This is a genomic window from Paramaledivibacter caminithermalis DSM 15212, from assembly GCF_900142245.1.
GTDB classification, from domain to species: Bacteria; Bacillota; Clostridia; order Peptostreptococcales; family Caminicellaceae; genus Paramaledivibacter; species Paramaledivibacter caminithermalis.
Genome location: NZ_FRAG01000011.1, coordinates 1 through 57,671, shown reverse-complemented (window position 1 = coordinate 57,671; position 57,671 = coordinate 1). Strand labels below are relative to the sequence as shown.

Annotated in this window: 55 protein-coding genes and 2 riboswitches (1 of these 57 running past the window's edge); of the genes, 52 read left to right on the top strand and 3 right to left on the bottom strand. The window is 31.3% G+C overall.

Annotation, left to right across the window (positions count from 1 at the left end):
- The 44 genes from BUB36_RS06385 to BUB36_RS06170 form a co-directional block, all read left to right on the top strand.
- Positions 1-283, top strand: the 3' end of a protein-coding gene (locus BUB36_RS06385; RefSeq protein ID WP_073148178.1) for a nucleoside kinase. It extends 1,382 nt beyond the left edge of the window; the window shows 283 of its 1,665 coding nt (coding positions 1,383-1,665); the start codon falls outside the window, past its left edge; it ends in the stop codon at positions 281-283.
- Between the two features lie 197 nt (positions 284-480).
- Positions 481-1,395, top strand: a complete 915-nt coding sequence (gene glsA, locus BUB36_RS06380; protein WP_073148176.1) for a glutaminase A — start codon at positions 481-483, stop codon at positions 1,393-1,395.
- A 222-nt stretch (positions 1,396-1,617) separates the two neighbouring features.
- Positions 1,618-3,285 carry an MASE3 domain-containing protein gene (locus tag BUB36_RS06375; protein WP_073148174.1) on the top strand — a complete coding sequence of 556 codons (1,668 nt, stop codon included), beginning with the start codon at positions 1,618-1,620 and terminating at the stop codon, positions 3,283-3,285.
- A 121-nt stretch (positions 3,286-3,406) separates the two neighbouring features.
- Positions 3,407-3,979 carry a winged helix-turn-helix domain-containing protein gene (locus BUB36_RS06370; RefSeq protein WP_073148172.1) on the top strand — a complete coding sequence of 191 codons (573 nt, stop codon included), beginning with the start codon at positions 3,407-3,409 and terminating at the stop codon, positions 3,977-3,979.
- 136 nt (positions 3,980-4,115) lie between these two features.
- Complete coding sequence (locus BUB36_RS06365) at positions 4,116-5,081, top strand: deoxyribonuclease IV (RefSeq protein WP_330390439.1); 966 nt, start codon at positions 4,116-4,118, stop codon at positions 5,079-5,081.
- Between the two features lie 199 nt (positions 5,082-5,280).
- Positions 5,281-6,018 carry a ZIP family metal transporter gene (locus BUB36_RS06360; RefSeq protein ID WP_084111785.1) on the top strand — a complete coding sequence of 246 codons (738 nt, stop codon included), beginning with the start codon at positions 5,281-5,283 and terminating at the stop codon, positions 6,016-6,018.
- Positions 6,019-6,151: 133 nt separating this feature from the next.
- Positions 6,152-7,267 carry a tRNA epoxyqueuosine(34) reductase QueG gene (gene queG, locus BUB36_RS06355; RefSeq protein ID WP_073148167.1) on the top strand — a complete coding sequence of 372 codons (1,116 nt, stop codon included), beginning with the start codon at positions 6,152-6,154 and terminating at the stop codon, positions 7,265-7,267.
- 341 nt (positions 7,268-7,608) lie between these two features.
- Positions 7,609-9,960: a Lon protease family protein gene (locus BUB36_RS06350; RefSeq protein WP_073148165.1), complete on the top strand. Its 2,352-nt coding sequence runs from the start codon at positions 7,609-7,611 to the stop codon at positions 9,958-9,960.
- Between the two features lie 507 nt (positions 9,961-10,467).
- Positions 10,468-11,436, top strand: coding sequence for an L-threonine 3-dehydrogenase (locus BUB36_RS06345; protein WP_073148163.1), 969 nt, complete (start codon positions 10,468-10,470; stop codon positions 11,434-11,436).
- Between the two features lie 165 nt (positions 11,437-11,601).
- Positions 11,602-12,792, top strand: coding sequence for a glycine C-acetyltransferase (locus BUB36_RS06340; protein WP_073148161.1), 1,191 nt, complete (start codon positions 11,602-11,604; stop codon positions 12,790-12,792).
- Between the two features lie 390 nt (positions 12,793-13,182).
- On the top strand, positions 13,183-13,464 hold the full coding sequence (locus BUB36_RS06335) for a DUF503 domain-containing protein (protein ID WP_073148159.1): 282 nt from the start codon (positions 13,183-13,185) through the stop codon (positions 13,462-13,464).
- Between the two features lie 40 nt (positions 13,465-13,504).
- Entirely contained in the window at positions 13,505-14,146 is a 642-nt protein-coding gene (gene nth, locus BUB36_RS06330; RefSeq protein ID WP_073148157.1) for an endonuclease III, read from the top strand.
- Between the two features lie 184 nt (positions 14,147-14,330).
- Entirely contained in the window at positions 14,331-16,319 is a 1,989-nt protein-coding gene (locus BUB36_RS06325; protein ID WP_073148155.1) for a cell division protein FtsA, read from the top strand.
- A gap of 186 nt (positions 16,320-16,505) precedes the next feature.
- Positions 16,506-17,963, top strand: coding sequence for a VanW family protein (locus BUB36_RS06320; protein WP_084111783.1), 1,458 nt, complete (start codon positions 16,506-16,508; stop codon positions 17,961-17,963).
- Between the two features lie 17 nt (positions 17,964-17,980).
- Entirely contained in the window at positions 17,981-18,685 is a 705-nt protein-coding gene (locus BUB36_RS06315; protein WP_073148153.1) for a DUF2225 domain-containing protein, read from the top strand.
- A 33-nt stretch (positions 18,686-18,718) separates the two neighbouring features.
- Positions 18,719-19,033, top strand: a complete 315-nt coding sequence (locus BUB36_RS06310; RefSeq protein WP_073148151.1) for a YbjQ family protein — start codon at positions 18,719-18,721, stop codon at positions 19,031-19,033.
- Positions 19,034-19,316: 283 nt separating this feature from the next.
- Positions 19,317-19,913 carry a bifunctional adenosylcobinamide kinase/adenosylcobinamide-phosphate guanylyltransferase gene (cobU, locus tag BUB36_RS06305; RefSeq protein ID WP_073148149.1) on the top strand — a complete coding sequence of 199 codons (597 nt, stop codon included), beginning with the start codon at positions 19,317-19,319 and terminating at the stop codon, positions 19,911-19,913.
- Between the two features lie 14 nt (positions 19,914-19,927).
- On the top strand, positions 19,928-20,662 hold the full coding sequence (gene cobS / locus BUB36_RS06300; RefSeq protein ID WP_073148147.1) for an adenosylcobinamide-GDP ribazoletransferase: 735 nt from the start codon (positions 19,928-19,930) through the stop codon (positions 20,660-20,662).
- Positions 20,663-20,712: 50 nt separating this feature from the next.
- Positions 20,713-21,303, top strand: a complete 591-nt coding sequence (cobC, locus tag BUB36_RS06295; RefSeq protein ID WP_073148145.1) for an alpha-ribazole phosphatase — start codon at positions 20,713-20,715, stop codon at positions 21,301-21,303.
- A 76-nt stretch (positions 21,304-21,379) separates the two neighbouring features.
- A riboswitch (cobalamin riboswitch) is annotated at positions 21,380-21,563 on the top strand.
- Between the two features lie 361 nt (positions 21,564-21,924).
- Positions 21,925-23,328, top strand: a complete 1,404-nt coding sequence (locus BUB36_RS06290) for a cobyrinate a,c-diamide synthase (protein WP_073148143.1) — start codon at positions 21,925-21,927, stop codon at positions 23,326-23,328.
- Positions 23,309-24,844 carry a cobyric acid synthase gene (locus BUB36_RS06285; RefSeq protein ID WP_456299438.1) on the top strand — a complete coding sequence of 512 codons (1,536 nt, stop codon included), beginning with the start codon at positions 23,309-23,311 and terminating at the stop codon, positions 24,842-24,844. Before BUB36_RS06290 ends, BUB36_RS06285 begins: the two co-directional genes overlap by 20 nt.
- A 2-nt stretch (positions 24,845-24,846) precedes the next feature.
- Complete coding sequence (gene cbiB, locus BUB36_RS06280) at positions 24,847-25,788, top strand: adenosylcobinamide-phosphate synthase CbiB (protein ID WP_073148141.1); 942 nt, start codon at positions 24,847-24,849, stop codon at positions 25,786-25,788.
- 225 nt (positions 25,789-26,013) lie between these two features.
- Positions 26,014-27,096 (top strand): threonine-phosphate decarboxylase CobD, encoded by a 1,083-nt coding sequence (gene cobD, locus BUB36_RS06275; RefSeq protein ID WP_073148139.1) that lies wholly within the window; start codon positions 26,014-26,016, stop codon positions 27,094-27,096.
- Positions 27,086-27,961 (top strand): GHMP family kinase ATP-binding protein, encoded by an 876-nt coding sequence (locus BUB36_RS06270; RefSeq protein ID WP_073148137.1) that lies wholly within the window; start codon positions 27,086-27,088, stop codon positions 27,959-27,961. Before cobD ends, BUB36_RS06270 begins: the two co-directional genes overlap by 11 nt.
- Before the next feature lie 19 nt (positions 27,962-27,980).
- The gene (locus tag BUB36_RS06265; RefSeq protein ID WP_073148237.1) at positions 27,981-28,601 is read left to right on the top strand and encodes a precorrin-8X methylmutase; all 621 of its coding nucleotides are present in this window, start codon (positions 27,981-27,983) and stop codon (positions 28,599-28,601) included.
- Positions 28,602-28,831: 230 nt separating this feature from the next.
- Positions 28,832-29,953, top strand: coding sequence for a cobalt-precorrin-5B (C(1))-methyltransferase CbiD (gene cbiD / locus BUB36_RS06260; protein ID WP_073148135.1), 1,122 nt, complete (start codon positions 28,832-28,834; stop codon positions 29,951-29,953).
- Positions 29,950-30,585, top strand: a complete 636-nt coding sequence (gene cbiE, locus BUB36_RS06255) for a precorrin-6y C5,15-methyltransferase (decarboxylating) subunit CbiE (RefSeq protein ID WP_073148133.1) — start codon at positions 29,950-29,952, stop codon at positions 30,583-30,585. The genes cbiD and cbiE overlap by 4 nt, the downstream gene beginning before the upstream one ends.
- On the top strand, positions 30,566-31,162 hold the full coding sequence (cbiT, locus tag BUB36_RS06250) for a precorrin-6Y C5,15-methyltransferase (decarboxylating) subunit CbiT (RefSeq protein ID WP_106406482.1): 597 nt from the start codon (positions 30,566-30,568) through the stop codon (positions 31,160-31,162). The genes cbiE and cbiT overlap by 20 nt, the downstream gene beginning before the upstream one ends.
- Before the next feature lie 33 nt (positions 31,163-31,195).
- A complete protein-coding gene (gene cobM / locus BUB36_RS06245; protein WP_073148131.1) occupies positions 31,196-31,954 on the top strand; it encodes a precorrin-4 C(11)-methyltransferase in 759 nt (252 codons plus the stop codon).
- Complete coding sequence (gene cbiG, locus BUB36_RS06240) at positions 31,890-32,987, top strand: cobalt-precorrin 5A hydrolase (RefSeq protein WP_084111780.1); 1,098 nt, start codon at positions 31,890-31,892, stop codon at positions 32,985-32,987. Before cobM ends, cbiG begins: the two co-directional genes overlap by 65 nt.
- Positions 32,988-34,277 carry a glutamyl-tRNA reductase gene (gene hemA / locus BUB36_RS06235; RefSeq protein ID WP_073148129.1) on the top strand — a complete coding sequence of 430 codons (1,290 nt, stop codon included), beginning with the start codon at positions 32,988-32,990 and terminating at the stop codon, positions 34,275-34,277. It begins immediately after the preceding gene.
- A 4-nt stretch (positions 34,278-34,281) separates the two neighbouring features.
- Entirely contained in the window at positions 34,282-35,022 is a 741-nt protein-coding gene (gene cobJ, locus BUB36_RS06230; protein ID WP_073148127.1) for a precorrin-3B C(17)-methyltransferase, read from the top strand.
- Positions 35,019-35,783 (top strand): cobalt-precorrin-6A reductase, encoded by a 765-nt coding sequence (locus BUB36_RS06225; RefSeq protein WP_073148125.1) that lies wholly within the window; start codon positions 35,019-35,021, stop codon positions 35,781-35,783. Before cobJ ends, BUB36_RS06225 begins: the two co-directional genes overlap by 4 nt.
- Positions 35,776-36,474, top strand: coding sequence for a precorrin-2 dehydrogenase/sirohydrochlorin ferrochelatase family protein (locus BUB36_RS06220; protein ID WP_073148118.1), 699 nt, complete (start codon positions 35,776-35,778; stop codon positions 36,472-36,474). Before BUB36_RS06225 ends, BUB36_RS06220 begins: the two co-directional genes overlap by 8 nt.
- Complete coding sequence (gene hemC / locus BUB36_RS06215) at positions 36,434-37,366, top strand: hydroxymethylbilane synthase (protein ID WP_073148116.1); 933 nt, start codon at positions 36,434-36,436, stop codon at positions 37,364-37,366. Before BUB36_RS06220 ends, hemC begins: the two co-directional genes overlap by 41 nt.
- On the top strand, positions 37,367-38,881 hold the full coding sequence (gene cobA / locus BUB36_RS06210) for a uroporphyrinogen-III C-methyltransferase (RefSeq protein WP_073148114.1): 1,515 nt from the start codon (positions 37,367-37,369) through the stop codon (positions 38,879-38,881).
- Between the two features lie 232 nt (positions 38,882-39,113).
- The gene (gene cobI / locus BUB36_RS06205) at positions 39,114-39,833 is read left to right on the top strand and encodes a precorrin-2 C(20)-methyltransferase (RefSeq protein ID WP_073148112.1); all 720 of its coding nucleotides are present in this window, start codon (positions 39,114-39,116) and stop codon (positions 39,831-39,833) included.
- A gap of 144 nt (positions 39,834-39,977) precedes the next feature.
- Entirely contained in the window at positions 39,978-40,949 is a 972-nt protein-coding gene (gene hemB / locus BUB36_RS06200) for a porphobilinogen synthase (RefSeq protein ID WP_207550770.1), read from the top strand.
- 23 nt (positions 40,950-40,972) lie between these two features.
- Complete coding sequence (gene hemL, locus BUB36_RS06195; RefSeq protein ID WP_073148108.1) at positions 40,973-42,262, top strand: glutamate-1-semialdehyde 2,1-aminomutase; 1,290 nt, start codon at positions 40,973-40,975, stop codon at positions 42,260-42,262.
- 143 nt (positions 42,263-42,405) lie between these two features.
- Positions 42,406-43,191 (top strand): undecaprenyl-diphosphate phosphatase, encoded by a 786-nt coding sequence (locus BUB36_RS06190; RefSeq protein WP_073148106.1) that lies wholly within the window; start codon positions 42,406-42,408, stop codon positions 43,189-43,191.
- 253 nt (positions 43,192-43,444) lie between these two features.
- Positions 43,445-44,893 (top strand): ABC transporter substrate-binding protein, encoded by a 1,449-nt coding sequence (locus BUB36_RS06185; RefSeq protein ID WP_073148104.1) that lies wholly within the window; start codon positions 43,445-43,447, stop codon positions 44,891-44,893.
- 15 nt (positions 44,894-44,908) lie between these two features.
- A complete protein-coding gene (locus BUB36_RS06180) occupies positions 44,909-45,748 on the top strand; it encodes an ABC transporter ATP-binding protein (protein WP_073148102.1) in 840 nt (279 codons plus the stop codon).
- The gene (locus BUB36_RS06175; protein ID WP_073148100.1) at positions 45,749-46,483 is read left to right on the top strand and encodes an ABC transporter permease; all 735 of its coding nucleotides are present in this window, start codon (positions 45,749-45,751) and stop codon (positions 46,481-46,483) included.
- Positions 46,484-46,708: 225 nt separating this feature from the next.
- Positions 46,709-47,857 carry a DUF362 domain-containing protein gene (locus BUB36_RS06170; RefSeq protein ID WP_073148098.1) on the top strand — a complete coding sequence of 383 codons (1,149 nt, stop codon included), beginning with the start codon at positions 46,709-46,711 and terminating at the stop codon, positions 47,855-47,857.
- A gap of 12 nt (positions 47,858-47,869) precedes the next feature.
- Here the strand turns inward: BUB36_RS06170 and BUB36_RS06165 are convergent, their stop codons facing one another.
- From BUB36_RS06165 to BUB36_RS06155, 3 genes are all read right to left on the bottom strand, one after another.
- Positions 47,870-48,412 (bottom strand): hypothetical protein, encoded by a 543-nt coding sequence (locus tag BUB36_RS06165; protein WP_073148096.1) that lies wholly within the window; start codon positions 48,410-48,412, stop codon positions 47,870-47,872.
- Positions 48,413-48,502: 90 nt separating this feature from the next.
- Entirely contained in the window at positions 48,503-48,811 is a 309-nt protein-coding gene (locus tag BUB36_RS06160) for a hypothetical protein (RefSeq protein WP_073148094.1), read from the bottom strand.
- Between the two features lie 186 nt (positions 48,812-48,997).
- Entirely contained in the window at positions 48,998-49,438 is a 441-nt protein-coding gene (locus BUB36_RS06155; protein WP_073148092.1) for a hypothetical protein, read from the bottom strand.
- Positions 49,439-49,653: 215 nt separating this feature from the next.
- Here BUB36_RS06155 and BUB36_RS06150 point away from each other — a divergent pair, with 215 nt between their 5' ends.
- The 8 genes from BUB36_RS06150 to BUB36_RS06115 form a co-directional block, all read left to right on the top strand.
- Positions 49,654-50,586: a DUF362 domain-containing protein gene (locus tag BUB36_RS06150; RefSeq protein WP_073148091.1), complete on the top strand. Its 933-nt coding sequence runs from the start codon at positions 49,654-49,656 to the stop codon at positions 50,584-50,586.
- A gap of 489 nt (positions 50,587-51,075) precedes the next feature.
- Positions 51,076-51,537 (top strand): chemotaxis protein CheX, encoded by a 462-nt coding sequence (locus BUB36_RS06145; protein ID WP_106406481.1) that lies wholly within the window; start codon positions 51,076-51,078, stop codon positions 51,535-51,537.
- Positions 51,538-51,542: 5 nt separating this feature from the next.
- Positions 51,543-52,013 (top strand): tRNA (uridine(34)/cytosine(34)/5-carboxymethylaminomethyluridine(34)-2'-O)-methyltransferase TrmL, encoded by a 471-nt coding sequence (trmL, locus tag BUB36_RS06140; protein ID WP_073148090.1) that lies wholly within the window; start codon positions 51,543-51,545, stop codon positions 52,011-52,013.
- Between the two features lie 221 nt (positions 52,014-52,234).
- Positions 52,235-53,860: a Na/Pi cotransporter family protein gene (locus tag BUB36_RS06135; protein ID WP_073148089.1), complete on the top strand. Its 1,626-nt coding sequence runs from the start codon at positions 52,235-52,237 to the stop codon at positions 53,858-53,860.
- A gap of 417 nt (positions 53,861-54,277) precedes the next feature.
- Entirely contained in the window at positions 54,278-55,132 is an 855-nt protein-coding gene (locus BUB36_RS06130; RefSeq protein ID WP_073148087.1) for a DegV family protein, read from the top strand.
- 20 nt (positions 55,133-55,152) lie between these two features.
- On the top strand, positions 55,153-56,007 hold the full coding sequence (locus BUB36_RS06125) for a DegV family protein (RefSeq protein WP_073148085.1): 855 nt from the start codon (positions 55,153-55,155) through the stop codon (positions 56,005-56,007).
- Positions 56,008-56,124: 117 nt separating this feature from the next.
- Positions 56,125-56,227: riboswitch (glycine riboswitch) on the top strand.
- 311 nt (positions 56,228-56,538) lie between these two features.
- Positions 56,539-56,937 (top strand): GrdX family protein, encoded by a 399-nt coding sequence (locus BUB36_RS06120; protein WP_334292994.1) that lies wholly within the window; start codon positions 56,539-56,541, stop codon positions 56,935-56,937.
- A gap of 104 nt (positions 56,938-57,041) precedes the next feature.
- Positions 57,042-57,671 (top strand): NAD(P)/FAD-dependent oxidoreductase (locus BUB36_RS06115; RefSeq protein WP_073148081.1); only part of this gene is annotated, 630 nt, incomplete at its 3' end.

Here is a 57,671-nt window from a genome sequence, read left to right as displayed (position 1 = left end):
TAGACTTTGGAAATCCGTTAGAAGAGGAGAAGAAAGGAATATCTTCCCCTTCCAGGAAGAAGCGGATATTATGTTTAATTCTGCACTGGTATATGAATTGGCAGTATTAAAGAAGTATGCTACACCATTGTTAAAGGAAATTGATGATAAAGAACCTGAATATGTTGAAGCCAAAAGATTGTTGAAATTTTTAAGCTACTTTAAATCAATCGATGATGATAAATATATTTTACAAACGTCAATAATAAAAGAATTTATTGGAGGAAGTTGTTTTGTGGAGTAAGGTAAATTTATTTGCAAATAATTAAGAAATTTTAATTTGACTGATAAGTAAAAATAACCTAAAGTAAAAGCTGCAAGTATATTTAATCCCCTACTATGGAGAATAACTTTGTGGATTAAACTAAAGAGTTAAATTTCACATGAATAATTTGGGTTAAATTTTCTATAAATTATTTAGTTTAAATAGGAGATGAGAAAATGCAGCTTTTATTAAATAAATTAATTGATAAAAATAAATTTTGGGCTAATCATGGAAAAGTAGCAGATTATATACCAGAGCTAGGCAAGATGGATTCCCGAAAACTGGGAATTGCAGTTGTAGATACAGGAGGAAAGATTTATAGGGCTGGTGATTATAAGACGAAATTTACTGTTCAAAGCATATCAAAGCCTATAGTTTTACTTTTGGCACTAATGGATAATGGTGAAGAAGTATTCAATAAAGTAGGAAAAGAGCCTACTGGAGATGCCTTTAATTCAATAATAAAGCTTGAGACTTTGAATCCTTCCAAGCCTTTAAATCCAATGATTAATGCAGGGGCTATAGCTGTAACATCGCTGATTAAGGGTAAAACAAAGGAAGAAAGGTTTCAAAGGATTCTAAATTTGTTTAGAAAAATATCAAAGAATCCACACATGGACATTAACTTCGAAGTTTATTTAAGTGAGAAGAAAACTGGAGACAGGAATCGATCAATAGCTTATTTCCTAAGGGACTTAGGTATAATTCACGGAGATGTTGAAGATGTCCTTGATTTATACTTTAGACAGTGTTCAATAGAGGTTACATGTGAAGATATTGCTAATATGGGTATGTTTCTTGCTAATCAAGGAATAGACAGGGAAAGTGGGGATGCAATAGTACCTAAGCATCTAACTCAAATTGTTAAAACTTTTATGGTTACTTGTGGCATGTATGATGCCTCAGGGGAGTTTGCTATTAATGTTGGGATTCCTGCAAAAAGTGGAGTGAGTGGGGGAATTATGTGTTCGGTTCCCAATAAAATGGGTATAGGAGTTATAGGACCTGCTTTAGACCATAAAGGAAATAGTATAGCTGGTGTTAAGCTTTTAGAGGATTTGGCAAAGGAACTGAAGTTAAGTATTTTTTAGTTATTACAGTCATAGTCCTATGGTTTATCAATTGTTAGATTTACTTTGCAAACTTGTGATTAAGTACGAGACCCATGGCAAAACTGAAAAATCAAACTAGCATTTTGCTAGTTTATTTTTTGCATTTATTCTTAATAAAACAAAAAGCAGGATTATTATATGGTATTATAGAATATATAAACATAGCTACTTTTAAAACATTACTATAATTGGAGTGCTGTTATGATTTTAGAAAAGCCAAACAAGCTACATGAGATTAAGAATGATTATATGTATATTATCTTAACTATAATAATAACTTTTCTGATTTTTTTTATTGTTATTACCTATGAATATGAGTTATATACTGTTTTTAGTGTGGTAAACTTTTTAACTTGGCATACTATATTAGAGTTTATTAGTATAGTGTTTGCATTTATTATTTTTAACAATTGCTATTATTCATATAAACATACAAATAGATTGAGACTGTTAGTTCTTTCATCGACTTTTCTTTTAGTAGGATGTATAGACTTTTTGCATACACTATCCTATGAAGGTATGCCCGTTACTTTTGCTCCAAGCTCTGCTAAAATGGCAACTACATATCGGATTATAGCAAGGCTAATAATGGCTGTAGGAATTTTTATAACTTCTATTATGCCATTTTTTAAAAAGGCAAAAATAGATGAAAGGTTGACTATATTTTTAAATATATTTTTAGCATTTATATTTTTTTATATGGTTAATTATAGATTAGATGTATTACCATCGTTAATTATTGAAGGAAAGGGATTGACAAGCTTAAAAATAAATCTTGAGTATCTAATAATGTTTTTACAGATAATATCAATAATTAATTTTATTAAAAACTATAGAATGACCTTTAATAGATATCTTATAAAATTATCTTCAGGTCTTGTATTAATGACCTTTAGTGAAGCTCTCTTTACTCTTTATAAAAGCCCATATGATACATTTAATTTTCTCGGACATTTATATAAGGCTGTAGGATTTTATTTAATATACCACTCAATTTATAAATATAATATTGAATTGCCATATAAAAAGCTTAAAGAAGCAAGAGAAAAAATCAGCTTATATGCAGATAATTTAGAAAAATTAGTTGACATAAGAACAAAAGAGTTTAAAGAGGCCAATTATAGACTAAATAAAGAATTAGATTATGCCAAGGTTATTCAGCAGTCGTTGTTGCCACCTAGTAATATTGATTTTGGAAATGTTAATTTTATTTCCCAATACATACCCTGTGAAAAGTTAAGTGGAGATTTTTATGATATTTATGAGATAGATAAAGATAATATTGGAATGTATATACTTGATGTTACAGGACATGGTGTTCCTGCAGCGTTATTAACGATGTTCAGTATAAATAATATAAAATCCAATGAAAGGTTAATAAAAAGATATAGGGGACTAAAACCTCATAAAAATCTTCAAAATTTCTATGAAGAATTTAATAAACTTAATTTTCCAGAAGAAATGCATATTGTAACATTTTTTGCAACATATAATAGAACAGAAAAAATTCTTACATATTGTTCAGCTGGTATGAATTGCTATCCTATCCTCATAAAAAAAACAGGTGAATATGAGCTGTTAGATAGAAGCCAAGGGTTTCCCATTTGCCAGTTTAGTGATTTTTTTACACCTGAATTTAAAAGTGCAAAGATTAAACTTCACCAAGGGGATAAGGTGATATTTTATACAGATGGTTTAACAGATATGCAGAAAAATTCTGCCATAGATTATAAGGACTTAATAAATATTTTGCTAAAAAATCATAAAAATAATATAAGAGAGTTGAATTATGATTTATTAAAAAGGTTAGAAAATTCTAAAAAAGATTTTGATGATGATATAACATATTTTATAATGGAGGTATTATAACTTAATTACAAATATTGACTAATAATTATGAGAATAATATAATGTATATATAATTTTATAGTCATTGACTATTTGTTTGAAGGTTTACGAATAAGTTAGTCATTGAAAAAGGAGTTTGAATATGAAGGATATTTTAGTATTAAGAGAATTGGAACAGATAAAGGCGATTGCTCATCCATATAGGCTGGAAATTATTGAATCCTTTGAGGAATCTTCTGCCACTGCTAAGCAGATTGCTGATAAAATGCAAGAGCCCCATGCAAAGGTAAATTACCATATAAAAACTTTAGTAAAGGTAGGTATACTAGAACTAGTTGAAGAAAAAGTTAAGCTAGGTATAGTAGAGAAGTATTATATGCCTTCTGCAAGAAATTTTGTGATAGATAGAAATATATTAAATACAAGTGAAAAAAGTGTGTTAGAGTCACTGGCACAGGCCTCTATATCTTTATTTGAAAATATTTCTAAGGATTTTTATAGAGCTGTTGAACATACCAATGAAAAGGAATATCCTAAAAAATTTTTATACTATAATGACTATTACTTAACCCTTGAAGAAATAAACCAATTACAAAGCAAGTTAGAGTCAGTGCTTATAGAGTTTTTAGAAGGAAAAAAGGATAAGAATAGACCAAATACAAAAAGATATACTATATCGTCACTTATGATACCTAGAGTCAAAGATAAAAAATAATATTCAAGCTGCAAGTTTTAATTTTTAACTTGCTACTATTTTAGAAATATTGATCTAAATAAAAGGGAATTTTATATTAGAATAATTAACTATTTAGATAAAAATGCTAATGATATAGAATCATCAGCATTTTTTATTGTTAAAGAAATTAAATATTAACCCATATATATTATTTGATAAAATCCGAAATTACATGTTTGATTGCAGAGATAATTGGGTAATTTATAATTGTGAAAAAATAAAAGGAGATGAAATGATGTATATTGGTCCCCATTTATCTATAGTTCGAGGATTTGAAGCAACTGTCAGACAAGCCATTAGCATTGGCGCAAATACCTTTCAATTTTTTACAAGGAATCCCAGGGGAGGGAAGGCTAAAAAATTAGACTTAGAAGATATAAAGACAGCTGATGATTTATGCATAGAAAATAGATTTAATTTTATTTTGGCCCATGCACCCTATACCTATAATTTTGCTTCAAACAAAGATAAGACATGGGAATTTGGGAAAGAGCTTCTTAAGAATGATTTAAAGAGGCTGTCTAATTTAAAAAGCTGTTGCTATATAGTTATGCATCCTGGAAACCATTTAGGAAAAGGAATGGAATACGGTATACAAAGAATCTCACAAGGAATAAATGAAGTTCTACAAGGAAATGAAAATACAATGATTTTATTGGAAACGATGTCTGGTAAGGGTACAGAAGTTGGTTATAGATTTGAACAATTAAAGGAGATAATAGATAGAGTTAATTATAGTAATAAAATAGGGATATGCTTTGATACTTGTCATGTTTATTCAGCGGGCTATGATATTGTAAACAATCTAGACAATGTCCTTGAGGAATTTGATGAGATAATAGGGCTAGATAAGCTAAAAGCAATACATTTGAATGATAGTAAACATGAACTAGGAAGTAAGAAAGACAGACATGCATGTATAGGTGAAGGTAAATTAGGTTTGAATGGTATACTGGATTTTATAAATCATCCCAAACTAAGAGAAATTCCACTATTTTTGGAAACTCCAAATGATATAGATGGATATGAAAGAGAAATAAAACTGTTAAAATATGGTTACAATAATGTTACAAACCGGTAGATGAAATGTTATCGGTTTTTTTATTGTTTAAATATTAATAAATATATCTCTTATTCCTAATAATATAGATATTCCAGTAAAACAGTTAATTTATACATATCAAAAATCCCCAAAAGCTCTGGATATTTTGATATGTACAAATTAAGTTTTACTATGGGAAATCTATATAAAAAAGATTTTTCTTTGAGGAGTGGGATATTTGAAGGCGTTGATTGCTGCTTTAATTGCAGGTCTAGCCACAGGAATAGGTGCTTTACCTTTATTATTTGTTAGCAAAATATCGAAGGCTATGGAGGATTTACTTTTAGGCTTTGCTGCTGGAATTATGATTTTTGCTAGTTCTTTTAGCCTTATTAGACCAGTTTTAATGAGAAAAAATATTCTTCAGGTTATATTGGGATTACTTATAGGAGCCATTATCATGGCTATAGTTGAGATTACAGTTCCCCATATTCATTTAGATAAACTAAAGGTTATTGATTTTCAAGATGAAACCATGAAAAAGACTATTCTTCTTCTTATGGCTATAATTATCCATAGTATTCCTGAAGGACTTGCAATTGGAGTAGGGTATTCATTAGGAGATTCGTCTGTTGGATTAGTTATGACAATTTCTATTGCTGTACAAAATCTGCCCGAGGGTTTAGTTGTTTCTGCTCCACTCATAGATAAAGGATATTCTAGACTAAAGGCCATTGCCTTTGGGTTTTTAGCTGGAATGGGGCAACCATTAGGGGCTGCTTTAGGAGTAATGATGGGTAGGATGATTATTATTTATAAGCCGTTTATTTTCAGCCTTGCAGCTGGAGCAATGTATTATGTGGTATCCCATGAACTTATTCCTGAAAGTCATTGCAATGGTAATCAAATGAAGGCGAGTTTTGGAGTTATATTTGGGTTTATTATTATGTTATTTATAGATTATATGGTAAAATAAATTAAATATTTGAGCTAGCAAATAAAATGTCTTGTTTTTAATATATAGATTTCCCATAGTAAAACTTAATTTAACTCATTGTGCTAGTTTCTACCTAAGGAAGTTTTAATATTTCATTTAAGTGAGGATTAAAATGATTACAAAAGGGAAAATAATTAAATATTCTAAAGAAATAGGTATAGATTTAATTGGTTTTGTAAAGGCAGAGGTTTTTAAAGAATTAAGGGATATGCTAAAAAAAAGAGAAGAGAAAAATTATCTATCGGGATTTGAGGAAAAAAGTATTGAAAAAAGGATTAATCCATATCTTACTTTAGAGAATGTAGAAACTATAATTGTTATTGGAATTCCATATTTTATAGATGAAGCTGATATAGAACAATCGAAATCCTGTGGAAATGTTGGAAATATATCTAGAAGCTCCTGGGGAAAGGATTATCACATAGTATTAAAGGAAAAAATGAAAAGTCTTACAGAATATATAGCTGCTGAAGATCCCGACTTTAAATATAAGTATTTTACTGATACAGGACCTTTGGTAGATAGATATTTAGCTTATAGAGCTGGTATAGGATGGTATGGAAGAAATAATTGTATTATTTCCTATGACTACGGGTCATGGATTTTTATAGGTTATATACTTTGTAATTTAAAAATAAAGCCAGACGATTCTTTGAAAACAAGATGTATAAATTGTAATAAATGTATCAATTCATGTCCAACTGGTGCATTGATGAAAAATAACATTTATAATTCAAAGCTATGTATATCTTATCTTACTCAAACTAAGGAAGATATTAAGTATGAACTTAGGGAAAAAATGGGTAACAGTTTGTATGGTTGTGATATTTGCCAATTAGTTTGTCCCCACAATCGTAAAAGGTTAGCGGGCAATAAAGATTTTATACCTAAAAAAAATAGCTCTAAACCTGATTTATTGGATTTACTTAAATTGTCAAATGAACAGTTCAAGAAAGAATTTGGAGATACTGCCTTAGCTTGGAGAGGAAATAGGATTATGAAAAGAAATGCTTTAATTGCATTGGGGAATTGTGGTAGCCAAGAGGTAATAGACCATTTAGTAGAATATCTAAATAATCCTTCCATAATGATAAAAAAATACTGTGCTTGGGCAATTATTAGATTAAATAAAGACAAGGGGAAGAAAATTTTAAATGAACACTTAAAAAAAGAAAAAGAACGTGAAGTTATTGATGAAATATTAAAATTATATAAATACTATTTATAGAACTGTTGGTTTATGAATAAAGCCAGCAGTTTTTTGTTGTCTAGAAACTCAAACTTTTTTTGTAAGAAATTGCATAGCTAAAACAGAGTAAAATAAAGGACTAGAAGAAAAATTAAAACTATTGTCAGTAAAATATTAGTACAAATTGTCTTCTTTTAAAACTTATTAAAAAGACCCTAGTACTTGCAACTTGGAACATGGAACTTGCAACTAAAATGTGCCCTATGGCCGCATTTGTTTTTGAGAAGCTCAAACATTTTTATAAAATCATTAAAATTTTATGAAGCAAAGTTTAATTAGCTGAATATTATAGAATATAGCTTCCAAAAAGGAGGGATCTTGTGGGAGAAAGAAATAGATTAAGTTATTATGAATTAAAAAAAATATACCATTCTAGTCATTTTAAATTTACAACTACTGATAGTTTAAAGGCTTTTGATGGTATTGTTGGACAAGAAAGGGCAGTGAAGGCATTAGAATTTGGTTTGGATGTAAAAAATTCAAAATATAATATATATATATCTGGAATAAAAGGAACAGGGAAAACGACTTATTGCATTTCTAAAGTAAAAGAAAAGGCTAAAAAAGAAGAAAAAAAATATGATTGGTGTTATGTAAATAATTTTAAAGAATCAGATAGACCAAAGAGGATCAAGCTTCCAGCTGGAATGGGAAAGATGTTTAGGGAAGATATGGAGTATTTTGTAAGAGATTTAATAGCAGAAGTTACAAAGACCTTTATCAGTGAAGATTATCAAAAGAGAAAAAATGATATATTGAAAAAATATCAAGTTGAAAAAAAACAATTATTAGATTTTTTAATTCAATATAGCAAAGAATTAGGATTTGAAATAAGTAATGTATCGACGGGATTAATATTTGAACCCATCAAGGATGGTAAAAAAATCAGTGATGAGGAATTTGATAATCTAAATTCAGAAGAAAAAAAGGATTATGAAAAAAAAGCTGAAGATATACAATTAAAAGCACTAGAAATCATGCGAAAGGTAAAGCTGTTGGAAAAAGAAGCTAAAAAGAAGCTTTATGATTTTCAAAAAATGACTGCTCATTTCATCCTTAAGCCAAGTATTGAAGCTTTTATTGATAAATATAAGGATTTTGATAGCGTTGTTCAGTATATAAAGGAAGTAGAAGAAGATGTAATAGAAAATGTTTCAGATTTTCAACTTATTGCAGAAGCAGATATTGAAAATAATAATGATATAAAAGACTTTGCTCCCAGGTACTATGTTAATATTATAGTAGATAACAGTGAGACTCAAGGGGCTCCAGTCGTTATTGAGACAAATCCAACATTTAGTAATCTTGTTGGAGTGATAGAATATGAAAGTGAAAACAGCTCTTTGAAAACAGATTTTACATTGATTAAAGCAGGTGATATCCATAAGGCAAATGGTGGATATTTGATAATTGATGCACTAGAGCTTCTTAGGAATCCACATTCATGGTTAGCTTTAAAGCGGGCATTATACACTAGGGAGATTAAAATTGAGAGTTTGCGGCATCAGCTAGGTATTACGGATATAACTACTCTTAAGCCAGAACCAATACCAATAAATATCAAGGTAATATTGATTGGAAATCCTCATGTTTATAATTTACTCTACCAATATGATGAAGATTTTCATAAATTGTTTAAGATCAAGGTAGATTTTGACTGCACAATGGAAAATAGAATTGAGAATCAATATAAAATGGCTTGTTTTATTAAGTCCTTTTCTGAAAAAGAAAATTTAAGACATTTAACGAAAGAAGCTGTATTTAAAGTTTTAGAGTATAGTAATAAAATAGCTGGTAGTCAAAATAAATTGTCTACAAGATTTAGTAAAATAACAGAGATTCTTATAGAAGCTGATACATGGGCAGGATACGATAAAAATAAATATATTACCGACAGGCATGTGAAAAGAGCTATAAAAGAAAAAAGAAAAAGAAGAAACAAGGTAGAGGATAGAATTGATGATCTATATAGGGATGGTAAAATTATAATAGATGTAAAAGGAACAAAGATTGGAAAGATAAATGGGCTTTCAGTACTAAACACAGGTGATTATATTTTTGGTAGACCAATGGTTATAACCGTATCATCCTATGCAGGTACAAAAGGAATCATCAATATAGAAAGGGAAGTTGAACTTAGCGGTAATATTCATGATAAAGGAGTTATGATTTTAGAGGGATATATAAACGAAAAGTTTTGTAAAAATAAACCATTAAGTATTACATCAAAGATTTGCTTTGAACAATCCTATAATGGTGTGGATGGCGATAGTGCGTCAAGCACGGAACTCTATGGCATCTTATCAAGTATAGGTGATATTCCTATAAGGCAAGATATTGCTGTAACTGGTTCAGTTAATCAAAAAGGAGAAATTCAGCCTGTGGGAGGAATAACAGAAAAGGTAGAAGGGTTTTACAATATATGCAAATGCCTTGGAATGACAGGTAGTCAGGGAGTAATAATACCTTATCAAAATAAGGAAGATTTAGTTCTTGAAGATGAAATCATTGAGGCTGTAAGAAACAGGCAGTTTCATATTTATGCTATATCAACTATAGAAGAGGGAATGGAGATATTAACGGGAAAAAATTTTGAAACCATATCCAATATGATTGAGAAAAAATTAGAGTCCTATAGCCAAATATCGAGTAAAGATGAAAATTCAAACTAAAGACAAGAACAAAGGCGTCTTTGATGCGTTCTAAGTTGCAAGTATTAGGGTTTTTCTAGTAAGTTTTAAAAGAAAAAAATTTGAGTTCTTAAGAAATAAAAAATGACAGGTCAATTATTGATCTGTCATTTTTGCATTAAAATTGTAATGAGTTTTTTTATTTTACCCTTGATTATTTATAAATTTGTAGTATACTAAAATTAATTAATGTACGCACTTCAAACACATAACAAAAATAATTTTGGAGAAATGTACGCCGTGAAAACACATTTGAATTTACATTGCGATCAAAACTTTCAAGTATAACATTGAGCTGCTATATATAGAACTGAAATGGGAGTTGCAATAAATATCTAAAAGATATTCGAATTAGAGAAATTTCGAAATATTCTAATTGACTATTATATAATAATTATGATTGTAAATAAATGCTTAAAACTTAGCTAGGAAAAGGTTTTAAGCTATGTATATAGTTATTTTATTATAATATAAGATGAGGTGATTAAAATGAAGAGAATTTTGATTACAGGTGCCTTAGGACAAATTGGTTCAGAGTTGGTTTTAAAGCTTAGGGAAATTTATGGAGAAAATAATGTAGTAGCTAGTAGTAAGAGTATGGAAAAAGAAGGTAGTGAAGAAATAATAAAATCTGGCCCCTTTGAAATAGTTGATGTTTTAAATCCACAGCAAATGGCAGATGCAGTTGAAAAACATGATATAGATACCATTATACACTTAGCGTCTATTCTTTCAGCAGTAGGAGAAGCAAAGCCCCATTTACTTTGGAACGTGAACATGAATGGATTGTATAACGCTTTAGAAGTTGCGAGAGAGAAAAACTGCGGAATATTTGTTCCAAGTTCAATAGCAGCCTTTGGACCCAATACTCCAAAGGATTTAACCCCTCAAGATACAATCCAAAGACCTACAACTATATATGGTGTTTCTAAGGTGGCTGGAGAATTACTATGTGATTACTACTTTGAGAGATTTGGTGTAGACGCAAGGGGAGTTAGATTCCCAGGACTTATTTCCTATAAGGCTTTACCAGGTGGAGGAACAACAGATTACGCTGTGCATATTTACTATGATGCTTTAAAGACAAAGGAATTCATATGTAATATAAAAGAAGGAACTAAAATGGATATGATGTATATGCCTGATGCATTGGATTCTATAGTACAACTTATGGAAGCAGACCCATCTAAGCTTAAGCATAGAAATGCATTTAACATAACTGCTATGAGCTTTGGACCCGAAGAAATTTATGCAGAAATCAAAAAGCACATACCAGAATTTACTATGAGATATGAAGTTGACCCTGTTAAGCAAAAAATTGCTGAGTCATGGCCTAATTCACTAGATCATAGTGCTGCCCAAAGTGAATGGGGATGGAAACCAAAGTATAATCTTGAGACAATGACAATAGATATGTTAGAAAAACTAAGAAAGAAGCTTAATATAGACACAATTTAACAACTCACCAAGATAGATTCTACCTAAGGGAGTTTTAATATTTCTTTTTGTTAATTACGGTTTATATAATTATTGTTTGGATATCATATAAATATTTCTGTGATATACACTTGTGCAACGATTTAAACTAAATTATTATTCATTTAAAAAAGAGGAGGTTTTTAAATGGCAAATGTGCATGAATTAAATTATTTAAAAGAAAAAATTCAAGATTTAAAGGACCAAGGAGTTTATAGAAAGCTTCCAATTCTAGAAGGTGCAAATGAAGCAGAGGTAATTTTGAACGGGAAAAAAGTTATAAACTTGTCTTCAAACAATTACCTTGGCTTTGCAAATCATCCAAGGCTAAAGAAAGCTGCAGTGGATGCTGTAGAAAAGTACGGTGTAGGAGCAGGTGCGGTTAGAACTATAGTTGGGAATATGGATCTTCATGAAGAATTAGAAGAAGTTTTAGCTGAATTTAAAAGAGAAGAAGCGGTTATGACCTTTCAGTCTGGATTTAATTGTAATGCAGGAACTATTCAAGCCATCACAGAAAAAGGAGATTTAATTATATCCGATGAATTGAATCATGCAAGCATCATAGACGGAGCTAGACTTTCAAAGGCTAATAAGACTATTTATAAACATAATGATATGGATAGCTTAGAAAAAGTACTAAAGGATAATAGGGATAACTATAGAAATATTCTTATTATCACCGATGGAGTTTTCAGTATGGATGGAGATATAGCAAATTTACCTGAAATTGTTAATCTGGCAGAAAAGTATGAAGCCATGACATATGTTGATGATGCCCATGGGTCAGGTGTTTTAGGTGAGAATGGCCGTGGAACAGTAGATCACTTTGGATTACATGGAAGAGTAGACTTTAGTATAGGTACTTTATCTAAGGCAATAGGTGTTATCGGGGGATATGTTGCGGGAAGTAAAACTATGCAAGAATGGTTAAGTCATAGAGGCAGACCTTTATTATTCAGTACTTCCTTGCCACCAGCTGCGGTAGGTGCTATTATTGAAGCTGTAAAGATGCTTATGGAATCCAGTGAATATACAGATAAGCTTTGGGCAAATGCTAAATATTTTAAAGAAAAATTAGGTAAGCTAGGTTTTAATACTGGAAATAGTCAAACGCCAATAACACCAGTTATAATTGGTGATGAAGCTAAAACTATGGAATTTTCTAGAAAACTCTTTGAAAATGGAGTGTTTGTATCTGGAATAGTATTCCCAACAGTACCTAAGGGAACAGGTAGAGTAAGGTGTATGGTAACTGCAGGACATACACAGGAACAGCTTGATAGAGCAGTAAAAGCCTTTGAAAAAGTTGGGAAAGAAATGAATATACTTAAATAAGGTTAAAATATAATATTATAAAAATCCATGGGGCCACTTTAGTGAATTCCATGGATTTTTTTATTGTTTTAAGATAAAATTTCTAAAATAAATAAATTTCTTGTTACGTTGAAGGAGAATTTTTTTTGTTATATAATTGTAATTATACGAAATTAACTTAATCCACCAAGCTAGAAAATAAAATTTTCTTTTTTGAGATATCTTAGTGGGTTTTAATATTTCATTTGAGTGATTTTTATAAACCTGTTTTTTCCTTCAAAATAACATAAAAAAAACGGGTTTATTGCATGAACGAAAAGGAAATATTAAAACCCCCGCGACAGGAATTAATACAACGGGTTAGCTTAATATTTGTTCATGTACTATAAAAATTGATGAAAGAGGATTAAAATGGTTATTGGAAGCTGTGAGATTGAACTGATTATATTTGAAGTTAATTCATTAAAGGAAAAAAGACATGTAATCAAGAGTCTAATAAAAAGAATACAATCTAGATTTAATGTATCAATAGCAGAGGTAGATTTAAATGATATATGGAGAAGAGGAGTAATTGGTTTTGCTTGTGTAACTACTTCCACAAAACACGCAAATCAAATAATTAATAATGTAGTAAAATTTATTGAAAATGACGGTAGAGTCGAGATTATTAATTGTGAATTTGATATATTATAAAATTAGCTACTTTAAAATTATAGCTATATGAGGTGATAGGTTGAATAAAAAAGAAAAGCTAAGAGCTATTGATATACTGAATACAACATATCCTAATGCTGATTGTGAATTAAGATATAAGACGCCGTTTCAGCTGCTAATAGCAACGATTTTATCAGCTCAAACAACAGATATAAAAGTTAATCAGGTTACTGAAACCTTGTTTGTAGAATATCCAGACTTAGAAGCTTTTCTAACATTAACAGTAGAAGAATTGCAAGGGAAAATTAAGACCATAGGCTTACATAAAAGTAAGGCTAATAATATAATAAGAACTTGCAGATTGTTAGCTGAAAAATATAAAGGAAAAGTGCCAAAAAATCTTGAAGATTTAACTAGTTTATATGGAGTAGGAAGAAAGACAGCTAATGTTGTTTTGGCAAATGCCTTTAATGAGCCAGCTATTGCTGTAGATACACATGTATTTAGGGTATCTAATAGAATTGGTATTGTAAAGTCTAAAAACCCTTTAGAAACTGAAAAACAGCTTATGAAGGCTATACCTAAAGAAATGTGGAGTAAGGCTCATCACCTGTTGATATGGCATGGAAGAAGGATATGCAAGGCTCGTAAGCCAGAATGTTATAGATGTCCTTTACTAGAAATATGTAAATATAAGGATAAGAATATAGTCTCTAGTTAAGAAATATTGTCAATTTATTAGAAATGTATTGAAATTAATGGAAGATGTGTTAAACCGAGGTTAAATTTTATATATACTAAACCAATTATTTGTCGTATAATGGTGTATGGGACAGATTTAATCCTGTGCTTGTTTAGTGAATATTATACAAAAGATTAAGAATAATGTCGAAGGAGGGAACATAATGGAAGACGTTATTTTTTCTCTCGATATAGGAACAAGGAATGTTGTAGGTATACTTGCTAAAATGGAAGATGATGTTTATAAGGTAATTGACTATGAAATATTGGAACATCCTGATAGATCAATGTATGATGGGCAAATACATGATGTAGAAAAAGTAACTGAAGTTGCAAAAGAAGTAAAGGAAAAGCTGGAGGAAAGAAATGGAGAAAAGCTTAAGTATGTGGCTATTGCAGCTGCAGGTAGAGCTTTAAAAACACAGAAGACTTTTGTAGAAAATGAAGTGGATTCTACTGTGATGATAGACAAATCTATTATAAATAGTCTAGAACTACATGGAATACAAATGGCTCAAGAACAATTAGAAAGCGAATGTAATGATAGAGAATCAAGATACTATTGTGTTGGTTATACTGTTGTGAATTATTATTTGGATGGTAGTATTATTGGCAACCTTAAAGGTCATAGAGGTAAAAAAATTGGAGCAGAAGTATTGGCTACTTTTTTACCCCATGTTGTAGTAGATAGTTTATATACGGTTGTCCATAATATTGGACTTGAGGTTATAAACTTAACCCTTGAACCGATAGCTGCAATAAATATTGCAATTCCTCAAAAGTTTAGATTACTAAATTTGGCTCTTGTAGATATTGGAGCAGGAACATCGGATATTGCTATTACTAAAAATGGAACCATTTCCTCCTATGCAATGGTTTCATTTGCAGGTGATGAAATAACAGAAGCACTTGCACAAGCCTTTTTATTAGATTTTATTACTGCTGAAAAACTTAAAATAGAACTGGGTAATGAAAATAATCATACATTCAATGATGTTGTTGGTATAGAATATAATTTATCAACAGATGAAATTATTTCAAAGATTGATAAGGTAATAAAGGAACTTAGTGAAGAAATAGCTGAAAAAATAGTAGAATATAATGGAAAACCTCCCAGTGCGGTATTTTGTATCGGTGGAGGTAGTCAAATTCCTAAATTAAGAGATTATCTATCGGAAAGGCTTGAGCTTCCAAAGGAACGTGTAGTCATAAAGGGCATTGAGACCTTAGAGAAACTCGAATTTGTGTGTCAAAAATTGAATGGGCCAGAATATATAACACCACTAGGTATAGGGTATACAACTTTTAAAGACAAGGATTTGGATTTTTTAAATGTCACAGTAAACGAAAAACCTGTTAGATTATTTAATTCAAAGGAATTATCCGTTTCTGACGCATTGTTATTAGTAGGATTTAGTGCAAGGAAGCTAATAGCGAAAAAGGGTAAATCAATTTCTATCATGATAAATGGAGATAAAAAAGTATTTCATGGTAGTTATGGAGAATCAGCCAAGATTTACGTTAATGGTAAAATAGCCAGCTTAGATAAAAAGTTAAAGAATGATGACCATATCTTTATTGAAGAGGCAACACCTGGCAAAGAACCCGTAATTAAAATAAAGGATCTTGTTAATTTTGGTGAAAAAGTTTTATTGGATGATAAGGAAATAGAGCTAATAAGAGATGTAAAAGTAAATGGGCAGAATAGTCATGAAAGTTATATATTAAAAAACAATGACAATGTAAGGATTGAAAGAATCAGAAGTATTAAAGAAATACTAGAAATTAATAATATTAAAAAAGATAAAAATAAGTTTTTTGTAAATGATATTTTAGTGGATGAAAATTACATACTAAAAGATGGCGATGTTATTAGAACTGAGGGCTTGGAGGAAAAAAATAATACTGTCATTGAAGAAATTTGTGAAGAACAGAAGAAAAATAAATCGGAATATATTAAGGTTAATGTAAACGGAAAGGATATTGAATTAGAAAATAAAGATAAAAATACTATTTTTGTTGAAATATTTAATCATATAGATTTCGATTTGAAAAATCCAAAGGGAATATTAGAATTAAGATTAAATGGCAATCGGGCTAATTATACCGATATTCTTAAAGACGGTGATAATATAGAAATATTTTGGAAATAGAATATATTATTTATAGAAGATTTATGGTTGGTATAATAAGTAGGTAAAGTTAATATTATATGTTAAGGTTGATGATAATTATTAAATTGCTTTAAAAAAATTAGAATTAGACATCAAAACCTTCAATTTAAAAGTGTCTAAGACGCTGTTATTATCAAAACATACTTTAATATTGTGGAGGTCTTTATGACAATTAATAAAAATGAATCGAAGAACAAAAAGAAAAAAAAAATTCAGACCATAGTAATTGCTGTTATTGCATTTATTTTATTTACAAGTATATCTGGACTAGTCTCTCTTATGCTCATCTACAAGGATTCTATTTATAATGGAATCTATGTAGAAAATATTGATATTAGTGGACTGAATGTAGTTGATGCTAACAAAAAAATTAAAAAAAACCTAAATAGTATCCTAGATAATAATAAATTGATATTAAAATATAAAGAAGAATCTTGGGAGTTCAATTCTAAAGATTTAGGCTTAAAGTACGATTTTTTACAGGCAGTAAATGATGCCTATCTAATAGGAAGACGTGGAAGTTTTATAAATAGAGTACATACAATGCTTAATCTTCAGAATGAATCACATAATATTCAAATAAAGGCATCCTTGGATATAAATAAAATAAATGATTTGTTAAATATTATTGAAAAAGATATAAATCAACCATCTGTAGATGCATCCATAAAAAGGGTTGATGGGGAATTCGTGATTACTGAAGAAACTTTAGGTTTAAAACTAAATAAAGAAAAAACAGCCGAAATAATATCTGAAGCACTTTTAAATAGCAATATATATGATGTGAATGAAGTCAAACTCGTTGTGGAAACCATAACTCCTAAATATACTGTAGAGATTCTTAGTAAAATACAGAACCTTTTAGGTTCTTATACGACAAAATTTAATAAGAGTAAGGTAGGTAGAAGTTATAATGTAGATTTGGCTTCTAAATCAGTTAATGGAACGGTACTCTTACCTGGGGAAATTTTTTCTTTCAATGATGTTGTTGGACCTAGGACCATAAAAAATGGATATAAAGTTGCACCAGTGATTTTTAAAGGGAAGCTTGTTGATGGTGTAGGAGGAGGGATTTGCCAAGTTTCAAGTACCTTATATAATAGTGTTTTATATAGTCAGCTTGAGGTTGTAGAAAGAACTAATCATACTATTCCTTCTAGCTATGTTCCAATAGGATTAGATGCCACAGTATCATACGGAGTGTTAGATTTCAAGTTTAAAAACACTTCAACAGCTCCAATATATATAGAATCATTTATAAAGGACAATAAAATAACCGTTAATATTTATGGTGAGAAAAAATTAGATAGAGAAATAAAATTGACAAGTAGAATAGATAGGGTTATAAAAAGAGATACCGAGATAATTTTTGATGAAAATATGTTTGAAGGAGAAGAAGTAATAGAGGAAAAAGGAAGGGACGGATATAAGGTTTCTTCATACATGCTTATATATGAAAACGGAAAATTTGTAGAGAAAAAGTTAATATCTAAAGATTATTATAGACCAAGTAAGGAAATTATAAAAAAAGGGTTAAAAAAGCCTATTGAACAAGATAATGATATAGATAATAATAGTTTTAATAATGATGATAGTAAAAATGATTTAGATATAAATAATTAACTGTAGAGGTGTTTGCAATGAATGAAGCTTTAGAAATTCTATATGAAAAAAGTGTTCAATGCCCTGTATGTAATAATTCATTTAAAACTAAAAAAGTGAGGACATCGGCTATAAGGATGGCAAGAAGAGATTCGGATTTTTGCCCATATTATGAAGGTGAAAATCCTTTGTTTTATGGAGTTTTTATATGTCACCGCTGTGGGTATGCAGCTTTAGAAGGAGAATTTACAAAACTAAACTCTGAAGACAAGGAAAAAATTGTAAAATTAATAACTGCAAAATGGTATCCTAGAAGCTATGGAGGAAGAAGAAACCTTGATGAAGCTATCGAAGCTTATAAATTAGCATTGGTATGCTGTAATATACTAGGTGTAAAAGATAGTGTGTTGGGGAAAATAAGTTTGAGACTATCATGGTTTTATAGATACAAAAAAAATGCTGAGCTAGAGAGAAAGTTTACTGAATTTACAGTTAATTTCTTTGAGAAAGCCTATACTGGGGAAAGAGTAAATAATGATGAATATGATGAAATAGCAACACTTTATCTATTGGGAGAGCTAAATAGGCGGATAGGAAAATACAGTGAAGCTATAATGTGGTTTGATAAAACCCTAAGTAATCCACAGATAAAGAAAAAAAGACATATAGAATTAAAGGCTAGGGAGCAATGGAGTATAGCAAGGGAACAATATAAAAAACAAAAAAAGGCTGTAGGTGATTAATAATATTTATTAAGAAAGGAGAAAGTTGCTAAGATGATTCTAGTAAATACTAATGAGATACCTGGTAAAGAAATCGTTGAAGCATGTGGCTTGGTTAAAGGAAGTACAATTCAATCAAAGCATATAGGAAATGACATATTAGCAGGCTTAAAAACCATAGTTGGTGGAGAAATTAGAGAATATACAAAGATGTTGGAGGAAGCTAGGCAAATTGCTATTGATCGAATGATTGAAGATGCTAGAGATAAAGGAGCTAATGCCATTATTAATATAAGATTTGCTACATCGGCTATAATGCAGGGGGCAGCTGAGCTGTTAGTATATGGCACAGCTGTTAAAGTAAAATGATCATTGATTTTATAACATTTCATTTATATAATAGAGATGTCCTAATGTTAGGACATTATTTTTTTATTTCTAAAGGAATCAAACTTTTTGCAGGAAACTGCATAGTAAAAATAGAGTATTAGAAGAAAAATTAAAACTATTGCTAGTAAAATATTGGTATAAATTGTTTTCTTTTAAAACTTATTAGAAAGACCCTAGTACTTGCAACTTGGAACTTGGAACTTGCAACTCGAAATGCGTCGCAAGACGCCTTTATTCTGAAAAACATATGGAGGAAAAAATTATGAAGAATAAAAAAATATGTAAAATAGCCAATGAAAATTCTAAAATTATCCTAATAACTGGGGGAGCAAGAAGTGGGAAAAGCTCCTTTGCGGAAAAACTAGCGGCTGATTTAAGTAATAAGATAGCATACATAGCAACAGCTATACCCTTTGATGAAGGAATGAAGGACAGGATAAAAAAACATAGGGAATCTAGACCAAGGAGCTGGACTACCTTTGAAATTTATAAAGATATATATAAGCATATTGAGAAAATATCCCAGGAACATGATACTATATTACTAGATTGTGTTACTATTTTAGTAACAAATTTAATGTTTGATAATCATGAAATTGATTGGGATGTTATTACTAGAAAAAAGATTGACGAAATAGAAAAAGAAATTAAAGAGCAAGTAGAGCTTCTAATAAAAATTGTAAGGGATATAAAATTAAATTGTATTTTAGTTACAAATGAACTAGGTATGGGAATAGTACCTGAAAATAGGTTGTCTAGAATTTTTAGAGATATAGCTGGCAGAATTAATCAATTTATAGCAAGTAAAGCCGATGAGGTGTATTTTACAGTATCTGGGATACCAGTAAAGATAAAATAGAGGAGAAAATTTGTATGAAAAGATTTATTGTTTTACTTCAATTTCTAACGAGGATACCGATAAATGTTAATTTGAAAGTTGATGAAGACGATTTTTTCAAAGGAATTATATATTTTCCTCTTGTGGGATTAGTTATAGGTATGTTTATAGTTGCTGCTTATTATATAGGAGTAAAGCTATCTGGTAAACTGCTAGGAGCTATATTTGCTGTTATTATAGAAATATTTATTACAGGAGGCTTACACCTAGATGGATTAGCAGATACCTTTGATGGTATATATAGTAATAGACCCAAGGATAAAATTCTAGAGATTATGAAGGACAGTAGGCTAGGAACAAATGGAGCCTTAGCTTTATTTTCACTTTTGATTTTTAAGATTGCATTAATAAGTAGCCTTAAAGTAATAGATTCCTATGGAATTTTACTTTTGATGCCAATATTTTCAAGGTTAGACATGGTGCTTGCTGCTAGATTAGCTAAACCTGCAAGGAAACAAGGAATGGGTAATCTTTTTATTGGAAAAGCAAACACAACACAATTTATAACAGCCTTAATTATTGCAATAATACCTGCCTTGATACTTCCTAAAATAATTCCTGTTATTGGATTACTGCTTGGATTTACTGTATGGTATGTTAAACATATAACCAATAAAATAGATGGTATGACAGGAGATACTTTAGGAGCATTATGTGAATTATCTGAAGTAGTCTATCTCTTGTTTATTAATATTTTGTTTAGATGGTGAAAAATGCATATAGCATTATAACTTATATAACATAGTCAGGAGATCGATTTATGCTAGAGATAATTTTTGTAAGACATGGAGAGTCAGAGATGAATAGGAACAATATGTATTGTGGATGGACAAATTCTTCTCTGACGGAAAAGGGATTAAGACAGGCTGAAAGAGTGAGTGAAAAATTAGCAGATGAAGCCATAGATCTTATAATAAGCAGTGATTTAGACAGATGTTTTAAGACTGCTGCTATTATTAATAGACTTCATCGAAAAACAATTATAAAGGAAACTGCACTAAGGGAATTAAATTTTGGGGCTTGGGAAGGTCTTACATACCATGAGATTTGCAGAGATTTTCCACAAGAGATAAAAAAATGGCAAGAAGATTTTATCAACTTTAAAATACCTGAAGGAGAAAGTTTGCTTAAGATGCATAAAAGAGTAAATAAGGCTTTTGGTAGGATTATTAATGAACATAAAGAAGGTAAAATACTTATAGTATCCCACTCGGGTGTTATTAGGAGTATTTTAACACAGCAGCTTCTAGGAAGTATAGATGGATATTGGAAGTTCAAAATAAAAAATTGTGGCATAACAAGGATGGAAATTATGGATAATTTTCTGGTGCTTGTAGGAATGAACCAGTAAAAAGCATAGTCGTTTGTAGAAATTTGTTGAATGATATGTTGTTAATTAATAGTTATTTTGATAAAATGAATATATAATTAAATAATAGCTAGTAGGTGTTTTTAAAACTTAAAAGGGAAGACGGTGAAAATCCGCCACAGCCCCCGCTACTGTAAGTGATGATGAAATCAGTAAAAACCACTCAAGATAATTGCTTGGGGAAGGTGCTGAAAGTAAAGTGACTCACAAGTCAGGAGACCTGCCTATTAGTATACGTACTTTGCAATGGGCTTCTATTTGATAGCCTTGTGAAAACTACCTTCGGAGGGAAGGGAAGTATATATGATAATATATATTTTAACTTGACCTCTTTTGTGTCAAGTTTTTTTATTGCTAAGGAAGTCAAACTTTTTTTGCAAGAAATTGCATAGCTAAAACAAAGTAAAATAGAAGGCTAGAAGGAAAATTGAAACTATTACCAGTAAAATATTAGTACAAATTATTTTCTTTTAAAACTTATTAGAAAGCCTCTGATACTTGCAACTTGGAACATGGAACTTGGAACTCAAAATGCACCCTACGGGCACCTTTGTCCATGATTATATATATTTATTAAATGATATAAAGAAATAGGTGATATTAATGAATTATCCGAGAGTTGTTATAGCAGGAACCCAAAGCGGTGTAGGTAAAACTACAATATCAACAGGTATAATGAGGGCGATAGCTTTAAGAGGACTTGATATTCAGCCCTATAAGGTTGGGCCTGATTATATCGATCCAGCCTTTCACAGCTTTGTAACAGGTAATAAATCCAGAAATCTTGATAGCTGGATGCTGGAGGAAGAAGTTTTAGTAGAGTTGTTTGCAAAGAATTCATATAACAAGACAATATCCATAATTGAAGGGGTAATGGGTCTGTATGATGGCTTCGGAGTTGAAAAGGACATGGGAAGTACAGCCCATTTATCTAAAATATTAAAGGCTCCAGTTATATTAGTTATAGACGGAAGTGGGATGTCTTCCAGTGCAGCTGCCATGGCTTTAGGGTACAAGCTCTATGATACAGATGTAAATATTATGGGGGTTATAGTTAATAATGTATCTGGTGAAAAGCATTATGAACTACTGAAGAAAGCTATTGAAAAAGATACTGGAATCAAATGCTTTGGATATCTAAAGAAAAATCTTAATATAAAGCTTGAAAGCAGACATTTAGGTTTAGTTCCCAGTGTGGAAGTTAAAGATTTGGAGAAAAAGCTAGACGAACTTGCAAAAATGGTAGAAGAAACCTTAGATATAGATGGGATAATACGGTTGGCAAACGAAGCATGTCATTTAGGAGAAAAAAATCAAAAAGAACCTACTAGAGAAAGAATTGTAAATATAGGAGTAGCCTTAGATAAGGCATTTAACTTTTACTATCAAGATAATTTAGAGCTTCTTGAGGAATTAGGAGCAAATCTAGTGTATTTTAGTCCTTTGAAAGACAAACACCTACCACAAAACCTGCATGGGCTATATATAGGAGGGGGCTTTCCTGAGATCTTTGCCAAGGAACTTGAAGAAAATGTTGAGATAAGGAATGAGATTAAGAAAGCGTCTCTTATAGGAATGCCTATATATGCAGAATGTGGAGGACTAATGTTTTTAGCAAATTCCATTACAACTCTGGAAGATAAAAAATTTAAAATGGTTGGGATATTTAATAAAGATGCCATAATGACTAAGAGATTGCAAAGATTTGGCTACGTATATGTAAATATAGATAGAGCCTGTCCAATTTCCGATGGCTTTGATATAGTTAAGGCCCATGAATTTCACAGATCGTCTTTAAATGGGAATAAAGAGGAAATCTATGCTTATAAAGTCCATAAGATAAGGGGAAATGAGCTTCAAAATACATGGCAATGTGGACTAGTTAAGAATAATACATTAGGAGCATATGCTCATATTCATTTCTATGCCAACAAAAGATTAGCAAAGAATTTTGTGAATAATTGCAAGATATTTAAGGAAAAAGGAAGTGTTAAATTTGAAAAATAAGTCACTAATGCTACAGGGAACGGGTTCTTCCGTTGGTAAAAGTATATTAACTGCTGCACTATGCAGGATATTTAAAGAAGACGGATATAAGGTTGCACCTTTTAAATCTCAAAATATGGCATTGAATTCCTATATAACAGATGAAGGGCTAGAGATGGGAAGAGCACAAGTGGTTCAAGCAGAAGCCAGTGGACAAAAGCCTTCGGTTTTGATGAATCCTATACTGCTAAAACCAACTACAGACAAAAAGTGCCAGGTTATTTTGAATGGAAAGGTTTATGATAATCTTTCTGCAATAGATTATCATAACTTCAAGCCTAGGTTAAAGGAACTGATTAAAGATGCTTATGAAAAACTATCATCAGATAACGACATAGTAGTTTTAGAAGGGGCAGGAAGTCCAGCAGAAATTAATCTTAGGGAAAATGATTTAGTAAATATGGGCATGGCAGAAATATCTGATTCTCCAGTAGTATTGATTGGAGACATAGATAGAGGTGGAGTATTTGCTTCTCTTTATGGTACTATTATGCTTTTAACAGAAGAAGAACGAAAAAGGGTCAAAGGGGTAATAATAAATAAATTTAGAGGAGATGTAGAAATATTAAAGCCCGGAATAAAAATGTTAGAGGACTTAATAGATATACCAGTTTTAGGTGTTATCCCTTATATGGATGTTCAAATAGAAGATGAAGATAGTCTTGCAGAGAGATTTCAAAGAAAAGAAAAGAAAAATGGTGAAATAAATGTAGAGGTTTTATACCTTCCTCATGTGTCTAATTTTACAGATTTTAATGTATTTGAAACCCAGACCGATGTTAATTTGAGATATGTTATGAGGGGAGAAAGTATAGGAGAACCTGATATTTTAATAATTCCAGGCTCTAAGAATACCATCGAAGATTTAATATATTTGCGGAATTCTGGACTTGAGGAACAGATACTAAGACTGAATAGGGCAGGAAAGGTGATAGTAGGTATTTGCGGGGGCTACCAAATATTAGGCAGAAAGATAAAGGATCCCTATGGAACTGAAAGTGGTATAGATGAAATAAATGGACTGGGACTTTTAAATACAGAGACAGTTTTTGAAAAAAATAAGACCACAACTCAAATTGAAGGTGAAATTCTAAATATAAATAATGGTATTCTAGAAAAGATAAAATCCCATAGTATAAAGGGATATGAGATTCACATGGGACAAACAAAGCTCTTAGATGATGCTTCACCTTTTTTGAAAATTACAAAACGCCTAGAGGATTATGTAGAGGTTTTAGATGGTGCAGTCAATAAGAAGGGTAATGTATTCGGAACTTATATACATGGAGTTTTTGATAACATTGGTTTTACAAGGGAAATCTTAAACAAAGTAAGAGAATTAAAGGGACTTGGAAAATTGGAAAGCAGTATTGAGAGCTTTGAGGATTTTAAGGAAAGAGAATATAAGAAGCTTGCCAAGATAGTTAGAGATAATATTAACATGGAAAAAATATATGAAATTGTCAATGGTGATTAGATATGGAACTTATTATTATAGGTTATGTTTTGGATTTAATCTTCGGTGATCCCTATTGGATACCCCATCCTATTATATTTATAGGTAAGGGTATTAGCAAATTTGAAGGACTCTTAAGAAAAATATTTAAAGAGGATGAAAGCCTCAGATTAGGCGGGATAGTATTAGCTGTAGGGATTGTAATTAGCACATATTTCATAACTTTTTCATTATTAGCTTTTATAAAGACATTAAATTTTGGTCTTTCAAAGGCTGTTGAAGCTTTTATGATTTTTCAGATATTAGCTACTAAAAGTCTTGCTAAAGAAAGCATCAAGGTTTATTATCCCTTAAAGGAAAGAAATCTTTCCGATGCAAGAAAATTATTATCATATATCGTTGGAAGAGATACAACTAATTTAGAGCAGAATGAAATCACGAGGGCCACCGTTGAAACAATTGCCGAAAACATATCCGATGGAATTATAGCCCCTTTACTATATACCTTTATAGGGGGAGCACCCTTGGGTATGGCATACAAAGCTATAAACACCTTAGATTCCATGGTTGGATATAAAAATGACAAATATAGGTATTTTGGTTGGGCATCTGCAAAAATTGACGATGTAGCAAACTTCATACCTGCTAGATTAACAGGAGTTTTAATTATAGCGGCATCATTATTCTTAGGATACGATACAAAGAATTCTCTAAAAATATTCTTAAGGGATAGGAAAAATCACAGTAGTCCAAATGCTGGCTATCCTGAGGCAGCTGTTGCAGGTGCTCTTAATATTCAGCTTGGAGGAACAAATATATATTTCGGAAAACCTGTATTTAAGCCTACTATTGGAGATAAGCTCCGTAATATAGAAATTGAAGACATAAAGAAAACAATAAGCATAATGTATATGACATCGTTTTTAGGAGTTTGTTTATTAGGAATTATAAAATTCGTTATTTAGAAACAAATGAAATATTAAAACCCCTAGGGTTAAAGTTAATGCTCAACATTAATCATAAAACTTAGTTATTTCAATGAATTCTGCTATAATTAAACCAATACATTAACTTTAAAGAGTGATTTAATCTTAAAAGATTTAACCCATGAATTTTTTTATTTGCAACTTGGAACATGGAACTTGTAACTTAAGAGCGACTTTAGTCGCTTTTATAAAGGAGCGATAAGATTGACAATAAAGCACGGGGGAAATATATATGAAGTGGCAAAAAAGTATGGAATAAGTGAAGGGGAAATTATTGACTTTAGTGCAAATATTAATCCCCTTGGAATTCCAAATAAACTTAAGGCTACTATAATATCTAATATTGAAGCTTTAAAAAATTATCCTGATCCCGATTATAAAGACTTAGTAACTGCCATAGCCAAATATAATAATATCGATGAAGATTTTGTAATACCAGGAAATGGGGCTACAGAGATAATTTTTAAGATAGTGGAGGCTATAAAGCCTAAAAAATCCCTTTTATTGGCACCAACCTTTCTAGAATATGAGCGAGCATTAAAAAATGTCCAAAGTGATGTTATATATTACTTATTAAATGAAAGCAATGGATTTAATATAGATAAGAATGATTTATTAGAAAAATTAGAGGACGATATTGATTTAGTAGTATTATGTAATCCCAATAATCCTACGGGACAAATAATTGAAAAAGATACATTGGTAGAAATATTGATTGAATGTAAAAATAAAGGTATAAGCTTAATGATTGACGAAGCATTTATTGAATTTGTAGATAAGGAAGAAGAGCATAGCTTAATAAGATGCTTAGCGGATTTTGACAATTTATTTATCATAAGAGCACTGACTAAATTTTTTGCTATACCTGGTTTGAGAATTGGATATGGACTTTTGTCCAATAAAAATATAAAAAAAAGAATTATAAATAAAAAAGAACCTTGGACTATAAACGGCTTTGCTGCAATTTGTGGAGATGTTTTATTTGAAGATTATGAATATATTAAGAAAAGCAAAGAGTTCTTTAGGGTTGAAAGAGAGAATATGTATAGTGAATTAAAAAAACTTAGAGGGTTAAAGGTATTTAAGCCCCATGCCAATTATATTTTCTTTAAGGTTCTTGAGGAAAATATAGATTTAAAAGATAGGTTGATTTGTAGAAAGATTTTAATTAGAAAATGTGATAATTACGTAAATCTAAGTAATTCTTTTTACAGGGTGGCTATAAAGGACAAGGAGTCCAATGCAGAGTTGATTAAGGCAATAAGAGAGGTATTATATGAAGATTAAAGTAACATGTCCTGCTTCTTGTGGAGAATTAATTCAAGGGCTAATAGGAGATGGAGAAAAGCTCATATCTCTTCCAATTGATATATATTCTGAGGTTACAGTATCCCAAGACAAAAGGTCAGAAATAAAAACAAATAAGAGAAAAGCCATATTGGCCCTTAGAAGAACCTTTGAATATTTTCAAATACCAGAAGAATATACAAAAAATATTTCCCTGGAAATTAAATCCAATATACCCATAGCTAAAGGTATGGCCAGTAGCACTGCAGATATAGCAGCAACAATAATGGCAGTAACTAAGCTACTGGGCAAAAAATTAACTCCTAAGGAATTAGGAAAGCTATGTTGTGAAATTGAACCCACAGATAGTGTTATATTTCAAAAATTGACATTATTTGATCATATTAATGGGAGGATTGTTCGGGACTATGATTGGAATCTTAGTATGAAGGTTTTGATTTTAGAGCCTAATTGGATTATAAATACTGAGGAATTTAGAAAAAATGACTATTCAAATATAAGACAAAAAAACCAAAAAGAATTGGAGAAGGCTTATAAAATTTTTACATTGGCTTGTGAAAATAAGGATAAAAGGCTTCTAGGTAAAGCTTCTACCATTAGTTCAATGGCTAATGAAAGAATATTACAAAAGCCAAAGCTGTACGAGATAATAGATATAGCTACAAAGCTAAATGCCTATGGGGTTAATATAGCCCATAGCGGTACAGTAACGGGGATATTATATGATGAGAAAATTACAGATATCGAAAAACTTGAATTCATTTTAAAGAAAAGAAAAATTAATAATCATTATACAAGGATATATACCGCAAACATGATAATGGGTGGAGTTAGAGTTGAATAATGGAAAAAGGAGAGATTTTATGGAAAGCTATATTAAGAATCCCTATGAGATTGAAAAAAAAAGCTTTGAAATAATAACTAAGGAATTAGGAGATAGAACCTTTCCCCATGAAATTGGCAAGGTAGTTAAACGAATCATACATACTACTGCTGATTTTACTTTCGCAGATATTACAGTCATAAGTGATGAAGCTATAAAAAAGGCTAAAGAAGCGATTAAAGCAGGGAAGAATATCTATACCGATACTAAAATGGCAATGGCTGGTATAAATAAGAGAAGATTAGCCGAGTTTGGAGGAGAAGTTTTAAACTATGTTTCTGATCCCGATGTGGCTTTAAAGGCAAAGGAAGAAGGAATCACAAGATCTATAGTGGCAATGAGGAAAGCTATAAAGGAAAATCCCCAAGGTATATTTGTTATAGGAAATGCTCCAACGGCTCTTTTTGAGTTAATGAAGCAAATTAAGGAAGGCAATGTGAATCCTTCTTTGGTTATAGGGGTTCCCGTAGGCTTTGTTGGAGCTGCTGAATCCAAGGAAGAACTTTTAAAGCTTGATGTCCCCTATATTGTTACACGGGGAAGAAAAGGCGGAAGCAATGTGGCTGCGGCAATAGTTAATGCAGTAATGTATATGATATAGCTTTTGTTGTGGTAATAGTTGAGGTTAAGATTAAGAGTGAGACTAAGATTGAGATTAAGAATTGGGGTCAAAGCTTTAGGCAGGTGAGGATTAAGCTTAAAGGAAAGGCAGGAAAAGTATGATTGTAATTCTTAATTTTAACCTGTACTTAAAAGACCTACCCTAAAGAGAATCTTAATCTGACGAAGCGACTTCGGACGTCTTCGTTGCTAACGAAATGAGGTAATATCATGCTTGATAAATATGTTGTAAAAGACGGTAAAAAAATGAAATATGGATATACGACGGGGTCGTGTGCTGCTGCAGCTTCTAAAGCAGCTGCTTATATGGCAATCAATAATAAGATTATAGATTATATAAAAATAGAGACTCCTAAGGGCTGGTATTTAACGTTAGATGTGATAGAGCCTGTTATTGAAAAAAAGAGGCAAACAGCATTTTGCTATATTAAGAAGGATGCTGGTGACGATCCTGATATTACCCATGGTATATTAATAGGTGCTAGGGTAGAGATAATCGATACTCCTAAAATAATAATTAATGGAGGTAAAGGCGTAGGTAAGGTTACAAAACCAGGTCTATATGTTCCCGTTGGAGAACCAGCTATTAATCCAGTTCCACGAAAAATGATTCAATCTGAGATTTTAAAGGTTCTACCTAAAGATAAGGGTGCTATGGTTACTATAACGGTACCAGAGGGTGAGGCTATTGCTAAAAAAACCTTCAATCCTAAGCTAGGTATACTTGGAGGTATATCTATTTTAGGTACCAGTGGAATAGTTGAGCCAATGTCAGATGAGGCATTTAAAGAATCCCTTGCCATGGAGCTTAGAATGGCTGTGCAAAATGGATTAGATAAAGCTGTATTGGTGCCAGGTAACTATGGAGAAGAAAATGCAGTTAAGCTTTTTAATATAGATAAGTCTAACATATTAAAAACAAGTAATTTTATTGGATTTATGCTCGATAAATGTATTGAAGAAAAAATTCAAAAAGTATTACTAATAGGACATATCGGTAAACTGGTTAAACTTGCAGGAGGTATATTTAATACCCATAGCAGAGTAGCAGATGGAAGATTAGAGATTATAGCAGCAAATTTAGCCCTAGAGGGTGCATCTAAAGAATTGATAGAAAAGGTTTTTGAATGTGTCACTACTGAGGCGGCAGTTGAAATAATTCATGAATATAATTATGGTAAAATCTATAGTGTTTTATGTCAAAAAGCAGAAGAAAGGTGCATAGCTTATACCCATGGCGAGGTTGAAATTGGAGTTATAATGTTTTCTATGGCGAAAGGACTTTTATCTATAGGAGATAAAGCCAAGGATATTTTGGAGGAATTCAAATGAGTAAGATTTATGTATTAGGTATGGGTCCTGGGCACAGGGATTATATTCTACCAATCACTTTAAGAATCATTGATGAAAGCGATGTGCTGATTGGCGGTAAAAGGATTTTAAAGGATTTCGAAGATGAAAATAAGGAACTTATATATATAGATAGCAAACTGAAGAAAATTATACAGTATATTAAGGAAAATAAGGACGAAAAAAAAATATCATTGCTTCTGTCGGGTGACACAGGATTCTACAGTATGTTGGATTATTTAAAAAAATATTTTAAAACCAAAGAGATGGAGGTTATTCCTGGAATCAGTTCCTATCAGTATCTTATGGGAAAGCTCAAAAAAACATGGCAGAAAGCATTTGTAGGCAGTGTTCATGGTAGAGAGCTTGATATTATAAATTTGGTAAAAAAGTATAACAGTGTTATCTTACTTACTGACAATAAAAACTCACCCTCTAAAATTGCTGATATTTTGATTACTTCAGGAATAAAAAACAAAGTTATGATTGTTGGAGAGAATTTATCCTATGACAATGAGAGGATTATCATTGATTCTCCTGAAAATATTGTTAAAATGAAGGGCTTTAGTATGTGCGTGGTGGTGATTGAGAATCATGAAAATATGGAATTATAGTACGCCTGGCATACCAGATAGTATGTTTATAAGAGGAAAAGTTCCTATGACAAAGGAAGAAATCAGGGCTATTGCAATATCAAAAATGAGATTAAAAAAGGATTTTCATGTGGTGGATATAGGAGCAGGGACAGGTTCGGTATCTATTGAGGCTGCTTTGATTTGCAGTGATGGTAAAGTAACTGCCATAGAAAGAAATATAGACGGAATACATCTTATTAAGCAAAATATAGATAAATTTGATGTAGGCAACATCGAAGTGATTTATGGTAAGGCTGTAGAAATTTTAAATAGTATAAATTCATTTGACAGAGCCTTTATAGGGGGTAGTGGAGGACAGCTTAGAGAAATACTAAAGCTTTGCAAAAAAAAGCTAACAGATAACGGAATTATAGTTATAAACTCAATAACTATTGAAACATTATATGAATCTTTGAATATATTACAGGAATTAGAGTATATGGACATAGATATTACATCAATAACTGCTGCTAAGGGTAAAAAAGCAGGAAGATATACATTAATGGAAGGATTAAATCCCATTTATATAATTAGTGCAAGAAACATGATAAGTTAGGGTACAGGTAAAGGTGAAGGGAGAGAGGGAAAAATGAAGGTTTATTTTATTGGAGCAGGACCAGGAGATCCTGAGTTGATTACGTTAAAAGGAGCAAAAAAAATAGCTGAGGCAGACATAATAATCTATGCTGGTTCATTAGTCAATAAAGAAGTAATTGAAAAAAGAAAAAAAGAAGCTGAAGTTTATAATAGTGCTTCTATGACACTGGATGAAGTTATAGAGGTGATGGAAAAGGGTATTAAAAAAGGAAAGCTCATAGCTAGGGTTCATACAGGAGATCCAAGTATATATGGAGCTATAAGAGAACAGATGGATATATTAGAGGAAAAAGGAATTGAATACGAAGTAATACCAGGAGTGAGTTCTTTTCTAGCAGCTGCAGCTTCAATCAAAAAGGAATTTACATTGCCTGGGGTTTCCCAAACTATTATACTGACAAGAATGGAAGGCAGAACACCTGTACCAGAAAAAGAGAGTATAGAAGCCCTAGCAAAGCATAGAGCGACCATGTGTCTTTTCCTTTCTGTCCATATGATACAGAAGTTAGTCGATAGACTTTTAACCAGCTATTCACCCGATACTCCTATAGCAGTAATTCAAAAAGCATCATGGAAGGATGAAAAAATTGTTATGGGAACCCTAGAAAATATAGCTGATAAGGTTGAAAAAGCAGAAATAAAGAAAACAGCCCAGATACTAGTTGGTGATTTTTTAGGTGATAAATATGAGCTTTCAAAATTATATGACAAGAACTTTAGTCATGAATATAGAAAAGCTAAAAATGAATAAGGCTATAATAACTCTGACTAGAGGTGGAATGGAGCTTGGTCTAAGGCTTTTAAAGGAATATGATGATTCGGTTTTATATGTCAATAAAAGATTTGATATTAAAGGCGAGAGGATTAGAAAAATCAATAATGGGATAATGGAATTGACTGCATCTATATTTGGAAAGTATAAGCATTTAATATTCATAATGGCTACTGGTATTGTTGTTAGGGCTATTGCTCCCCATTTAAATAATAAAACCAAGGATCCTGCCGTTATTGTAATGGATGAAAAGGGTAGAAATGTGATATCTTTATTGTCTGGACATCTTGGAGGAGCAAATGAGCTTGCACTTGATATTGCTAATAAGCTAAATAGTAATCCTGTAATTACAACTGCTTCAGATGTAAATGATACCTTAGCTGTAGATACATTGGCGATGAAGCTGGGATATGGTATTGAAAATTATACAGATGCAACAAAGGTAACTTCCCATATAGTCAATGGCGAAAAAATAGGCATTATAAGCAAGAATAACTTAAAAATAAAACTTCCCGATAATTTTACAATTCTAAAAGACAATAAAAATCTTAAAAAATTCAAGGGAATCATAAACATTACTAATGAGAAAAAAATCTGTAAAAATCGACTAGATACAGTAATTTTAAGACCTCGTAATATTATTATAGGGATAGGATGTAGACGTCACAAATCTAAAGAAGAAATTATAGAGGCTATAATGGATTCCTTAAATAAAATAAATAAAAGTCAATTATCCATAAAGCATATAGCAACAGTTGATGTAAAAAGAAATGAAAAAGGTATAATAGCTGCGGCTGATCATTTGAAGGTTCCTTTAATAATAGTTGATAGAGAACAAATAAGAGATGTAGAAAGGAACTTTGAAACTTCAGATTTTGTAAAAAGCTCTATAGGTGTCGGAGCTGTAGCTGAGCCAGTTGCAATATTATCTTCAAATGAAGGAAGATTAATTCTAAAAAAAACCAAGTACAATGGTATTACCATAGCTATTGTAGAAGAAGGTGGAGCGTAAATGGATATCGTAGTAGTTGGATTAAATCATAAAAAAACCCCTATACATGTTAGAGAATCGGTTTCGTTTTCAGAAAGTCAAAGAGAAAAGGCATATGAAAGTTTAAAAAAAGCTCACTATATAAAGGAATTTGTAATTATATCAACATGCAATAGAAGTGAAATAGTTGCAGTAGCAAAGGATATTGAAAAGGGAACAGATGAGCTTAAGAATTTTTATATAGACTTTTTTAATTTAAAAGAAAAAAATGTAGCTAGTTATTTTATGACATTATATTCTGATGATGCAGTTAAACATGTGTTTAATGTGGCAGCTGGTTTAGATTCCTTAGTTATTGGTGAAGATCAAATTTTAGGACAGTTCAGAAATGCCCATGAATATTCAAGAGAAAGAAAAGCAACCGATAAGGTATTGAATAAGCTATTTTTAGAAGCTGTGACAACAGCTAAGAAAATAAAGAGAGAGACACAAATATCTGAAAAATCATTGTCAATAAGTACTATAGCTGTGAAATTTATAGAAAAAAAATTTGAGGATTTACAAAGCAAAAAGGTATTGGTAATTGGCGTAGGCAAAATGAGTAGAATTGCAATAGAAAACCTTATTTACAGAGGTGTTGAGGAAATATTTGTAACAAATCGGACAAAGGGACATGCAACTGATTTATCAACAAGATATGAAAAAGTAGGTGTAGTTGATTTTAAGGATAGATATAAAATGCTTCCTTATGTAGATATAATAATTAGCTCAACAAGTGCACCCCACTATGTGCTTAAAAAAGATATTTTTAAGGATAGCTATAATGCTGATAAACAGCTTTGTATTATTGATATTGCCCTTCCCAGGGATGTTGATCCTCAAATAAATGATTTTCAAAATGTATCCCTTTATGAGCTTGACGAACTAAAAAGTGTAGCCGATGAAAATTTCAAGGCTAGAGTAGAAGCAGCAAAGATGGCTTCCCAAATTATTATTGAAGATTGTATAAAATTTGAAAACTGGTATAACTGTTTACCTGTGTTTCCAATCATAAAAGGATTAGGAGAGTATAGTCAGGAGATAGTTAACAGAGAATTGGAAGGATTATTATCAAGACTGGAACATCTAGGAGAAAAAGATTTAAGGCAGATAGAATTATTTACAAAGGGTTTAGCTAAGAAGCTATTCAAAAGACCTATACATGAACTGAAGAGAGCAGGAGAAGACAGACAGGGAGAGCTGTATTCTAAAGTAACAAAGGAGCTTTTTGGTCTTATGGATGCATCTTGTAAAAAAGATATAGGTGGGTGAAAAAATGAATAATAATGGGAAAATATATGTTGTTGGTATTGGACCAGGAAATAGAGAGCAAATGAGTTTATTGGCTTTAAGAGCTATTAAGGAATCTGATGTTATAGTTGGATATAAAACCTATATAAATATAATAGAGGATCTTACAGAGGGAAAAGAAGTTATAAATTCTGGGATGAAAAAAGAAATAGAGCGATGTGATATAACGATAGATGAAGCAGAGAAGGGTAAGGTTGTTTCCATAATAAGCAGTGGAGACCCAGGAGTTTATGGTATGGCTGGAGTTATTCTAGAGCTAGTAGCAAAAAGAAATAGTGATATAGAAGTAGAGGTAGTACCAGGAATTACTGCTGCAAATGCGGCGGCAGCATCCTTAGGAGCACCTCTTATGCATGATTATGCAGTAATCTCTTTAAGTGACCTCCTTACTGATTGGGAGGTTATAAAAAGACGAATAGATTGTGCGGCGGCGGGGGATTTCATAATTACCCTTTACAATCCGAGAAGTAAAGGTAGAGTAACACAAATAGAAGAGGCTAGAGAAATAATTATGCAATATAGAAAACCCACAACCCCTGTTGGGATAGTAAGAAATGCTAAAAGGGAAGGCGAAGAAGTGTTCATTACAAATCTTGAAAATATGCTTAAGCATAAAATAGATATGTTTACCATGGTTATTATAGGCAATACAAACACATATAAGCTAAATGATAAAATGATAACCCCAAGGGGATATTTTAAATGATTTTAGTTTTAAGTGGAACCAAGGACGGCAGGGATATAGTTTACAAGCTTAGGGATAAAGGATTTAATATATTAGTTACTACTGCCACTAATTATGGAAAATCTCTTTATAAACAGGAAGAGGGTCTTAGGATTATAAGTAATAGGCTAGATTATGATGGAATGGTAAAATTAATTAAAGAAAATTCAATTAAGCTTGCAATCGATGCAACCCATCCCTATGCTGATAAAGTTAGTGATAATATTTCAAAGGCATGTAAAGAAATAGACATTTCATACATTAGATACCAAAGAAGGGAAAGCAGTCTTAGTAAATATGATTATATGATTAAATGGGCCAAAGATTATGAAGAAGCTGCTGAAATGTTAGCCAGACTAGAGGGAAATATACTGTTGACTACTGGTAGTAAAACTTTAGATATTTTTACTAGCAAATTATCTCCCAAAAGATTATATCCAAGAGTGCTTCCAACCAGTGATGTTTTAGAAAAATGTGAAGATTTAGGATTTAAACCTTCTAATATCATAGCAATGCAAGGACCATTTACTAAAGAAATGAATAAAGAATTAATTAGAAAGTATGATATTAGGATTTTAGTTACAAAGGATAGTGGCAAAATAGGAGGAACCGATGAAAAACTTGCAGCAGCAGAACAGATGGGCATACCTGTAATAATAATATCAAGACCAGAGGAAAAACAAGGCTTGATTTTTAATGATGTAGATAAGCTAATAAATAAGGTGAGTGAAATATATGGATAGGTATTATCCAATTATGCTGGATATAAGAGGAAAAAAATGCAAGATAATTGGTGGAGGCAAGGTTGCTGAAAGGAAGGCAACTACTTTGCTTGAATATGGTGCTGTTATTGAGGTTATAAGCCCTGTTGTTACAGATAAGTTTCTTAGGTACTATCAAGAAGGAAAAATTAGTTGGATTCAAAGGAATTATATATATGGAGATTTAGAGAGTAGTTATTTAGTTTATGCTGCCACCAATGATGAAGAAGCAAATAAAGATTGCTTAAAGGAATGTATGGAAAAAAATATCCTTTTGAATGTAGTAGATGGATCTGAAACGGGCAATTTTATTGTTCCAGCAAATATTAATAGAGGACATTTGAATTTAAGTATATCTACTAATGGGAAAAGTCCAATGCTCTCAAGAAAAATCAAAGAAGAGCTAGAAAAATTATTTCCTGAAGAATATGGAGAGTATTTAGATATCCTAGGAGAATTAAGAGAAATATTAAAAAATGAAGTTAATGATATAGAAAAGAGAAGAAGAATATTCTATGATTTAGTTTATTCTGATACATTTGATAGATATTTAAGTGGTGAAATTGAAGACTTAAAAGAGGCATTATACAATATATATTTTAATAGTTCTAGGCTGCAAGGAGTTGATATGAATGGCCAAAAAAGAAATAATAATAGGGAGCAGGGCGAGTAAATTAGCTCTTACTCAAACTAATATTGTGATAGAAGAACTAAAAGAGCATTATCCAGATTTGAATTTTAGAATAAAGGAAATTAAGACAATAGGAGATAAGATACTTGATAAAACATTAAATAAAATAGGAGGTAAAGGTCTTTTTGTAAAGGAGATCGAAGCTGCATTATTAAAGGGTGAGATAGATATTGCTGTTCATAGCATGAAGGACGTACCTAGTAAATTTCCTGAAAATCTTGAGATTTCTGCAATAACCAAGAGGGAAGATGTTAGAGATATACTCATAACTAAAGATGGTAGTGGTTTTGATGAGCTAAAAAAAGGAGCTATAATTGGAACAAGCAGCTTAAGGAGGGGAGCACAATTAAAAGGACTTAGAAATGATATAAATATCGTACCTATTAGAGGGAATGTTCAGACTAGGATAAGTAAAATAAAGGAGATGAATTTAGATGCCGTAATTCTAGCAGCTGCTGGTTTAAATAGATTAGGTTTAAAAAGTGACATATCAATGTTTTTTGATATCAATGAAATTGTTCCTGCTGTAGGACAAGGTGCATTAGGGATCGAAACTAGAAAAAATGATGAATTTATAAAAAACATAGTATCTAAAATTAATCATGAATATACCGAGATTGCTATTAAAGCCGAGAGAACCTTTATGAAGATATTAAATGGGGGATGTCATGTTCCCATTGGGGCACATGCTTTTATAGAGGATAAAAAGATCAAAATGGTGGGTTTAGTTGCTGATGTTAATGGAGATAGAATTATAAGAATTTTTGATGAGGATGATTTACAAAACTATGAAAAGCTAGGGAAAAAGATAGCTGAGGAAGTTTTAAATAGAGGTGGAAAAGAAATTTTAGATTTGTTAGAGGATGGTGAGTAAATGGGTGGGAAGGTTTATTTAGTAGGGGCTGGACCAGGAGATTATAAGCTTATCACTTTAAAAGGACTAGAATGTATTGAAAATGCAGATGTTGTTTTATACGATAGATTGATTAATCCCAAGCTTTTAAAATATGCTAAAAAGGATGCAGAAATTATTTATGTTGGCAAAGCACCTAATGCCCATTCATATTCTCAAGAGGAGATAAGCAGGCTTATATTGGAAAAGGCCCTTGAAGGTAATATTGTCACCAGACTCAAGGGAGGAGATCCCTTTGTATTCGGACGAGGTGGAGAAGAAGCCCTATTACTTACTAAAAATAATGTTGAATTCGAGATTGTTCCAGGAATAACATCAGCCATTTCAGTTCCTGCTTATGCAGGAATCCCAGTTACCCATAGAAATATTAGTTCAGCATTTCATATTATCACTGGACATGAAGACCCTATGAAGGAAGAATCTTCATTGGAATTTGAAGCACTTGGAAAACTAAAAGGAACACTTATATTTTTAATGGGAATTAAAAATATTGATAGCATATGTAAAAAGCTTATAAAGCACGGTCAATCATCCAAAAGGCCCGTAGCAGTTATTAGGAAGGGTACTACAATGGAGCAGGAGATGCTTGTAGGAACTCTACAGAATATATCAGCAAAAATAAAGGAAAAAGACTTTAAAAACCCAGCCATAATTATTGTAGGAGAGGTAGTTAACCTATCAGAAGCTCTAAGCTGGGTAGATAAGAAAAAACTATTTGGTAAAAGAGTTTTAGTAACACGTACTCGCTCTCAAGCCAGTAAATTATCTAAAAAAATTGAGAGCTTAGGTGGAGAAGCCATAGAATTTCCAACGATAGAAATAACTCCAAAGGAAGACTATTCAAAAATAGATAAAGCTATAGGTGAAATAGAAAAGTATAAATGGATTATATTCACAAGTATAAACGGTGTAAAATTCTTCTTTGATAGAATGAAAAAGCTAGGATTTGATATAAGGCTATTAAAAAATGCAAAATTATGTGCAATTGGACCTGCTACTGCAAATAAATTAAATCAATTAGGACTGGTAGTAGAGTGTATTCCTGATGAATATAGAGCTGAAAGCATAGTAGAAGCACTAAAGGATAAAATAGAAGCTGGAGATAGTGTTCTTTTACCTAGAGCTGACATAGCTCGCAGGGTATTAGAAGAAGAGCTATTAAAGCTTGGGGCAAAGGTGGACAATATACATGTCTATAAAACCACTATTCCCGAGTATAAAAAAGGAGAGCTTGTTAAGCTGCTTAAGGATAGTAAAATAGATATTATCACCTTTACCAGTTCTTCTACAGTTAAGAATTTTTATAAGATACTTGGTGAAGATAATATAAATCTATTGAATGATGCAAGTATAGCGGCTATAGGACCTATAACTGCTAAAACAGCAAGGGAACTTAATATTAAGGTTGATATAGAAGCAAAGGAATATACTATTGATGGATTAGTGGATGCTATAGTTAATTATTATAGTAACTAATTATAATTTATTTTGTTATTTTCTATTGCGGGGGGGTTTAATATTTCCTTTTCGTTCATGTAATAAACCTGTTTTTTATATGAATTTCAAGGGAAAAACAGGTTTATAAAAATCACTCAAATGAAATATTAAAAACCCCTAAGGTATCGTAAAAACAGAAAAGTTTATTTGTTAACGTAAAGGGTTAATTATAATAATTATCAATAATGACATAGATTAGGGGGACTTTATTATGAAGGGTAAATTTTATGGTATAGGCGTTGGACCTGGAGATCCAGATTTATTAACTATTAAAGCAAAAAAAGTACTTAATGATGTTGATATTATTCTTGCACCTGAAACCAAGGATGGGAAAGGTAGCACTGCTTTAAATATCGCTAAGCCTCATTTAAACAAAAATATTGAAATTATAGAAAAAAAATTTCCAATGACTTATGATGTAGAAGTTTTAAATAAATCCTATGATGAGATTTCAAACTTTATAAACAAACTTGTTAACGATGGTAAAAAGGTTGCTTTTTTAACCCTTGGAGATCCTATGGTATATAGCACTTATATATATTTATTTAAAAGATTAAAAGAAAAGGATATTGACATAGAAACAATACCTGGTATTACATCCTTCTGTGCTATAGCCAGCAAAGTAGGTGTTCCACTTGGAGAGAATGAAGAAACTATAGCTATTGTTCCTTCCGTTTACTATGAAAAGGGAGATAAAAAATTAGAAGAGATACTTAATAACATAAATAATATAGTATTTATGAAGGCGAGTGGAGAAATAGATGAATTAATAGATGAATTAGAAATTAGTGGACATAAAGAAGGATCAGTTTTCGTTTCAAGGCTGGGATTAGATGATGAAATTATAGAAAGAGATATAGAAAAAAGAAAGGGTATTAAAAACAATTATCTTTCAACTTTAATAGCAAAGAAAAATGTAAAGTCAAGATAATATTCAAGTTAAAATCTATAAGCTATAGATATTCCAGTAAAACAATTAATTTATACACATCAAAAATCCTTAAAAGCTCTGGATATTTTGATATGGATAAATTAAGTTTTGCTATGGGAAATCTATATAGATGGAGGTAGAGTGATGCTAGTAAACAGACCAAGAAGATTAAGGGCAAATGAGCAGATCAGAAGCCTTGTTAGGGAGACTCAGCTTAGTGTTAATGATTTAATTTATCCTATTTTTTTAGTTGAAGGGACAAATATCAAAGAGGAAATTCCTACCTTACCAAATAATTATCATTTTTCAGTAGATATGCTGAGGGAAGAAATAGAGGAATTGATTGAATTAGGAATAAAGTCTGTAATATTATTTGGTGTGCCAAATAAAAAGGATGAATTTGGCAGTGAAGCCTATAATGAAAATGGAATTGTTCAAAGAGGTATAAAAGAGATTAAAAAAATTAGTAAGGAAATATTAGTTGTAACTGATGTTTGTATGTGTCAATATACAGATCATGGGCATTGCGGCATTATAGAAGAAGGAATGGTGGATAATGATTCGACTTTGGAATATTTAGCGAAAATAGCTTTATCCCATGCAAAGGTTGGAGCAGATGTCATTGCTCCTTCAGATATGATGGATGGTAGAGTGGCTGCTATAAGAAATATTTTAGATAAAAATAGGTATCATAATATACCAATTATGTCCTATAGTGCAAAATATGCTTCTGCATTTTACGGTCCATTCAGGGCAGCAGCCCATTCGGCGCCACAGTTTGGTGATAGAAAAACATACCAAATGGATCCATGTAATTCTGATGAGGCTATACGTGAAGTTGAATTGGATATTATGGAAGGTGCAGATATTGTAATAATTAAGCCCGCATTATCCTATATGGATATCATAAGAAGAATCAAAGATAATTTCAATGTTCCTATTGCAGCCTATAATGTGAGTGGAGAATATGCTATGATTAAAGCTGCAGCTAAAGCAGGGTTAGTAGATGAAAAAATAATTGTAAAAGAAATGTTAACCAGTATCAAGAGAGCGGGAGCCGATATAATAATCACATATTTTGCTAAGGATTTAGCAAGATGGATTTTGGAAGAATAGTTGTATATTGAGGAGGGAGTTAGATGAACCTATTAAAATCTAAAAAAGCCTTTGAAGAGGCGAAGCAGTATATTCCAGGTGGTGTAAACAGCCCTGTAAGAGCCTTTAACTCGGTTTCGGTAAATCCTCCATTTATAAAGAGTGGAAAGGGATCGAAAATTTATGACATAGATGGAAATGAATATATTGATTATGTTGGTTCATGGGGACCATTGATTTTGGGGCATTGTCATGAAGATGTTATGGAGGAGCTTAGAAAAGTTTTGGAAACTGGTACAAGCTTTGGAGCTCCTACAGAGAGGGAAACTGAGCTTGCTAAATTGATATGTGAGATAGTTCCATCGGTTGAAATGATTAGAATGGTTAATTCAGGAACAGAAGCAACCATGAGTGCCCTTAGACTTGCTAGGGCTTATACAGGAAGAGACCTTATAGTTAAATTTATAGGGAACTATCATGGACATTCAGACAGTTTACTTGTTAGAGCAGGGTCAGGAGCTCTTACCCATGGTGTTCCCGATAGTCCTGGAGTGCCAGCAGATATTGTAAAAAATACTATATCAGCAAAATATAATGATATTCAAGGAATGAAAAGTATATTTGAAAATTATGGTGATAGAATTGCAGGAGTAATTATTGAGCCTGTTGCAGGTAATATGGGTGTAGTTCCAGCAACTCAAGAATTTATAGATTTTTTAAGGAATATTACTAAACAATATGGAGCACTTCTTATTTTTGATGAAGTAATGACTGGTTTTAGAGTAGCCTTTAACTGTGCAAGCAGTCTCTACAATATCAATCCTGATATTACATGCTTTGGAAAGATAATAGGTGGAGGACTTCCTGTTGGAGCCTATGGTGGACGAAGAGATATAATGGCTAGAGTATCTCCTGCTGGACCCGTTTATCAAGCAGGAACATTGTCAGGGAACCCTTTAGCAGTAACTGCAGGCTTAACTACCTTAAGAATATTAAGGGATAATTCTAAGATATATGATGAATTAGAAGAAAAATCAAGGATACTTGAGGAAGGCTTTAGGCAAAATTCTGAGAAAATTGGAATTCAAACTGTTTCAAATAGAGTTGGTTCAATGCTTTGCACATATTTTACCAGCGAAAAAGTCTATGATTATGACTCAGCAGTAAAGAGTGATATCAACAAATATAATAAATATTTTGAAGAAATGTTAAAACAAGGAATTTATCTAGCTCCATCACAGTTTGAAGCATCTTTCATTTCAGCTTCCCATACTATGGAAGATATAGAAAAGACTATTAAAGCCAATTATAATGCCCTTAAGAAGCTTGTATAAATAATATAGTGACATTTTTGTTAGTTGTAAAATTTAGGTTTAATAAATATAATTATAAAGTAAACTCCTTCTAATTTTTTAACTTGAAGGATTTTACAAAATCCTAGCAACTGACTAGAGTAAATATTATTTGGAGGTATGAAATGATAATTAAGGCAATTATTCTTGGCATAATAGAAGGACTTACAGAGTTTTTACCTGTTTCTTCTACAGGACATTTAATCATTGCAAATAAGTATTTAAATTTTACAGGAGATTTTGCAAATTCCTTTGCTATTATTATTCAGGTGGGAGCAATACTAGCTGTAATGCTTTACTTTAAAGATAAAGTATTCCCAAAACTTGATGATAAAAGAAGGCTTATAGAATACTTTTCTTTATGGACGAAGGTTGCTGTTGGAGTTTTACCTGCCGTTATTTTAGGATTGCTTAAGTTTGATGATTATGTTGATGAACATTTTTTCAATCCAACAACAGTAGCTATAGCTTTAATATTTGGTGCTATTCTATTGCTTCTAGGAGAGAAGGGGCAAAAAAAGACTAAGGTTGTGTCTGAGAAGCATATTTCATATAAGCAGGCATTTATAGTAGGAATAGCTCAGTGTATGGCTGTCATTCCTGGTATGTCACGTTCAGCTTCAACAATTATTGGAGGTTTGTTTATAGGATTTTCGAGAAAGGTTGCTGCGGAATTTTCTTTCTTCTTAGCAATTCCTACATTAATAGGAGCAGCAATTCTTAAAATATATAAAATGGGCTTGGACTTTACTAGTTATGAATGGCTTATATTAGCAGTAGGAACCTTTGTTTCCTTTATTGTTGCATATTTAGTTATTGCTTTTTTTATGAACTATATAAAGAAAAGAAAGCTAACACCCTTTGCATACTATAGAATAATTCTTGGTATAATTGTTCTTTTAGTAGTATAAGTTAAATAACACAAAGCGTCGAAAAGACGCTTTTTAATTTAGGAACTCAAACTTTTTTGCAAAAAATTGCATGTTTGAATTCAAGTAAATTCAAATAACAGAAAGTAAATGTAAACTATTACCACAAAAATTTTAGAATCAGGAGTTAAGGTTTTTTAGACCTAAAAGAATGACCTTAAAACTTGGAACTTGTAACTTACAACTTGCAACTAAAATGCGTCATCAGACGTCTTTACTTTGGAGGAAAAGCAAAATGAAAGATATAAAACTAAGAACTTTAATTATAATATCAATATTTACTTTAACAATTTTATTTAGCCTTCGACCTTATTTAGAGAAAAGCCTTGATAGATTAGATTTTTTTGATACTGGTGATTATTTAGTTGATTTTATAGATGATTCAAATGTAAGAATAAAGATGAATAGTTATGCTAAAAGGATTATATCTCTCTATCCAGCCCATACCGAAAACCTTTTTTCTTTAAATTTAGACAAGGAAATAATAGGAGTAAGCAAGTCAGATAACTATCCCCTTGCTGTTCTTGATAAAGAAGCCTATGATTACGAAGGTGAACCTGAAAAAATTTTAACAGCAAAACCAGATTTGGTTCTTATTACGCCATTTATTGAAAGAGAAAACCCAAATTTCGTCAAAACATTAAGAAGGACTGGCATCAATGTTGTTTCATTATATCCAACTGAGTTTAAGGATTTTTCATCCTATATAAAAAAACTTGGGATGCTTACGGGAAAAAAGAATACTGCAAAGATATTAATAGAGAATTATAATCATCAAATTCAAGAGATTAAAGAAGCGACTAAGAATATAGACAATAAAGTTAATGTATTTTTAGAAACCTCTGAGATAGAATATAAAACGATATTACCTAATTCCTTTGCAGCAGAGGCTATTAAAATAGCTGGTGGAATTAATATAGCAAAGGATGCAGCTCAAATAGATAAAAGACTTCCAATAGCAGACTTTGGCAAGAAAGCAATAATGGAAAATTCAGGAAATATTGATATTTATTTATCCCAAAGAGGGGGAACATTTTCAGGAGGAAATATTCACTCTATAGTTATAAGACCAGACTTTGATAAAATAAAGGCAGTTCAAAACCAGCGTGTTTACACTATTAATGAGAGGCTTGTATTTCATCCAACTATAAGATATATCAAGGGAATAAAAGAACTGTGCAGAATCTTTTATCCAGATATTTTTGACAATATAACTCCTTTTGATTCTAATGATAACATTACACGGGAAGCTTTAGCTGAGGTTTTGGTAAGATACGCTCATAAGCAAATATTTTTACCAAGCTCTAGATATTATAAAGATGAACATGAGGGGCATGTTTATGGCTTTTTTGGAGATGTTCCATTAGAGCATAAAAGCTTTGACTTCATTGAAACTGCTGTAATATCTGGGTATATTGATAGCTTTAATATTGATGGAGTAGAAATGTTTTTTCCCAAAAAACATGTAACTAGGGATGAGTTTGCTAAAGCGGTATATCTTTTAGGGGATGTATCAAAGAAAAAAGTCCATATAAGTATAAAGGATTTAAATGAAATAGAAAATAAGCGAATAGTACAAACCTTAGTAGATAATAAAATATTCAAACTCAAGGATGGCTATTTTTATCCAAAGGAGTTTGTAAGTGGAACAGAAGTTATTGAAGTTCTTAATAGATTAAAGTAGAGAAAGGGTTATAGTATGGTAGAGATTAAATCTGTTAGTAAAAGCTATGACGACGTAAAAGCAGTGGATAATGTATCCCTTATTATACCTGATGCCACTTTTATGGGATTGCTGGGACCAAATGGAGCAGGTAAAACAACCTTAATAAGAATGCTTTTAGGGCTAATTGACAGCGATGAAGGAAGAATGGTTATAGATGGAGAAGATGTCAGTAGAGATAATCATAGTTTGAAGAAGAAAATAGGGGTAGTACCTCAGCATATTAACTTAGATAAGGAGTTATCTGTAAAAGAGAATTTAATATTCTCTGGATTGCTCTATAAAATGGAACGACAATTAATAAATAAAAGAACAAGTGAGCTGCTTGAAGCTATGAATTTAATAAGAGTAAAGGATAGGGTGTGTAAGCATTTATCAGGAGGAATGAAAAGAAAACTAATGATTGCTAAGGCACTGATACATGATCCCAATATTATTTTTTTGGACGAGCCTTCGGTTGGTATAGACTTGAAGGCAAGGAGAGAAATTTGGGATATTCTGAAAAGAATGAATAGTGCAGGAAAAACTATTCTAATGACAACCCATTATATTGAAGAAGCTGAATATTTGTGCGATAAAGTCTCCCTTATGAACGATGGTAAAATATTCTATTGTGATACACCTATGAATTTAATAGAAATGATAGGAAGGTTTACTGTAGAATATTTTGAGAATTCATTGGAGACTAAATTCAAGTATTTTAAAACTTTAGAACTGGCTAAAGACTTTGCCAGTAAAATTAATGATAAATACACTATAAGGGATACTACCCTTGAGGATGTTTTTTATAGCTTTGCAAATAGGATGGTGAAATAAATGGAAGTATTAACAATTCTATGGAGGGAATTTGTATTTTTTAAAAGACGATTTTGGAAGATTACGAGTGCCTTAATTGTATCTCCCTTGTTATATATGGTAGCATTTGGATGGGGGATAGGAGATAATCTAGTTGTAGAAGGTAGCAATTATATGTACTATATTATACCAGGAATTATTGCATTGACAACCATGCGTTCAAGCTTTGGAGCCATATCTATGCGTGTAAGTGTATCAAGGCTACATGAAAAAAGCTTTGAATATTATCTTATAGCACCTATAAGCATGTATTTATTGACGTTAGGGCATATATTATCTGGAGCCTTGAGAGGTATGTACTCAGCTATTATTATAATATTAACAGCTTTTGTTTTTGGAATAGCCATCAAGATAAACCTGCTATTCATATTTGTTTGTTTTTTAAATAGTTTATTGTTTGCAGGGTTAGGTTTTTTTGCTGCCATGATGATAAATACACATTATGATATGAATAGATTTACCAGCTTTATTATAAATCCCATGTCATTTTTATGTGGAACCTTTTTTTCATTAAGGAAGATGCCTTATCTTATTAGAAGCTTCATTGAACTTTTACCTCTTACCCATTCCACAAGAATACTTAGAGCTATAGCTTTAAATGGAAAGGTAGAAGTTTTTTCGATTTTAGTAATGCTTGTATATGCAATAATCTTTTTTATATTAAGTGTGAAGGCATGTTATGAGGAAGCAGTTTAGACTGAGATTAATATTGAGATTAAGACTAAGATTAAGACTAAGATTGAGTATTAGGGTCAAGTATTTAGGGTTATTAAGCTTTTGATATAGCTGTAATTTTAATATAAGCTATTATCTATAGGAAATGACTAATCGACGGAATAGTTTTGACCTGAATTCTAAATCTTAATCTCAAACTTGATCTTGTCCTATGAGGTTTGACTCTAAAGCAAAGGAGATGTGCTTATGGAAAAGGTATCGTTGGTAAGATGCGAGGATTATGACTATAGTTTAGTTAAAAAGGCAGTAGATGAGTGCTTTGAAAATCTAGGTGGAGTTGAGAAGTATATCAATCCAGGGGATAGAGTTTTACTTAAGCTTAATTTACTAATGAAAAAAAGACCTGAGGAAGCAACAACCACCCACCCTGTATTTACAAAGGCATTAGCCAAAACACTTATTGAGCATGGTGCCGAGGTTGTAATAGGAGATAGTCCAGGAGGACCCTTTAATGCAGGTATATTGAAGGGGGTGTATAAAGCCTGCGGTATTGAAGAAATAGCAAATGAAGTGGGAGCTAAACTCAATTATAATACAAATTCAGTAGATATTAAAAATGAAGATGGATTAATTTTAAAAAAAATAACAGCTATAGAGGTTTTAAAGGAAGTAGATAAGGTAATATCTGTATCCAAATTAAAGACCCATGGAATGATGATGTTTACAGGTGCTGTAAAAAACATGTTTGGCATAGTTGCAGGGTTAGAAAAAGCAGAATATCATGTAAGAATGAAAAAAAACGTTGATTTTTCAAATGCCTTAGTGGACATATGCCTAGCAGCAAATCCTATTTTATCCTTTATGGATGGAATTGTTGGTATGGAAGGAGCGGGACCAAGTGGTGGAAAACCTAGAAGGATAGGTGCAGTTATAGCCTCTACAAGCCCATATCATTTAGACGTAGTAGCAACGTCCATAATAGGCATAAAGCCTACAAAGGTACCCACCATTGAAAGATGTATAGAAAGGGGCTTATGTAGCGGTAGCCTCGAGGACATAGAGATAAAGGGCGATGATATTGAAAGCTTTATAATCAAAGATTTTATAGTTCCAGAAATAAGAAGCTTAGATTTACTAGAAGGTAAACTACCTAAGTTTTTAAGGGACATAATAAATGGACTTATGCAGCCCAAGCCATTATTTAAGCACGACAAATGTGTTGGATGTAGTGATTGTGCCCAAAGCTGTCCACCAAAGGTTATAGAGATGATTAATAACAAACCCCATGTAAAATTAGAAGGCTGTATAAGATGCTTTTGTTGTCAAGAACTTTGTCCAGTTAAAGCTATTGATATACATAGACCGCTGTTTATGAAGTTATTAGCTAGGTTGTAAATAAATATGTTTTTATTGATTAGTATATAGCTCATGCAATACGTCTGTTATATCATTACCTTCTTTATCATAAAATTTTATATCAAAAAATTTTTTGTTTTGATTTATGGAATCGAAGGAGAATTTATATTGATGAAAGAAAAACTTTGAATCAACATATTCTTTGATTTCCTTATTTTGAATAAATATTTTAAAATATGATATCTTATTACTTAGGTTTTTACCTCCAATAAAAATAGTTGTAACATATTTATCAGCTATATGTTCTGTAAAAACATTAGAAGAATAGAAATAATTACTAAGGGAAGTTCTTACTTTTGAATATCTGTTGAATAGATTTTTTTTATATATTGCATATCCAACATGTTTTTTATCCATACTGGTAAAAAATATAAATTTTTCATTATCATAAAACTTATGACCTTCAATATTTATTTTTTTATTTAGATTCTTTTCTATGTCGCTTTTAACATAATCAGATGCAATTGTATCATGATTGTATAATATAATTACCAAAGTTAAGAAAATAGTAGTATATAAAAATAATTTTTTCAAAAATATCACTCCAAAACAATTATAGTTAAAGACAAAGACAGTATTTACTAAATAATATTGTCTTTGTCTTAGATACAAGTCAATGAAAGTTTATTTTTTTATAGTCATATAAACTTGATCAGACCATTCCTTCGAAATTCTTTGAGGGGTAATATAACCTGTCTGATACCCTAGTGAAAAACTACCAGAGAACGTTTCATATGTATGACAATAATTGAAAAATACTTTTGTAGTACCTCCTTTAAAATGTGCTTTAGGTTTTTTAAGGTACACTTTTGCATTAGCGTCTTTTACCCATATATTTAAACGATTCATTTCTACATATTCTGGAAAAGCCCATCCAATAGCAGAATTTGCTGTTCCATTAACAACACGCTTTGGAGCCCATGATGGGTTCATGTCATCGTTACTATAAAATGTATCTAATTTTGCTTTAGAAAAGTCATAGTCTCCTCCCCAACCAAATGAGATACAATCATCTCAGATAGCGGGTTGTTTCTTTCCTTCCCAACCCCAGCCTGGTTTTTGCCAGTTAGCCTTACCAGTTACTGTATAACCCTTATCTCCATCAGAAAAAGTGGTTTCTCATGCATAAATAGCCAATGACAACTTGTAATATTCTGACGTTAGACGATCTCCTCCAGAGAAAGGTGTTATAGAAGAAGAATTTATTTTATTTAAAGAGTTTGTACTTATGTTTTCTAATGATTTAATATATCTTATTTTTTCCATATCTTCTTTGCTTGTTGTTAACTTTCTTTCGTTACCATTTTCATCTTTTTCTACATAGAATGTTTTTTGTTTTATATTCACTAAAGTGGAATTACTCTCATCTTCGTCTATACCAATAATGAGCATTTTTTCGCTAGCGGAATCATAATGACCTCTAATACTATCTTTACTAACATCTAATTCTTCAATTTCATAGTAAACATTGCTTTCTGTAGCTGTATACTCAGCAAATACAAATAAATTTGAAGAAATTATTAGTGTGAAAATCAATAAAAGTGAAACTACTTTTTTCATATGTTCATCACTCCTAATTTCAAATTTTAGCTGAGAGCCCTCAAGAAATAGTATATCATATAGAAGAAATAAAAAAAGAATCTTATTGAAAAAAATACATTATTTTCTTAAAATGTATTTTATGAACACAAAATCTAGTATTCCTACAATTAGGTGAATATAAAAAGCATTAATACAAAATACTATCACTACAAGAAATATTAGGTGGTGAAAGTATGAGAACATGTAGAAGGGTTAGCAAGCCCATTGTGGCTATGATGAAGGATTTGAGAGAAGAAGATTCATTGACTAAAGCTTTAGATTTGCTTCCAATGAAAGAAATCATTAAAGAAGGGGATAAAGTTGTAATAACACCTAATTGGGTAAAAAATAAACCTCCTTATACCGGTACTGTTGTGGGACCATGTACTTTGCAAAGGCTCATAAAATATATTAAGAATTTTAAACCGCTAAAAATAATTATAGCAACAGGCTCAGGAGGAGATCCAACTCCTACGGTTATGAATTCGGTAGGATATGATAAGATAATTAAGGAAGAGAAGGTTGAATTTATAGATTTAAATTATGGACCATATGTTACCTTGGCATTGGGGCATACTTATATAAAGGAAATTCAAATAAACAATCTAATTGACAACATGGATGTACTCATTTCTTTTACTCAATTAAAGCACCATGAAGAGGCTACTATGAGTGGGGGGATCAAAAACATAGCTCTTGGCTGGCCACCAGCAGAAATACATGGCTTCCCTAAAAAAAAATTGGGAATACATGAGGATTTACATGGATTTATAGTATCCATGGCTCAAAAAATACCCATTGATCTAACTATTGTAAGTGCTGATAAGGCCATGATAGGAACAGGTCCTTCAACTGGTAAGTCAGTAGACAGTAAAGGATTAATTCTTGCTGGAACAGATCCCGTAGCTGTAGATACAATTGGAGCTAGACTTCTTGGTTTCTTACCTCAAGCTGTTTATTACTTGTATCAGACATATAAAGCTGGTATTGGAGAAGCTAAACCTGAGAATATGGAATTAAAGGGGCTTACATTGGAGGAAGCAGAAAGATTATTTAGTCTATCTGCCTACAATACTGAGATTGTACTGGATAAGGGATCGATTAAAAATATCCATGGAAATCAGTAAATTAAAAAATTGTATATATACTTTTATATAGATATTCCAGTAAAACAGTTAATTTATACACATCAAAAATCCTTAAAAGCTCTGGATATTTTGATATGTATAAATTAAGTTTTACTATTGGAAATCTATATAATAAACTTTTATTCTATTCAGTTTGTAATGAATATACTGAGAGGAATTTAGACTTTCTCAGTATATTCATTTTATTATTTTAACAAAAATTCCAAGTTTTGGATTGCGGCTTTATATTTTATATAGGATTATTGTATTAGTTAAGCTATATATAATATGAATTTTAAGGTTTTATGATATAATATGTTATGATGCACTAAGATTAGACATATGGTCTAATTATGTTAAGTGAAATCACATAAAATTGAAATATGAAAAATTATGACTTAAGCTATTTAATTGTATTTTAAAAACTGGTTATTTAACTTTGGTCATTTTTAATTAAAACAATGCATAATAATTATTGGAGGGATATAGTTGAAGGCAGAATATATAAATCCATTTATTAAGGCAAGCAAAGAAATATTGACTCAAATGACTCAGTTGAATTTTCAAGTTGGCAAACCAACCTTGAAAACATCTCCCTATAGTGCTAATAACATAGTTATTTTAATAGGCATAACAGGTGATATTAAGGGACAAGCAATGTTAAGCTTTGATGAATCTATGGCTTTAAAGGTTGTATCAAAAATGATGGGAGGTATGGAAATAAAAGATCTGGATGATATTGGAAAAAGTGCATTATCAGAGCTTGGAAATATGATTTTAGGCAATTCCGCAACACTATTGTTCAATATAGGTGTAGAAATTGACATAACCCCTCCTACTTTAATGACTGGAGAGAATCTATCGGTTTCAGGAAATCAAATGCAAGTAATAAGTGTACCTTTGGATAGTGATGGAGAAAAAATTGATTTAAGTATATTTATAAAGGAGTAATTAACATGGCTATAAACATAGTACTTTATCAACCAGAAATACCTCAAAACACTGGCAATATTGCCAGAACCTGTGCTATAACTGGAAGTAGATTGCACTTAATAAAGCCTCTAGGCTTTTCTATAGACAATAAATATTTAAAAAGGGCTGGATTAGATTATTGGCATTTATTAGATATAAATATATATGAAAATGCTCAAGAATTTTTCTCAAAATATTCTGATGGAGATTTTTATATATCTACTACAAAGGCAAGTGAGAATTATACAGATGTAAAATATAAAGATGAGTGTTTTATAATATTTGGAAAGGAAACTGCTGGACTTCCTAATGAGATACATGAAAGATTTAAGAATAAGAGAATAAAAATTCCTATGATTAACGATGCAAAGGCTAGGTCTCTTAATCTATCTAATTCTGTTGCTATAGTAGTATATGAGGCTTTAAGGCAACTTGATTTTCAAAATATGAAATAAGGAAAAATTAACTTAGTTTTAACATTTAACATAGATTTAACATAACCCAATGTCGAATATTGTATCATGTATATAGATTTCCATAATAAAACTTAATTTATGCATATCAAAATATCCAGAGTTTTTAAGGATTTTTGATGTGCATAAATTAACTGTTTTACTGGAATATCTATAATGTGTTTATTATATGAATGGTAATTTTTAGAAAGGAAGGTTCTGGTATGGCAATAGCTTTTGGACTTATAGGAGGATTAGGTTTATTTCTTTATGGAATGAATATTATGGCATCGGGTCTAGAAAAGTCTGCTGGGGATAAACTGAAGAGATTTATTGAAATTCTAACCAGTAATCGCATAATGGCCGTAATTGTTGGAGCACTTGTAACAATGATTGTACAAAGTAGTAGTGCCACTACTGTAATGGTTGTAGGCTTTGTGAATGCTGGAGTTATGAAGCTTACTCAAGCTGTTGGAGTTATTATGGGAGCTAATATAGGTACAACTATTACAGCGCAACTAGTATCTATTAACTTAACGCAACTTGCACCTATTTCAGTAGGGATAGGGGTAGGAATATGGTTATTTTCTTCAAACAGAAAGATACGAACTTTTGCTGAAATTATTATAGGTTTTGGTATATTATTTTTAGGTATGGATATGATGAAACATGCTGTAAAGCCCTTAGAACATTATGAAGGCTTTACTAATCTTCTTGCCAGCTTTGGCTATGATAATATTTTTGATAAAGCATTAGCAATTTTTACTGGATTTGGGATAACAGCGATTTTGCAAAGTAGTAGTGCTACAACAGGTATTCTCATTGCATTGGCTAGTCAAGGCTTATTGCCTATTGAATCTGCTTTTCCAGTTTTATTAGGAACTAATATTGGGACATGTGTTACTGCCATGATTTCTAGTGTAGGAGCAAGTAAAACTGCCAAGAGAGCTGCTTTAGTACATTTACTATTTAATGTAATAGGAACTGTTTTATTTATTATATTCTTAGCCAAGCCTACTCTATGGGCAGTTACTCAAATGTCATCTATTCCAGAGAGACAGTTAGCTAATGCCCATACATTTTTTAATATTGCAAATACAGTATTATTGCTACCCTTTGCTTCATTACTAGTATATGTTGTCAATAAGGTTATACCTTACGATTCAAATGAAGAAAAAGAAATTCAAGGTATAAAATATATAGATGATAGAATATTAGAAACTCCATCTATTGCCATTGGTCAGGTTATAAAGGAAGTATTGCATATGGGTAATGTTGCATTGCAATCCTATAACAGTGCTATCGAAGGTTTTTTTGAAAAAGATGAAAAACTAGCTATGGAAACCTTTAGGGTAGAAAAAATAGTAAATGAGATGGAAAAGGAAATAGCAAGCTATTTATTAAAGGTGTCCAATACCGATATTTCTGGTCAACAAAGAGAAATCATTGAAGGATTATTCAATACTATAAATGATATAGAAAGAGTAGGGGACCACGCAGATAATCTAGCAGAGCTGGCAGTATATAGAATAGAAAATAAATTAAAATTTTCCGATGAAGCATTAGAAGAACTTAAGCTTATGCACCAAAGAGTAGTTAAGTCATATAAAGAGGCATTAACAGCATTAAAGACTGGTAATACTAAAACTGCTCAAAGAGTTATAGAAAGAGAAGGAGAAATAGACCATATGGAGAAGACCCTTAGAGCAAATCATATAGGTCGCTTAAATAAGCAACAGTGTGTACCAGCTTCTGGTGTAATATTTTTAGATATTATTAGCAATTTGGAGAGAATAGCTGATCACTCATCTAATATTGCCTTAGCGGTAATGGATTATAGTAAAAAATAATGATTAAATCAGCAAAGAATCCTGTAGAGAGAATTCTTTGCTTTTTTATTCTAAGAAATTTAAGTTTTTTTGCAAAAAATTGGATACTTTAATTTTTAAATAAATTCAAGTAACAGAGAGCAGATGCAAACTATTACCAGTAAAATTTTATAAGCAGGAATTAAGGTTTTTTAGACCTAAAAGAATGACTCTAATACTTGCAACTTGGAACTTGCAACTAAAAGCGTTGCAAGACGCCTTTGTACTATAATTAAACTTGGAAGTTTAATCCTGTGATACTTCTTGTAAAATCAAAAAATAAGTTGTATTATTTTTATAGGTGAAATTAATGGTATAAAGTATATAAACAATAAAAATATGAATTATATGATAAATGGAGAAACTGCTTACATAATATAGTTTTGAAAGGTGATTTAAATGGCAATAAAGATTTTGACAGATAGTGTTGCTGATATACCAGAAGGAATTGTTAAAGAATTGAATATAAAAGTAATGCCTTTGACAGTCAATTTTGAAGATGGGTCATATAAGGATGGAATAGAAATTACGAAAGAGAAGTTTTATAAAAAGCTATTAAATTCTAAAAAGCTTCCTACTACTTCTCAAATAACCCCAGGTGAATTTATAGAAGTGTTTGAGGAGCTGACAAAGAATGGAGATGAAATAATTGTTATTTTAATGTCATCTTGCCTTAGCGGAACCTATAATTCAGCTGTAAATGCAAAGGAATATTTACAATCGGAAAGAATAACAGTTATTGATTCAAAATTAGTGACCTTTTCTCAGGGTCTTGTAGTAGTTGAAGCTGCAAGAATGGCAGCAAAGGGATATCATAAATCAGAAATCATTGATAGAGTGTATTACATGATAGAAAATTTAGAATGTAAATTTATCATAGGGGATATTGAATACCTAAAAAAAGGTGGAAGACTTACACCTAGTCAAGCTTTAATTGGCAAGCTTTTAAATATAAAACCTATTTTAACTATGAAGGATGGGAAATTGATATATGATGATAAGGTTAGAGGTAAAAAAAAGGCAATAAAATGGGTAATAAATTGGATTTTTGAGAATAACTATAACTTAGAAGAAAAAACTGTAGGATTATTTCATTCAGATAATTATGAGTTTTTAATGGAATTACGGAAAGAGTTAGAAAGTAATTTTGATATCAAAGAGATTATTGAAGCTAAGGTGGGGGCAGTAGTAGGAACTCATGCTGGACCAGGATGTATTGCCATAGCCTTTATAAAAGATAACCATATTAAATAATAAACATTGGGAGTGTGATTATGAATAAAATTAAATTCATTACTGACAGCTTGTCTGATATTCCTAAAGATATTGCAGATAAATATGATATTTCGGTTATGCCTTTGACAATCAGGTTTGGAACAGAGGAATTTAGGGATAGGGTTGATTTGTCCCCTGAAGAGTTTTATAGAAAGCTAGAAGAATATGAAGAAATACCTCAAACCTCTCAAGTAACTCCTATAGAGTTCAAAAAAGCTATTAAAAAAGCCTTTGATGATGGATATGATAATATAATTATTATAAATGGATCTGGAGGGGTTAGTGGAACACACCAGTCAGCCTTGATAGCAAAGGAAGAAATGGGGAAGGGCAATATCTATGTTTTTGATTCTAGATCCCTAGCCTATGGATGTGGTATGATTGTTGTAGAAGCAGCTAAAATGGCTTTGCATAAAAAACCATTAGATGAAATTCTCCATAAAATAAAACAAATGATAGATGGGGCGCAACAGGTGTTTTCTGTGGATACTTTAAAATATTTACATAAAAATGGAAGATTGAGTACAGGAAAAATGGCTTTGGGAACTTTATTGAATGTAAAACCAATATTAGCGATTATTGATGGCAAGGTTGAACCAGTGGATAAAGTAAGGGGAAATAAAAAATTATATAAGAGATTAATTGAGATTTGTAAGGAAAAGGGATTGAAAAAAGGAGCAAAGATTGGCTTAGGACATGCAGCTAACCCTCAAGGATTATCAAAACTAAAGGAATTAATAGAAAAGGAAATTAGCCCATCAGAAATAGTAATTACCGATGTTGGATGTACTATTGGAACTCATACAGGTAGAGGAGTTTTATCCATATATTTCATATCAGAAAAAGACAGGTAAAAAATTAAAAATTTCTAAAGAATAATATTGTAAAACTTTTGACAATGTTATATAATTATTATAGAAAAAAGTAATGATTATTATTAATCTATTTTAAAACTTAATAAGAACTACTGGATGAAGGGTTCGGGAGAGAGCCAGATTGTTGGCCGCCGAAGGTATAAATTGTAGCTATGCCTGTTACAATTAAGTTCTCAGGCAAAAGGACCGTACCTAGACAGTACTCTGAAAAGTCATATGATATATATGACACCGTAGGAGCAATTTTAAATTTTAGAAATTCTAAGATTTAAAAGAATCTCTCAGGTAATAAGACAGAGGAGCAATTGGCAAGTGTCTATTTGTCATTGCTCCTTTTTTATTTACATAAAACATTGGAAAAAAGGCTATAGCTAATAATAAAATATGTTAATTGATTAGATAAGATTATAACGTTTGGACATAGAGCTCGAATTTAGAAAGATTTACAATGAACAGAAAATGAAAACGTTTGACTGGACAGGTTATGAAGAAGTATAGATTACTTTTGGGGTGAAAAATTTGAAAAAAATAATAATAACTAATAATGTTTTAGTGCATGATAAATATAATAAAAAAATGGATATAATCTATTTAGAAAATTATAGCTATTTAGATATATTAAAATTTGTTAGAGATAAAATACATCAAGGACATAAACTCTTAACTCATCCCTTGTCTGGGAGCGTAAAACCAAATGAGACACCTTTTAAGACCATTGCAATAAGCACTGATAAAGGCAAACTAGATTTAGAATCACTTTCCATAATTGAAGATAGTATTGTTGCTGCTAAAAAATTAATTGATTGTAAGAAAACTCCTAAGTGGACTGAAGAAATATTGGATGACTTTAGAGTGATAGATTTTCATTTAATTAATGGAGCCATTGAAAGTATGGATCAATTTAATTAAATTCCTATAGATTAATTATATATTTTATATATGAAAATTTTAAAAATGATATTAACATTTGATTCTTAATTATTAATTAATAAATAAATGAGGGAGGTTTTAACATGGAAAATTTATACGATGTTGTGATAATTGGATGCGGTCCAGCAGGTCTAGCAGCAGGATTATATTCTGCCCGTGCTAAAATGAAAACCTTGATATTAGAAAAGGGTAAGACAGGTGGACAAATAGTAACTACCAATGAAGTAGCAAATTACCCTGGTTCAATCAGAGAAGCTACAGGACCGAGTCTTATTGCAAGGATGGTAGAGCAGGCAGAGGAATTTGGTGCTGAAAGAAAAAACGATGCTGTAGTTTCAGTTGATTTTAGTGACAAGATTAAGGTTGTAAAATGCGAAAATGGAGAATATCGTGGAAAAGCAGTTATAATAGCTACTGGAGCAACACCTAGAAAGATAGGAGTGCCAGGAGAAGAAAAATTAACTGGAAAGGGAGTATCCTACTGTGCAACTTGTGATGCTGACTTTTTCACTGATCTTGAAGTGTTTGTCATTGGCGGTGGTGATTCAGCCATTGAAGAAGCAATGTATTTAACAAAGTTTGCTAGAAAGGTTAAGGTTGTTCATAGAAGAGATACCTTAAGGGCAGCTAAATCCATTCAAGATAAAGCATTTAAGAATGAAAAAATTGAATGGATATGGAATACAGTTGTAGAGGAAATCAAAGGCGATGGA

Bases quoted from the DNA above. Each gene is read 5' to 3' on its own strand.
- glsA (WP_073148176.1), top strand. From the start codon at position 481: ATGCAGCTTTTATTAAATAAATTAATTGATAAAAATAAATTTTGGGCT.
- BUB36_RS06375 (WP_073148174.1), top strand. From the start codon at position 1,618: ATGATTTTAGAAAAGCCAAACAAGCTACATGAGATTAAGAATGATTAT.
- BUB36_RS06370 (WP_073148172.1), top strand. From the start codon at position 3,407: ATGAAGGATATTTTAGTATTAAGAGAATTGGAACAGATAAAGGCGATT.
- queG (WP_073148167.1), top strand. From the start codon at position 6,152: ATGATTACAAAAGGGAAAATAATTAAATATTCTAAAGAAATAGGTATA.
- BUB36_RS06345 (WP_073148163.1), top strand. From the start codon at position 10,468: ATGAAGAGAATTTTGATTACAGGTGCCTTAGGACAAATTGGTTCAGAG.
- BUB36_RS06340 (WP_073148161.1), top strand. From the start codon at position 11,602: ATGGCAAATGTGCATGAATTAAATTATTTAAAAGAAAAAATTCAAGAT.
- BUB36_RS06335 (WP_073148159.1), top strand. From the start codon at position 13,183: ATGGTTATTGGAAGCTGTGAGATTGAACTGATTATATTTGAAGTTAAT.
- BUB36_RS06325 (WP_073148155.1), top strand. From the start codon at position 14,331: ATGGAAGACGTTATTTTTTCTCTCGATATAGGAACAAGGAATGTTGTA.
- BUB36_RS06320 (WP_084111783.1), top strand. From the start codon at position 16,506: ATGACAATTAATAAAAATGAATCGAAGAACAAAAAGAAAAAAAAAATT.
- BUB36_RS06315 (WP_073148153.1), top strand. From the start codon at position 17,981: ATGAATGAAGCTTTAGAAATTCTATATGAAAAAAGTGTTCAATGCCCT.
- BUB36_RS06310 (WP_073148151.1), top strand. From the start codon at position 18,719: ATGATTCTAGTAAATACTAATGAGATACCTGGTAAAGAAATCGTTGAA.
- cobU (WP_073148149.1), top strand. From the start codon at position 19,317: ATGAAGAATAAAAAAATATGTAAAATAGCCAATGAAAATTCTAAAATT.
- cobS (WP_073148147.1), top strand. From the start codon at position 19,928: ATGAAAAGATTTATTGTTTTACTTCAATTTCTAACGAGGATACCGATA.
- cobC (WP_073148145.1), top strand. From the start codon at position 20,713: ATGCTAGAGATAATTTTTGTAAGACATGGAGAGTCAGAGATGAATAGG.
- BUB36_RS06290 (WP_073148143.1), top strand. From the start codon at position 21,925: ATGAATTATCCGAGAGTTGTTATAGCAGGAACCCAAAGCGGTGTAGGT.
- cbiB (WP_073148141.1), top strand. From the start codon at position 24,847: ATGGAACTTATTATTATAGGTTATGTTTTGGATTTAATCTTCGGTGAT.
- BUB36_RS06270 (WP_073148137.1), top strand. From the start codon at position 27,086: ATGAAGATTAAAGTAACATGTCCTGCTTCTTGTGGAGAATTAATTCAA.
- BUB36_RS06265 (WP_073148237.1), top strand. From the start codon at position 27,981: ATGGAAAGCTATATTAAGAATCCCTATGAGATTGAAAAAAAAAGCTTT.
- cbiD (WP_073148135.1), top strand. From the start codon at position 28,832: ATGCTTGATAAATATGTTGTAAAAGACGGTAAAAAAATGAAATATGGA.
- cbiE (WP_073148133.1), top strand. From the start codon at position 29,950: ATGAGTAAGATTTATGTATTAGGTATGGGTCCTGGGCACAGGGATTAT.
- cbiT (WP_106406482.1), top strand. From the start codon at position 30,566: ATGAAAATATGGAATTATAGTACGCCTGGCATACCAGATAGTATGTTT.
- cobM (WP_073148131.1), top strand. From the start codon at position 31,196: ATGAAGGTTTATTTTATTGGAGCAGGACCAGGAGATCCTGAGTTGATT.
- cbiG (WP_084111780.1), top strand. From the start codon at position 31,890: ATGAGCTTTCAAAATTATATGACAAGAACTTTAGTCATGAATATAGAA.
- hemA (WP_073148129.1), top strand. From the start codon at position 32,988: ATGGATATCGTAGTAGTTGGATTAAATCATAAAAAAACCCCTATACAT.
- cobJ (WP_073148127.1), top strand. From the start codon at position 34,282: ATGAATAATAATGGGAAAATATATGTTGTTGGTATTGGACCAGGAAAT.
- BUB36_RS06225 (WP_073148125.1), top strand. From the start codon at position 35,019: ATGATTTTAGTTTTAAGTGGAACCAAGGACGGCAGGGATATAGTTTAC.
- BUB36_RS06220 (WP_073148118.1), top strand. From the start codon at position 35,776: ATGGATAGGTATTATCCAATTATGCTGGATATAAGAGGAAAAAAATGC.
- hemC (WP_073148116.1), top strand. From the start codon at position 36,434: ATGGCCAAAAAAGAAATAATAATAGGGAGCAGGGCGAGTAAATTAGCT.
- cobA (WP_073148114.1), top strand. From the start codon at position 37,367: ATGGGTGGGAAGGTTTATTTAGTAGGGGCTGGACCAGGAGATTATAAG.
- cobI (WP_073148112.1), top strand. From the start codon at position 39,114: ATGAAGGGTAAATTTTATGGTATAGGCGTTGGACCTGGAGATCCAGAT.
- hemB (WP_207550770.1), top strand. From the start codon at position 39,978: ATGCTAGTAAACAGACCAAGAAGATTAAGGGCAAATGAGCAGATCAGA.
- hemL (WP_073148108.1), top strand. From the start codon at position 40,973: ATGAACCTATTAAAATCTAAAAAAGCCTTTGAAGAGGCGAAGCAGTAT.
- BUB36_RS06190 (WP_073148106.1), top strand. From the start codon at position 42,406: ATGATAATTAAGGCAATTATTCTTGGCATAATAGAAGGACTTACAGAG.
- BUB36_RS06185 (WP_073148104.1), top strand. From the start codon at position 43,445: ATGAAAGATATAAAACTAAGAACTTTAATTATAATATCAATATTTACT.
- BUB36_RS06180 (WP_073148102.1), top strand. From the start codon at position 44,909: ATGGTAGAGATTAAATCTGTTAGTAAAAGCTATGACGACGTAAAAGCA.
- BUB36_RS06175 (WP_073148100.1), top strand. From the start codon at position 45,749: ATGGAAGTATTAACAATTCTATGGAGGGAATTTGTATTTTTTAAAAGA.
- BUB36_RS06170 (WP_073148098.1), top strand. From the start codon at position 46,709: ATGGAAAAGGTATCGTTGGTAAGATGCGAGGATTATGACTATAGTTTA.
- BUB36_RS06160 (WP_073148094.1), bottom strand. From the start codon at position 48,811: ATGAACCCATCATGGGCTCCAAAGCGTGTTGTTAATGGAACAGCAAAT.
- BUB36_RS06155 (WP_073148092.1), bottom strand. From the start codon at position 49,438: ATGAAAAAAGTAGTTTCACTTTTATTGATTTTCACACTAATAATTTCT.
- BUB36_RS06150 (WP_073148091.1), top strand. From the start codon at position 49,654: ATGAGAACATGTAGAAGGGTTAGCAAGCCCATTGTGGCTATGATGAAG.
- trmL (WP_073148090.1), top strand. From the start codon at position 51,543: ATGGCTATAAACATAGTACTTTATCAACCAGAAATACCTCAAAACACT.
- BUB36_RS06135 (WP_073148089.1), top strand. From the start codon at position 52,235: ATGGCAATAGCTTTTGGACTTATAGGAGGATTAGGTTTATTTCTTTAT.
- BUB36_RS06130 (WP_073148087.1), top strand. From the start codon at position 54,278: ATGGCAATAAAGATTTTGACAGATAGTGTTGCTGATATACCAGAAGGA.
- BUB36_RS06125 (WP_073148085.1), top strand. From the start codon at position 55,153: ATGAATAAAATTAAATTCATTACTGACAGCTTGTCTGATATTCCTAAA.